This is a genomic window from Lysinibacillus sp. YS11 (assembly GCF_002896375.1).
GTDB lineage: Bacteria > Bacillota > Bacilli > Bacillales_A > Planococcaceae > Lysinibacillus > Lysinibacillus capsici.
The window spans coordinates 2,325,089-2,382,759 of the sequence record NZ_CP026007.1 but is presented as its reverse complement, the minus strand read 5'-3'; the positions used below and the strand labels follow the sequence as shown (position 1 = coordinate 2,382,759).

General features: G+C 35.7%; 60 protein-coding genes and 2 pseudogenes (1 of these 62 cut by a window edge). 48 read left to right on the top strand and 14 right to left on the bottom strand.

The genetic code is table 11. From position 1 onward, the window contains the following. From LBYS11_RS11760 to LBYS11_RS11705, 12 genes and pseudogenes are all read left to right on the top strand, one after another. Positions 1-282 carry the end of an SCO family protein gene (locus tag LBYS11_RS11760; protein ID WP_004227948.1) on the top strand. 315 nt of this gene lie to the left of the window's left edge, so the window shows 282 of its 597 coding nt (coding positions 316-597); its start codon lies off the left edge, out of view; it ends in the stop codon at positions 280-282. A 191-nt stretch (positions 283-473) separates the two neighbouring features. Then, entirely contained in the window at positions 474-809 is a 336-nt protein-coding gene (locus tag LBYS11_RS11755) for an ArsR/SmtB family transcription factor (RefSeq protein WP_054550229.1), read from the top strand. Positions 810-839: 30 nt separating this feature from the next. After that, positions 840-1,838 (top strand): NADP-dependent oxidoreductase, encoded by a 999-nt coding sequence (locus LBYS11_RS11750; RefSeq protein WP_103118199.1) that lies wholly within the window; start codon positions 840-842, stop codon positions 1,836-1,838. Between the two features lie 262 nt (positions 1,839-2,100). Next, entirely contained in the window at positions 2,101-2,772 is a 672-nt protein-coding gene (locus LBYS11_RS11745) for a GntR family transcriptional regulator (RefSeq protein WP_048393050.1), read from the top strand. Positions 2,773-3,050: 278 nt separating this feature from the next. After that, a complete protein-coding gene (locus LBYS11_RS11740) occupies positions 3,051-4,517 on the top strand; it encodes a 4-hydroxyphenylacetate 3-hydroxylase family protein (RefSeq protein WP_233731947.1) in 1,467 nt (488 codons plus the stop codon). Positions 4,518-4,545: 28 nt separating this feature from the next. Next, a complete protein-coding gene (locus tag LBYS11_RS11735) occupies positions 4,546-5,337 on the top strand; it encodes a carbon-nitrogen family hydrolase (RefSeq protein ID WP_054550228.1) in 792 nt (263 codons plus the stop codon). Further along, a pseudogene (locus LBYS11_RS11730) lies at positions 5,337-6,010 on the top strand (DUF2848 family protein). The gene LBYS11_RS11735 and the pseudogene LBYS11_RS11730 overlap by 1 nt, the downstream one beginning before the upstream one ends. A gap of 1 nt (position 6,011) precedes the next feature. Then, positions 6,012-6,725: a cupin domain-containing protein gene (locus LBYS11_RS11725; RefSeq protein WP_103118198.1), complete on the top strand. Its 714-nt coding sequence runs from the start codon at positions 6,012-6,014 to the stop codon at positions 6,723-6,725. Positions 6,726-6,886: 161 nt separating this feature from the next. Further along, a complete protein-coding gene (locus LBYS11_RS11720; protein WP_103118197.1) occupies positions 6,887-7,753 on the top strand; it encodes an FAD synthetase family protein in 867 nt (288 codons plus the stop codon). A gap of 53 nt (positions 7,754-7,806) precedes the next feature. Beyond that, positions 7,807-9,135 carry an MFS transporter gene (locus LBYS11_RS11715; RefSeq protein ID WP_103118196.1) on the top strand — a complete coding sequence of 443 codons (1,329 nt, stop codon included), beginning with the start codon at positions 7,807-7,809 and terminating at the stop codon, positions 9,133-9,135. A gap of 61 nt (positions 9,136-9,196) precedes the next feature. Beyond that, positions 9,197-9,670, top strand: coding sequence for a flavin reductase family protein (locus tag LBYS11_RS11710; RefSeq protein ID WP_048393159.1), 474 nt, complete (start codon positions 9,197-9,199; stop codon positions 9,668-9,670). A gap of 171 nt (positions 9,671-9,841) precedes the next feature. Further along, positions 9,842-10,384: a pyridoxamine 5'-phosphate oxidase family protein gene (locus LBYS11_RS11705; protein ID WP_054550225.1), complete on the top strand. Its 543-nt coding sequence runs from the start codon at positions 9,842-9,844 to the stop codon at positions 10,382-10,384. Positions 10,385-10,641: 257 nt separating this feature from the next. Here the strand turns inward: LBYS11_RS11705 and LBYS11_RS11700 are convergent, their stop codons facing one another. Beyond that, positions 10,642-11,673 (bottom strand): S66 family peptidase, encoded by a 1,032-nt coding sequence (locus LBYS11_RS11700; protein WP_103118195.1) that lies wholly within the window; start codon positions 11,671-11,673, stop codon positions 10,642-10,644. Between the two features lie 612 nt (positions 11,674-12,285). On the opposite strand from LBYS11_RS11700, the gene LBYS11_RS11695 reads away from it, so the two are divergent. The 9 genes from LBYS11_RS11695 (at position 12,286) to LBYS11_RS11655 (ending at position 20,683) form a co-directional block, all read left to right on the top strand. Further along, complete coding sequence (locus LBYS11_RS11695) at positions 12,286-13,512, top strand: benzoate/H(+) symporter BenE family transporter (protein ID WP_103118194.1); 1,227 nt, start codon at positions 12,286-12,288, stop codon at positions 13,510-13,512. Between the two features lie 26 nt (positions 13,513-13,538). Then, positions 13,539-14,831, top strand: a complete 1,293-nt coding sequence (gene hemL, locus LBYS11_RS11690) for a glutamate-1-semialdehyde 2,1-aminomutase (RefSeq protein WP_233732790.1) — start codon at positions 13,539-13,541, stop codon at positions 14,829-14,831. A 133-nt stretch (positions 14,832-14,964) separates the two neighbouring features. Continuing rightward, positions 14,965-16,404 (top strand): MocR-like pyridoxine biosynthesis transcription factor PdxR, encoded by a 1,440-nt coding sequence (locus LBYS11_RS11685; protein ID WP_103118192.1) that lies wholly within the window; start codon positions 14,965-14,967, stop codon positions 16,402-16,404. Positions 16,405-16,444: 40 nt separating this feature from the next. Beyond that, positions 16,445-16,807 carry a hypothetical protein gene (locus tag LBYS11_RS11680; RefSeq protein ID WP_103118191.1) on the top strand — a complete coding sequence of 121 codons (363 nt, stop codon included), beginning with the start codon at positions 16,445-16,447 and terminating at the stop codon, positions 16,805-16,807. Between the two features lie 163 nt (positions 16,808-16,970). Continuing rightward, positions 16,971-17,192, top strand: coding sequence for a hypothetical protein (locus tag LBYS11_RS23645; protein WP_233731940.1), 222 nt, complete (start codon positions 16,971-16,973; stop codon positions 17,190-17,192). Beyond that, the gene (locus LBYS11_RS11675) at positions 17,138-17,470 is read left to right on the top strand and encodes an RNA polymerase sigma factor (RefSeq protein WP_233731938.1); all 333 of its coding nucleotides are present in this window, start codon (positions 17,138-17,140) and stop codon (positions 17,468-17,470) included. The genes LBYS11_RS23645 and LBYS11_RS11675 overlap by 55 nt, the downstream gene beginning before the upstream one ends. Then, positions 17,467-18,723, top strand: coding sequence for a DUF4179 domain-containing protein (locus LBYS11_RS11670; protein WP_103118190.1), 1,257 nt, complete (start codon positions 17,467-17,469; stop codon positions 18,721-18,723). Before LBYS11_RS11675 ends, LBYS11_RS11670 begins: the two co-directional genes overlap by 4 nt. Positions 18,724-18,989: 266 nt before the next feature. Then, positions 18,990-19,505 (top strand): hypothetical protein, encoded by a 516-nt coding sequence (locus LBYS11_RS11665; protein ID WP_103118189.1) that lies wholly within the window; start codon positions 18,990-18,992, stop codon positions 19,503-19,505. A gap of 425 nt (positions 19,506-19,930) precedes the next feature. Next, positions 19,931-20,683 (top strand): SDR family NAD(P)-dependent oxidoreductase, encoded by a 753-nt coding sequence (locus LBYS11_RS11655; RefSeq protein WP_103118188.1) that lies wholly within the window; start codon positions 19,931-19,933, stop codon positions 20,681-20,683. A 126-nt stretch (positions 20,684-20,809) separates the two neighbouring features. On the opposite strand, the gene LBYS11_RS11650 is transcribed toward LBYS11_RS11655, so the two are convergent. Further along, complete coding sequence (locus LBYS11_RS11650; RefSeq protein WP_103118187.1) at positions 20,810-21,577, bottom strand: sulfite exporter TauE/SafE family protein; 768 nt, start codon at positions 21,575-21,577, stop codon at positions 20,810-20,812. A 94-nt stretch (positions 21,578-21,671) separates the two neighbouring features. On the opposite strand from LBYS11_RS11650, the gene LBYS11_RS11645 reads away from it, so the two are divergent. Next, the gene (locus tag LBYS11_RS11645; RefSeq protein ID WP_233731936.1) at positions 21,672-22,565 is read left to right on the top strand and encodes a LysR family transcriptional regulator; all 894 of its coding nucleotides are present in this window, start codon (positions 21,672-21,674) and stop codon (positions 22,563-22,565) included. A gap of 103 nt (positions 22,566-22,668) precedes the next feature. Here the strand turns inward: LBYS11_RS11645 and LBYS11_RS11640 are convergent, their stop codons facing one another. Then, on the bottom strand, positions 22,669-23,568 hold the full coding sequence (locus LBYS11_RS11640; protein ID WP_103118186.1) for a PhzF family phenazine biosynthesis protein: 900 nt from the start codon (positions 23,566-23,568) through the stop codon (positions 22,669-22,671). A gap of 124 nt (positions 23,569-23,692) precedes the next feature. On the opposite strand from LBYS11_RS11640, the gene LBYS11_RS11635 reads away from it, so the two are divergent. Beyond that, a complete protein-coding gene (locus LBYS11_RS11635) occupies positions 23,693-24,574 on the top strand; it encodes a LysR family transcriptional regulator (RefSeq protein WP_103118185.1) in 882 nt (293 codons plus the stop codon). A gap of 123 nt (positions 24,575-24,697) precedes the next feature. Here the strand turns inward: LBYS11_RS11635 and LBYS11_RS11630 are convergent, their stop codons facing one another. Then, positions 24,698-25,609 (bottom strand): DNA-3-methyladenine glycosylase 2, encoded by a 912-nt coding sequence (locus tag LBYS11_RS11630; RefSeq protein WP_103118184.1) that lies wholly within the window; start codon positions 25,607-25,609, stop codon positions 24,698-24,700. A gap of 162 nt (positions 25,610-25,771) precedes the next feature. Between LBYS11_RS11630 and LBYS11_RS11625 the strand changes: the two genes are divergently transcribed. The 4 genes from LBYS11_RS11625 (at position 25,772) to LBYS11_RS11610 (ending at position 28,557) form a co-directional block, all read left to right on the top strand. Continuing rightward, complete coding sequence (locus tag LBYS11_RS11625) at positions 25,772-26,485, top strand: 2OG-Fe(II) oxygenase (protein ID WP_103118183.1); 714 nt, start codon at positions 25,772-25,774, stop codon at positions 26,483-26,485. 85 nt (positions 26,486-26,570) lie between these two features. Further along, positions 26,571-27,191, top strand: a complete 621-nt coding sequence (locus LBYS11_RS11620; RefSeq protein WP_103118182.1) for a bifunctional transcriptional activator/DNA repair enzyme AdaA — start codon at positions 26,571-26,573, stop codon at positions 27,189-27,191. Further along, positions 27,175-27,708 carry a methylated-DNA--[protein]-cysteine S-methyltransferase gene (gene adaB / locus LBYS11_RS11615; protein ID WP_103119081.1) on the top strand — a complete coding sequence of 178 codons (534 nt, stop codon included), beginning with the start codon at positions 27,175-27,177 and terminating at the stop codon, positions 27,706-27,708. The genes LBYS11_RS11620 and adaB overlap by 17 nt, the downstream gene beginning before the upstream one ends. A 30-nt stretch (positions 27,709-27,738) precedes the next feature. Then, a complete protein-coding gene (locus LBYS11_RS11610) occupies positions 27,739-28,557 on the top strand; it encodes an SPL family radical SAM protein (RefSeq protein ID WP_103118181.1) in 819 nt (272 codons plus the stop codon). Between the two features lie 87 nt (positions 28,558-28,644). Here LBYS11_RS11610 and LBYS11_RS23250 read toward each other — a convergent pair whose 3' ends face one another. Continuing rightward, complete coding sequence (locus tag LBYS11_RS23250; protein WP_016992948.1) at positions 28,645-28,794, bottom strand: hypothetical protein; 150 nt, start codon at positions 28,792-28,794, stop codon at positions 28,645-28,647. 455 nt (positions 28,795-29,249) lie between these two features. Between LBYS11_RS23250 and LBYS11_RS11605 the strand changes: the two genes are divergently transcribed. Together LBYS11_RS11605 and LBYS11_RS11600 are read left to right on the top strand one after the other, a co-directional pair. Next, entirely contained in the window at positions 29,250-29,699 is a 450-nt protein-coding gene (locus LBYS11_RS11605; protein WP_103118180.1) for a GNAT family N-acetyltransferase, read from the top strand. Positions 29,700-29,923: 224 nt separating this feature from the next. Further along, positions 29,924-32,080 (top strand): ATP-dependent helicase, encoded by a 2,157-nt coding sequence (locus LBYS11_RS11600; protein WP_103118179.1) that lies wholly within the window; start codon positions 29,924-29,926, stop codon positions 32,078-32,080. Between the two features lie 64 nt (positions 32,081-32,144). Here the strand turns inward: LBYS11_RS11600 and LBYS11_RS11595 are convergent, their stop codons facing one another. Continuing rightward, entirely contained in the window at positions 32,145-33,014 is an 870-nt protein-coding gene (locus tag LBYS11_RS11595; RefSeq protein ID WP_103118178.1) for a LysR family transcriptional regulator, read from the bottom strand. Between the two features lie 182 nt (positions 33,015-33,196). On the opposite strand from LBYS11_RS11595, the gene LBYS11_RS11590 reads away from it, so the two are divergent. Then, a complete protein-coding gene (locus LBYS11_RS11590) occupies positions 33,197-34,090 on the top strand; it encodes a DMT family transporter (protein ID WP_103118177.1) in 894 nt (297 codons plus the stop codon). Between the two features lie 174 nt (positions 34,091-34,264). On the opposite strand, the pseudogene LBYS11_RS11585 reads toward LBYS11_RS11590, so the two are convergent. Continuing rightward, positions 34,265-34,884 (bottom strand): annotated as a pseudogene (locus LBYS11_RS11585) (class I SAM-dependent methyltransferase). Between the two features lie 500 nt (positions 34,885-35,384). On the opposite strand from LBYS11_RS11585, the gene LBYS11_RS11580 reads away from it, so the two are divergent. Next, the gene (locus tag LBYS11_RS11580; RefSeq protein WP_048392987.1) at positions 35,385-35,705 is read left to right on the top strand and encodes an ArsR/SmtB family transcription factor; all 321 of its coding nucleotides are present in this window, start codon (positions 35,385-35,387) and stop codon (positions 35,703-35,705) included. A 556-nt stretch (positions 35,706-36,261) separates the two neighbouring features. Here LBYS11_RS11580 and LBYS11_RS11575 read toward each other — a convergent pair. Beyond that, positions 36,262-36,537: a YqhV family protein gene (locus LBYS11_RS11575; RefSeq protein ID WP_048395961.1), complete on the bottom strand. Its 276-nt coding sequence runs from the start codon at positions 36,535-36,537 to the stop codon at positions 36,262-36,264. A gap of 372 nt (positions 36,538-36,909) precedes the next feature. Here LBYS11_RS11575 and LBYS11_RS11570 point away from each other — a divergent pair, with 372 nt between their 5' ends. From LBYS11_RS11570 to LBYS11_RS11545, 6 genes are all read left to right on the top strand, one after another. Next, the gene (locus LBYS11_RS11570; protein WP_048395830.1) at positions 36,910-37,620 is read left to right on the top strand and encodes a cytochrome c biogenesis CcdA family protein; all 711 of its coding nucleotides are present in this window, start codon (positions 36,910-36,912) and stop codon (positions 37,618-37,620) included. 38 nt (positions 37,621-37,658) lie between these two features. Continuing rightward, a complete protein-coding gene (gene resA, locus LBYS11_RS11565; RefSeq protein ID WP_103118176.1) occupies positions 37,659-38,192 on the top strand; it encodes a thiol-disulfide oxidoreductase ResA in 534 nt (177 codons plus the stop codon). 31 nt (positions 38,193-38,223) lie between these two features. Further along, complete coding sequence (locus LBYS11_RS23640) at positions 38,224-38,406, top strand: DUF1541 domain-containing protein (protein ID WP_081011021.1); 183 nt, start codon at positions 38,224-38,226, stop codon at positions 38,404-38,406. 247 nt (positions 38,407-38,653) lie between these two features. Beyond that, positions 38,654-39,532, top strand: coding sequence for a C39 family peptidase (locus LBYS11_RS11555; protein ID WP_054550203.1), 879 nt, complete (start codon positions 38,654-38,656; stop codon positions 39,530-39,532). Positions 39,533-39,582: 50 nt separating this feature from the next. Beyond that, the gene (locus LBYS11_RS11550; RefSeq protein ID WP_103118175.1) at positions 39,583-40,122 is read left to right on the top strand and encodes a TVP38/TMEM64 family protein; all 540 of its coding nucleotides are present in this window, start codon (positions 39,583-39,585) and stop codon (positions 40,120-40,122) included. A gap of 124 nt (positions 40,123-40,246) precedes the next feature. Further along, positions 40,247-41,782 carry a multicopper oxidase family protein gene (locus LBYS11_RS11545; RefSeq protein WP_103118174.1) on the top strand — a complete coding sequence of 512 codons (1,536 nt, stop codon included), beginning with the start codon at positions 40,247-40,249 and terminating at the stop codon, positions 41,780-41,782. Between the two features lie 227 nt (positions 41,783-42,009). On the opposite strand, the gene LBYS11_RS11540 is transcribed toward LBYS11_RS11545, so the two are convergent. Beyond that, positions 42,010-42,339 carry a hypothetical protein gene (locus tag LBYS11_RS11540; protein ID WP_103118173.1) on the bottom strand — a complete coding sequence of 110 codons (330 nt, stop codon included), beginning with the start codon at positions 42,337-42,339 and terminating at the stop codon, positions 42,010-42,012. A 175-nt stretch (positions 42,340-42,514) separates the two neighbouring features. Then, positions 42,515-43,942, bottom strand: coding sequence for a serine hydrolase domain-containing protein (locus LBYS11_RS11535; protein ID WP_103118172.1), 1,428 nt, complete (start codon positions 43,940-43,942; stop codon positions 42,515-42,517). A gap of 559 nt (positions 43,943-44,501) precedes the next feature. On the opposite strand from LBYS11_RS11535, the gene LBYS11_RS11530 reads away from it, so the two are divergent. Then, the gene (locus tag LBYS11_RS11530; RefSeq protein ID WP_054550199.1) at positions 44,502-44,996 is read left to right on the top strand and encodes an NUDIX hydrolase; all 495 of its coding nucleotides are present in this window, start codon (positions 44,502-44,504) and stop codon (positions 44,994-44,996) included. Between the two features lie 465 nt (positions 44,997-45,461). Here LBYS11_RS11530 and LBYS11_RS11525 read toward each other — a convergent pair whose 3' ends face one another. Beyond that, a complete protein-coding gene (locus tag LBYS11_RS11525; RefSeq protein WP_081011020.1) occupies positions 45,462-45,608 on the bottom strand; it encodes a YrzI family small protein in 147 nt (48 codons plus the stop codon). Positions 45,609-46,426: 818 nt separating this feature from the next. Here LBYS11_RS11525 and LBYS11_RS11520 point away from each other — a divergent pair. Beyond that, positions 46,427-46,888, top strand: coding sequence for an NUDIX hydrolase (locus LBYS11_RS11520; protein WP_103118171.1), 462 nt, complete (start codon positions 46,427-46,429; stop codon positions 46,886-46,888). A 221-nt stretch (positions 46,889-47,109) separates the two neighbouring features. Here LBYS11_RS11520 and LBYS11_RS11515 read toward each other — a convergent pair whose 3' ends face one another. Next, on the bottom strand, positions 47,110-47,661 hold the full coding sequence (locus LBYS11_RS11515) for a recombinase family protein (RefSeq protein WP_103118170.1): 552 nt from the start codon (positions 47,659-47,661) through the stop codon (positions 47,110-47,112). A 93-nt stretch (positions 47,662-47,754) separates the two neighbouring features. Here LBYS11_RS11515 and LBYS11_RS11510 point away from each other — a divergent pair, with 93 nt between their 5' ends. The 9 genes from LBYS11_RS11510 to LBYS11_RS11470 all read left to right on the top strand — a co-directional run bounded on the left by LBYS11_RS11510 (position 47,755) and on the right by LBYS11_RS11470 (position 55,477). Continuing rightward, positions 47,755-49,185, top strand: a complete 1,431-nt coding sequence (locus LBYS11_RS11510) for a SulP family inorganic anion transporter (protein ID WP_103119080.1) — start codon at positions 47,755-47,757, stop codon at positions 49,183-49,185. Between the two features lie 12 nt (positions 49,186-49,197). Next, positions 49,198-49,611: a universal stress protein gene (locus LBYS11_RS11505; RefSeq protein ID WP_103118169.1), complete on the top strand. Its 414-nt coding sequence runs from the start codon at positions 49,198-49,200 to the stop codon at positions 49,609-49,611. 481 nt (positions 49,612-50,092) lie between these two features. Beyond that, complete coding sequence (locus tag LBYS11_RS11500) at positions 50,093-51,040, top strand: helix-turn-helix transcriptional regulator (protein ID WP_103119079.1); 948 nt, start codon at positions 50,093-50,095, stop codon at positions 51,038-51,040. 67 nt (positions 51,041-51,107) lie between these two features. Then, the gene (locus tag LBYS11_RS11495; RefSeq protein ID WP_103118168.1) at positions 51,108-51,644 is read left to right on the top strand and encodes a DinB family protein; all 537 of its coding nucleotides are present in this window, start codon (positions 51,108-51,110) and stop codon (positions 51,642-51,644) included. Positions 51,645-51,655: 11 nt separating this feature from the next. After that, a complete protein-coding gene (locus tag LBYS11_RS11490) occupies positions 51,656-52,144 on the top strand; it encodes an EVE domain-containing protein (RefSeq protein ID WP_103118167.1) in 489 nt (162 codons plus the stop codon). Continuing rightward, positions 52,129-52,563 (top strand): protein NO VEIN domain-containing protein, encoded by a 435-nt coding sequence (locus LBYS11_RS11485; RefSeq protein ID WP_103118166.1) that lies wholly within the window; start codon positions 52,129-52,131, stop codon positions 52,561-52,563. Before LBYS11_RS11490 ends, LBYS11_RS11485 begins: the two co-directional genes overlap by 16 nt. A 136-nt stretch (positions 52,564-52,699) precedes the next feature. Next, entirely contained in the window at positions 52,700-53,464 is a 765-nt protein-coding gene (locus LBYS11_RS11480) for a DUF7225 domain-containing protein (RefSeq protein ID WP_103118165.1), read from the top strand. Positions 53,465-53,879: 415 nt separating this feature from the next. Then, positions 53,880-54,635: an alpha/beta fold hydrolase gene (locus LBYS11_RS11475; protein ID WP_103118164.1), complete on the top strand. Its 756-nt coding sequence runs from the start codon at positions 53,880-53,882 to the stop codon at positions 54,633-54,635. After that, on the top strand, positions 54,632-55,477 hold the full coding sequence (locus tag LBYS11_RS11470) for a DUF2785 domain-containing protein (protein WP_103118163.1): 846 nt from the start codon (positions 54,632-54,634) through the stop codon (positions 55,475-55,477). Before LBYS11_RS11475 ends, LBYS11_RS11470 begins: the two co-directional genes overlap by 4 nt. 476 nt (positions 55,478-55,953) lie before the next feature. On the opposite strand, the gene LBYS11_RS11465 is transcribed toward LBYS11_RS11470, so the two are convergent. Both LBYS11_RS11465 and LBYS11_RS11460 read right to left on the bottom strand, forming a co-directional pair. Next, the gene (locus LBYS11_RS11465; RefSeq protein WP_103118162.1) at positions 55,954-56,295 is read right to left on the bottom strand and encodes a hypothetical protein; all 342 of its coding nucleotides are present in this window, start codon (positions 56,293-56,295) and stop codon (positions 55,954-55,956) included. A gap of 34 nt (positions 56,296-56,329) precedes the next feature. Then, positions 56,330-56,944 (bottom strand): DUF4879 domain-containing protein, encoded by a 615-nt coding sequence (locus LBYS11_RS11460; protein WP_103118161.1) that lies wholly within the window; start codon positions 56,942-56,944, stop codon positions 56,330-56,332. Positions 56,945-57,671: the final 727 nt, after the last annotated feature.

The following is a 57,671-nucleotide window of genomic DNA, read 5'->3' as shown; positions in this document are numbered from 1 at the left end:
CCTGATGTTTTAACAAATTACTTAAATACGTATAATGTTGTAGATGAAAGCAAATGGCAGCTACTAACTGGCTATCAACAAAAATTCATTGAACAATTTGCACGTAAATCATTTAATTCATTAGTTAAAAACGATCCTAACTCAGACCAAGTCATACATATGTCGAGCTATTATTTAGTAAACGCAGACGGCACAGTTGTAAAAGACTATGATGGCGCGACAAACGTACCAGTTGAAACAATCGTTGGAGATATGAAGGCTCTTATTAAGGAGAGCAAATAACACAGAAGTCCATGTGACTTCTGTGTTTTTTTATGGAAAGAGGGGAAAGTGGAAGATGTACGCCTTTAAAAATCATTCGTCTCGATTTACTTTCCCAATATTGCAGCGAATACGGCAATATTATATCGTTATATGCAGCAATGGTTCATTAACTTAAACTATTCAACTGATTAGTAAGAGGAGGGATTTTAATGAATAAACAGGACCAGCTTAACTTGATTAAGGACGACTTTATAAATTCTCAAAAGGTACTATTAGCAATTGGTGATGAAACCAGACAAGCTATTTTAATGGTATTAATGAGCACAGATTGTCAAACGGGATTGCGTGTAGGTGAAATCACAGAACAAACACATCTATCTCGACCAGCTGTGTCACATCATCTTAAGATTTTGCGAGATGCTGGTGTTATTTTAATGCGCAAAGAAGGTACAAAAAACTTTTACTATATAGATATACGGACAAAACTAGGTTCGTTAAAAAATCTGGTGTTGGATATTGAGACGTTGTTAACGGAATTTTATTGACAATTAGTAGGTTATCTGGAGGAATGAACGATGAAAGCAATGGTGATAGATCAATATGGCAAAGCCCCAATGCACATGGCAGAATTGCCTACACCTGAAATTGATGAATATGAGGTACTTGCTGAAATCCATGCAGCAAGTATTAATCCGATTGATTTTAAAATCCGTGATGGGAAAGTAAAGCTGTTAATCCACTATAAAATGCCACTGATCCTTGGAAATGATTTTTCAGGAGTCATCGTAAAGGTTGGCGAAAAAGTGACTCGCTTTAAAGTAGGAGATGAAATTTATGCACGTCCAAGGAAGAGTAAAATTGGTACTTTTGCGGAATATATCTCGATTCATGAAGATGACATAGCCCTAAAGCCTAAAAATTTGAGCTTTGAGGAAGCTGCATCAATCCCACTGGTTGGCTTAACGTCATACCAAGCTTTACATGACATCATGCAATTACAAAAAGGTCAAAAGATTTTAATTCATGCTGGCTCTGGTGGTGTAGGTACCTTTGCTATACAACTAGCAAAAGTAATGGGCGCCTCAGTGGCAACAACGGCTAGCGAAGCTGGTGCAAACCTAGTTACATCTTTGGGTGCAGATAAAGTGATTAATTATAAGAAAGAAAACTTTGAAGCTATACTGAAAAATTATGATGCAGTCTTTGATACGCTTGGAGGAAAGACCTTAGAAAAATCTTTCGAGATTATCAAGGATGGTGGGAAAATTGTCTCCGTATCAGGCACGCCGAATGCACGTTTCGCCAAAGAATATGGTTCAGGATTTTTCAAAACATTATTATTTTCAGCAGCAAGTCATAAACTGACCTCACTTGAAAAGAAATATCATGCTCAATATTCCTTCTTATTTATGAAACCAAGTGGCGATCAATTACGCATAATCGCCGATTTAATTGAATCTGGTAAAATCAAACCAGTCATTGATAGAACTTTTTCATTTGAAGATGCTCAAAAGGCGATGGAATATGCGGAGTCAGGTAGAGCAAAGGGGAAGATTATCGTAAAAATGAAATAGTCTTTATGTTCCCTGAAATTCTTTAATTCAAACAGCCCTTTTCAGTTTTCACAGTTCTTGTTTGGCAGGATAGATGAGATTGGAAAAGGGCTGACTGTTTATAGCAGAGTTAAAATTTCAGAAAAAACAAAAAAATAATGTTGACTTATAATAAAAGTATTTTGTATTATGTATACATAAAACATAAAGAGTTTAAACCATTCATATAAATTCAAATTTTTAATTTCGTATGGTAAAGACTTAATAAAAAGGATGGATTATTATGGAAGGGGCAAAATTAAAGCCGATTGAGAAGGAAAAAACAACGCAAGACAAAGTGTATAAAGAAATTAAAAAAGCGATTTTATACGGTGGTATAACGAGTGATGAGATCTTTACAGAGGTTCAATTAGCAGAGAAATTAAATACTTCAAGAACGCCAGTAAGAGCAGCTCTTCAAGACTTAATAAAGGAAGGTTTACTTGTCTCTATTCCCAGAAAAGGAATGACTGTAAAAAAACTGACGGAAGATGAGCAAAAAGAAGTGTTCTTATTAAGAAGTGCTATTGAAGTGGAGGCAGTAAAGAAGCTAATTGAAATCATAACATCTCCTGAGCAGCTAAAGTCACTCAAGCTAATTTTGAAGCAACAAGATGAAGCGCTCCAAAATGATGATGCTATCCGATTTATTGGGTTAGACCATGAATTTCATTTGTCGCTTACAAAGTTGGCTAAATTCACGATAATGGAACAAATTTTGACCAATTTGCACAATCTAACACAGCTAATGGGCTTAAGAGCAATTAGGCAGCCTGGAAGAATGAAAAGTGTTTTAGTTGAGCATCAACAAATTATTCAAGCTATTGAGGAAAAAAATCCTGATTTAGCTTCAAAAATGATTTTAAATCATTTAGAAAAAACAAAAGAAACATTAATGGTTATTGATAATAGCTAATAGTCATGAATGTTTTGAAGGGAGGTGTTAAGGAAGTTACTACTATCGTGTAGGGTGTACTTCAATGAAGATAAATTTTAAAGCGTGAGAGGTTTACTTATTTGTTCGTTGTAAGCGCTTGCGTCTTCGTCTGTACTGAATTATTGTAATTTTTTGAATTATTTCAGAGATTTATGTATACACAATACAGTATACGAAATGCTTGATGGGGTTCATTAATTTCTGAAAGATTGTCTCTTATAGCATCTATTTAAACAACACATGGGGAGGAATTAAATATGGTGAGAACAAGTCAAGAGTACTTACAAGCATTGAAAGACGATCGTGTGATCTACATAAATGGGGAAAGAGTCAAAGATGTAGCAACACATCCTGCTTTTAAAGGTATTACAAATACAATTGCAGGTTTATATGATTTAGCGTTAGATGAATCAAACAATATGATTTATCAAACAGAAGATGGAACGCTAGCAAACAAAATTTATATGATTCCCAAGAGTCGTGAAGAACTGAAAGAACGAAGATTGGCCATTTCAAAATGGTCTGAGGCCACATGTGGTTTTGTTGGAAGAAGCCCTGATCATGTTGCTAGTTTTTTAGCTTCATTTGCTAGTGCACCTGAAGTATTCGAACATGGAGGAAAAGCCTATGGAGAAAATGTTTTAAATTTCTATAAGCATGTACGAGATAATGATTTATATGTAACGTACGTAATTATTCCTCCTCAAATTGATCGAAGTAAAGCAGCTCATGAACTAGAAGATAAATACCTTCCTGTAGGCGTTTATGAAGAGGTAGAGGACGGTATTATTGTGAGAGGTTCTCAAATGCTTGGTACAGCTTCAGCAGTATCCGACTACTTATTTGTAAGCTGTCTTACGCCACTCCGTCCTGGGGATGAAGACTATGCATTATCCTTTGTCTTACCGATTCACGCGAAAGGATTAAAATTCTATGCAAGACCTAGCTATGCGGAAAAATCACCGAGTACATTTGATTATCCGTTGTCTTCTCGTTTTGATGAAAGTGATTCGTTAGTGGTTTTTGATGATGTATTTATTCCATGGTCAGATATTTTTGTGTATAAAAACATTGATATTGTAAGAGCTCAGTTCCATGAAACACCAGCTCACGTATTAGGCAATAATCAAGCTCAAATAAGATTTAGTAATAAATTGAAATTCTTAATTGGTGCAGCACGTAAAGTAACAGCTATGAATGGCATTGATAAAATTCCTTCTGTTCAAGAAAAGCTAGGTGAGTTGGCATCCATTGCAGCTTCTGTTGAAGGTAACCTATTAGCATCCGAATATAACTGCACGATTGATAAAAATGGGGTCGCTCGACCGGATCCACGTTTCCTTTATGGTGTAGTTGGTCAACAGGATATTATTTATGCTTCTACGATTCGGATTTTAAGGGAGCTTTGTGGTGGAGGTGTTTTACAATTACCTTCTTCCTATAAAGAAATGATTAATCCTGAGACGAAAGATGATATCTATCAATATATTCGTTCCACAGGAGTTGGAGCTGAAGAGAGAATCAAATTATTTAAGTTAGTGTGGGATATCATTGGCTCAGAGTTTGGTGGTAGACATCAACAATATGAATTGTTCTATAATGGTGCACCATTCGTTACGAAAGGCTATTCATTTAGAAATTATGGATATGAAGAGCCAGTAAAAATGGTTGAAACATTTTTAGAAAGTTATTCCCTTCCTACGCAAGTGGAGGAGCTGGTTTAGGAAAAATAGATAAAAGGATGTTGAAAAAATGAAAATTGCATCAATACAGTTAGAGATTAAAGATCAGGAATCGAAAAATGCTCGTATCGATCGTGTCGAAGCAATGATTGATCAATTAAAGGGACAAGATTTAATTGTACTACCCGAAACATGGGCGACAGGGTACTTTGCATTTGATCGTTATGTTGATGAATCAGAAGAAATAAACGGTGATTTTGTACAGCGATTTTCTTCAAAGGCAAAAGAAATCCAATCCTATCTATTTGCAGGCAGTTTCATAGAAAGAAACAATGGAAAGTACTATAACACAAGTGTTCTATTTTCTCCCGAGGGTACACTCATTGGAACCTATAGAAAAATACATTTATTCCGTTATGGTTCGCAAGAGGGGAAAATTTTAACAAGAGGTATCGAAACGACTGTAGTAGATACGGACTTTGGGAAGGTAGGATTATCAACTTGCTATGATTTACGTTTCCCTGAATTGTACCGCGCAGAAGTTGATTTAGGAGCAGAATTACTTCTTGTGACATCTGCTTGGCCACATGCTAGATTAGAGCATTGGAAAATATTTAATACAGCACGCGCATTAGAAAACCAATGTTTCTTAATTTCAAGTAATTGTGTAGGTAATACACATGGCATCCAATTAGGTGGTCACAGTCAGGTGGTTGATCCTTGGGGAATTGTTATGGCAAGTGGAGGCGATGAGGAAACCATTGTAAAAACAGAAATTGATCCTTCCCAAATTGCTACTATTCGTGATGCCTTCCCTAATTTAAAGCATCGAGTTTTAGATAGACAGGAGGAATTGATTTAATGAATATTATCGTTTCTGGAAAGCAAATGGAGGCTACACCTAAACGCTTACTTATTGCTGGCTATACAGGTAAAGATCAAGCATCTGTAAAAAAACATATTGATGAATTAAGAGAGATTGGTGTTCCAGCCCCACCTCAAGTGCCAATGATTTACGATGTTTCAACTAATCTTCTTACAACAAGTCCATCCATTTCAGTAGTTCAGGAAAGTAGTAGTGGAGAAGCAGAAGTCGTTATTATGAACGTGAAAGGGAAATGGTACGTAGGACTGGGTAGTGATCACACAGATCGGGAGCTTGAAAAATTGTCCATTCAAAAATCCAAACAGGTTTGCAGTAAGCCGATTTCCACTCAATTTTGGTTGCTAGATGACATAGAGAGTCGCTGGGATGACATTGAAATGCGAAGTTGGATGATTGTGAATGGTGAAAAAAAGAATACCAAACTGGAACACTTGGAGAGTTTTTGCATCCAAAAGAGCTAATAAAAATTATTACAGAGCGTGGATATTACAGTGAGGATTTGATGGTTTTTTGTGGGACTCTACCAATCGTAACTGGAGAATTTATTTACGGTGATGGTTTTTCAGCAGAATTGTATGATGCTTTAACAGACCGAAAAATTCAACTAGATTATAAGGTTCATATTTTAACAGATGCGGAGGTAGTATGAAATGGGGAATTCAGAAATAGAAGTGGTTATTAAACCAGAACATGAATTTGTTGATTACAAAACATTTGAGGCTGTCCCATCAAAAACTGTAGAGGGTTCCTCCCAACGAATTATTGCACAGATTCCAGGTACTGAAGTAGCAACACGTATTCTAGAACTTGGGGTAGGGACAGATACATCTCCAGACGGTGTACAAATTCATGATTTCTGGGAAGAATTATACATTATCGAAGGATCGTTAATTGATTTACGTTTAAACGAGGAATTTACAGCAGGAATGGTTGCATGTCGTCCTCCTGGAATGGAGCATGGGCCATGGCAGTCCCCAAATGGCTGCACAATTTTTGAAGTTCGTTATTATGCTGATCAGGAAAAGCAAGAGCATGAGTTTGTTGACTTCAAGACGTTTGAGGCTGTCCCATCAAAAACTGTAGAAGGCTCCTCCCAACGAATTATTGCACAGATTCCAGGTACTGAAGTAGCAACACGTATTCTAGAACTAGGAGCAGGGACAGATACATCTCCAGACGGTGTACAAATTCATGATTTCTGGGAAGAATTATACATTATCGAAGGATCGTTAATTGATTTACGTTTAAACGAGGAATTTACAGCAGGAATGGTTGCATGTCGTCCTCCTGGAATGGAGCATGGACCATGGCAGTCCCCAAATGGCTGTAAAATTTTCGAAGTTCGCTATTACGCCAATAAATAAGCGATTCAATTTTAGAGAAGCTAATTTTTTAGATGGGGTCAAGAATCTCATCTAAAATTGCCTCTGATGCATATAAACTTCTACATTTTTATTGTTCATCAATGTATACACAGTACAGTATACATTAAAGATTAGCTAACTTGTAAGGAAGGTGAAGCGTAGTGGAAATTATCCATTTAACACATCCAATGAAGGAGCATTTTGACATGCAAGAACCCCATGTAATGGCGTTAGGCTTTTTCGACGGTGTTCATATAGGCCATCAATTTTTACTGCAGCAAGCAAAGAAAATTGCTCATAAAAATAATTGTAAATTATCAGTCATGACTTTTGATCCTCACCCTAGTGAGATTATCAAAGGTGAAACAGATAGAAAATATTTAACCCCTTTGTCTTCTAAGCTTGAAGAAATGTCTCAAATCGGTGTTGATAAAGTTTTTGTCATGAAATTCACATCGCTTTTCGCTTCACTTCCTGCAAGTGAATTTATTAACCAATATATCATCAAGCTCCATGCTACACACATTGTTGTGGGCTTTGACTTTAACTTTGGCTATAAAGCGCAAGGCAATGTAAATTATTTGCGCAAGGCAAGTAGATACAATCCCTTTAAAGTGACAGTGATCTCCAAAAGGGTCACGAATGATAACAAAATAAGTTCAACATTCATTAGAGAGTTAATAAGTGAAGGGGATGTTCACCTAGTTCCATACTACTTGGGCAAACATTATGAAGTAAAAGGATTTATAAATTATCCGAAAGATTTGTATAGACAACCGCAATTGAATAGTATGGCTTTTCAAATTCAGGGTAAATATGTTTTGCCAAAACAAGGTTTATACAAAGTAGAGATTACTAATGGCTGTAAAACCATTCAAGGTTTTTTAAACCATAATAGCTCTCACGAAATCAGATTTGAACTGCTTAGTAATAAATTAGAAAGATTGAAAGAGGTACACCAAAAGGAAATAACGGTGAAATTTTTTAACAGAGTCGCTTATATGGATACAATCCCTATTTGGAATTAAAGTTTATCCACAAATCTGTATATAAAAAACAAATAGTTGGGGGAATGTGATGAATGGGAAAAGAAAAATCAACTGCAAGTTCCCGAAAAGTATTATTCGCTAGTTTAGTTGGCAGTACAATTGAATTTTACGATTTCTTTCTTTATGGTACCGTGGCAGCGCTTGTCTTCAATAAATTATTTTTCCCAAGCCATGATCCATATGTAAGTCTGTTACTCGCTTATGCTTCGTTTGGTGTAACGTTTTTCATTCGACCTCTTGGTGGGCTCATTTTTAGTCACATGGGCGATAAATTTGGAAGGAAAAACACCCTTGTTGTTTCACTTTTATTAATGGGGGTTTCAACCGTATGTATAGGCTTGCTACCAACATATAGTTCAATCGGCATTTTCGCGCCTATTCTACTAGTATTCTTGAGACTCCTCCAAGGTATAGCTGTTGGTGGGGAATGGGGAGGAGCTGTTCTCCTAGCAGTTGAAAATGCACCGAAAGAAAAACGAGGATTCTTTGGAAGTTTTCCTGCAATGGGAATACCTCTAGGTATGCTACTTGGCACAACGGCTATTTCAATCGTCAGTTTGCTTCCAGAGGAGCAATTTCTTTCATGGGGCTGGAGACTTCCTTTTCTATTAAGTGCCGTTCTAGTGATTACGGGATTCTGGATACGCCGTGGCATCGAGGAGACATCGGCATTTAGTGAAGAAAAGCAAAAAGGCAATGTTGTAAAAGTACCCCTTTTTGAGACATTACGTTATCACTGGAAAGCTGTATTAATTTCCTTAGGGGCAAAATGTGTGGAAGTGGGACCATTCTATGTTTTCACAACATTCTTTATCTCCTATGCGACAGATAACATTGGTTTCTCAAGGACTACAGCACTGAACATTATTACTGCTGCAACTATTGTGACGACATTGTGTATTCCAGTCATGGGGAAATTATCTGACGTACTGGGACGTAAACGCCTATTCATGATGGGAGCGGCAGGAATTGCGTTATTCTCTTTCCCTTACTATTATTTATTATCAACAGCATCAACGTTTTGGGCTTATGCCGCTTCTATTATCGGTTTAGGCATTCTATGGTCAGCTATTGCCAGTATAATTGGCACCATGTTTACAGAAATGTTTAGTACGAATGTCGGGTATACAGGAATAACACTTGGTTATCAAGCAGGGTCGGCGTTGTTTGGAGGAACTGCTCCTATGATTGCGACAGTTTTACTTAGCACTTACAATAACTCCTGGATTCCACTCGCTATTTTCATTGTGATTCTGTCAGTGGCTTCCTTTATCTCTGTTACATTTTTACGCAAAGCGCCAGTAATAGAAGAGAGCTTAGTAGAGCAATCATTGCCTCAAAAGGAATTGGTTATTAAATAGCTTTTTATATATCAGAATATTCAAATAATAAATTCGGGAATTTTAAGGAGGAAATAACATGATGGATGATAGAACTTTTAGAAATGCAATGGGTAAATTTGCTACAGGGGTAACAGTAATTACGACTGTGATTGAAGGGGAAGCACACGGTATGACAGCAAACGCATTTATGTCCGTTTCGCTTGACCCGAAATTAGTCTTAATATCCATTGGCGAAAAAGCTAGAATGCTAGATAAGATTAATACTTCAGGCAAATTTGCTGTGAATATATTATCAGAGGAACAAAAAGAGCTATCCATGCATTTTGCAGGACAAATTAAAGAAGAACGTGAAGTTGAATTTGACTGGGTGAATGGACTACCGGTATTAAAAAATGCATTAGCAAATATTGTATGTAATGTTCATAGCAAACAAATTGCAGGAGACCATACACTCTTTATTGGAGAGGTAACCGATATTGAGATGAGTGATGGTTCACCACTTGCGTTCTTTGAAGGCAAATATAGCAAAGTTAGTCAGCCAATAAGCTTATAATTACCTATCTCCTAAAAAGTAGAACCATCGTTTGAGCATTCTTTGTTGAACGGTGGTTTTGTCTTTGTTTCAAGTTGGAAAATGGATTGCTTAATTGCTGTAGTTATGGACGTTTTTATTCAATCCAAAGGTTGATAAAATCACATCATACTATAAGTAGGAGTGATAACAATGGATAAGGTACGTTATAAAGTAAGAGAAGTGTTGGACAAGAACAAAATTGATGCATTTTTGCAGCAAGCTCGCATTGGGCATTTGGGTATGGTTGATGGTCATTTGCCGTATGTTGTCCCCCTTAATTTTGTGTGGACAAATGGAGTGCTTTATTTCCATGGAGCCACTGGCGGGAGACGAAATCAAGTGATGGAAGAGAACCCAGAGGTTTGCTTTACGGTTTGCGATGAATATGGAACCATTACTAATCCAGTACCTGCAAAAACGGACACGGCTTATATGAGTGTCATGGTTTTTGGCAAGGCTCAGCCTATTTTGGATTTGAATGAAGCGACACACATGTTGCAAGAAATGATAAATAAATATGTACCTGGTTACTATAATCGCCCCTTATCCCAGCAACACGTGGATAAATATCGATCAGCCGTTTTCGGAGGGCCTGTTCAAGTTTACCGTATTGATCCTCAACATATTACCGCGAAAGAAAATCCAATTGCCTTAGGGGAGATGTTCAATATTGAGAAAATCCCACATACATAGTATTGGTTTTAGAAATTGGTAAATCCAATCACTGTAAACTAGAATAAAGATGGATTAAAAAATATCCCATCCCTTAATCCTTATCTAATAGCAACATCAAAAACTCCATTTTGAAAAAGATTGATCAAAATGGAGTTACTCTCTTTAGATAAGTTTGAGATTTTTATAAAAAAGTTTGAACATTTTTCAGCTATGTTGTTCCAAAATTGCGCCTGATTATTGAATATCCTTATTCATCCCAAAAAGCCGCTAACATCTTACAGTACAGCGTTTTCTAAAATAGTAAAAGAGCTTGTATTACAATTAATTTCTGCTAATGCACCAAGAGGTAAAATGAATTTTGGTTCAGTATGTCCAAAGTTCATATTGTATAGAATGGGTGTATCATCCAAGTTAAATTCTCCCATCACTTTTAAAATCTCTTCTTTATATTCTTCTAAATACTTTTCATCTTGTGGTTTACCAAATATAATTCCGTTTGCTTTTTGTAAAATACCTTGTACACCGTAGTTTCTCAACCAATATCTGAGTAGGTTAGGCTCCGGTTGATCTTCAGATGTTTCAAAGAAAAGGATGCAATTTTCCCAGTATTTTTCTTCAGGCCATAGCACGGTACCTTTAGCAAACTCTAATACTTCAATGCACCCTCCTATTAAACGTCCCTGTACTATACCTTTACCTTGCAGCAATTCGTATCCTTTATTAGGTTGCATTGTGCGTTTTTGATTTTTATTTGATTCTATCCATTCTAAATGCTCACTTGTCCATTCTACAGAAGGAACAATTTCACCTATTACTTCATTAGAAAATAGCGTTTGCTGAATAGATTGAACGGTATATGAGTGCATTTCAACGTTTTCTGCAAAATCGGTTAAAATTGCTGGTCCATAAAATGAAGATATACCCGCCTTCAAACAAAATAAATGAGCAATCGTTACATCTGAATAACCCATTAAAATTTTAGGATTTTTAGTTATAACCTCAAAATCAATGTAAGGGAGTAAACGAACACTATCATCTCCACCAATATTTGCAATAATAGCTTTAATCTTGGGGTCCTTAAAAGCCATCATTAAGTCCTCTGCACGTGCTTTTGGATTTTTGTCTAGATAATCTGCACCTTTCAAGCTATTTGGCATTGCTATAACTTTCAGTCCAAAAACCTCTTCAAGTCTTTTTACGCCTTGTTCATAACGCCATTTTAATTCTGGATCTCCAGCACCTCCCCAAGAAGGACTTATTGTGGCGATATAATCTCCTTGCTGGAGTTTACTTGGCTTTAATAACATTTAAATTCACCTCAAATTAGATTTAATTTCATTAAAAATAACATATTAATGGAAATTTTTAAACAGTCTATCATTTATGTTAAATAAGCTACTAAATACTTGTTTGGTAACATTGCACAAAATGATTTTATTTCACAATCTGGCCCGTTTGTTGAACAAAAAAATCCTACATAGCAACACAGGATTTTTAATCAAACTTTAAAATGAATGATCAATCTTTGTTTTAAACGTTCAATTCTTTTTTAAAACTACAATATAAGGATAGTGTTTTTTTATTGTACCTATTTTTATGGACTGCTAAAATTCGTAGTTTTGGATGTTTTTTATCAATCCGTATTACGTTATGCTAAGACCGTTCATTTATTAGCAAGGAGGGGAAGTGCTACTGTTTAGTTCAGGTAGATTGACATTTTATCAAATAGCGGCAAGTAAGGCGTTACTTGGAATCAAGCAAATTGAAATTTTAATGGAATGACACGTTACATAAAGAGGGCTAATGACAATAGGAAATTGACATTCCACAAGGGAACAGTCCTTAAAGGACGAGAATACGTGATGAATTTCTAGTATGAAGAAGAGATTAACATAATTTGTAGAAAGGTAGGAAAGTGTATGAACTCAACATCCGTTTCACTGAATGTACGGGATTTCCTGTCGCCCACCATCGCTGCTTTTATATCTGTCTTAGTTAACTATGGGGGCACTTTTATCTTGGTGTTTCAGGCTGCCAAGGTTGCCGGTCTAAGTCCAGAAATGACTGCATCATGGATATGGTCGATTTCCATTGGTGTGGGGGTAACGGGTATCTGGCTAAGTTACCGATATCGTGAACCCATTATTACAGCTTGGTCAACACCAGGCGTGGCGTTTCTTGTTTCGGCTTTAGCTGTTACCCCATATGCTGAAGCCATTGGAGCTTATATTATTTCTGCAATAGCATTTGTTTTGTTAGGTTTATCAGGTATGTTCGAACGTTTTGTCCAACTTATTCCTCCAGGTATTGCTTCAGGTCTACTGGCAGGTATTTTATTACAATTTGGTATTTCAGCCTTTGGTGGTGCGAAAGTGGAACCTTTACTTGTCATCGTCCTGTTTACTACGTATATCGTATTAAGAAGGTTTACATCTCGCTATGCAATTGTCGGTATTCTAGTCATTGGCTTGATTTATTTAATAAGTATGGGGCAGGTAGATTTCAGCCATATCGAGTTGGCCTTCGCGTCTCCTGTATTTGTTACGCCAACATTTTCTCTACATGCATTATTGGGTGTCGCTTTGCCGCTTTTTATTATTACCTTAACAGGACAGTACATGCCAGGCATGTTAGTGTTGCGAAATGATGGATTTAAAACGAGTGCCAATCCGATTTTGATTGTAACAGGATTGGGATCACTCCTGACAGCACCCTTTGGATCACATGCTTTTAACATAGCAGCAATTACAGCAGCCATCTGTACGGGGAAGGACGCTCATGAGGATTCAAGAAAACGTTATATTGCAGGTATTGTCTGTGGCATTTTTTATATAATTGTCGGAATTTTTGGGGTAACATTGGCTGCATTGTTTTTAATTCTTCCAGCTACGTTCATTGCAACATTAGCGGGATTAGCGTTGCTAGGCACAATTGGTAGTAGCCTTGCCAATGCTTTAACAAATTCTATTGGACGCGAAACAGCACTCATTACTTTTTTGGCAACAGCCGCAAATGTTACTTTACTTGGAGTTGGCGGGGCATTTTGGGGGCTTGTAGCTGGTTTGGGCGCACATTTATTAATGAATGTTCCATTGCTCAGAAAACAGCAAAGCATAAATGAGGGACAACAAATTAGACAAAGATAATATCACTACGAAAGGTGGTTTTTAACATCGATACGACGAAATCAATAGAAGCCTTCGAAATAGCAAAAAAACTTATGCCTGGTGGGGTAAATAGCCCAGTGAGAGCATTTCAATCAGTTGGGATGGAGCCAATTTTTATGAGTCACGGGAAAGGCTCAAACATATATGATATTGATGGCAATCGCTATATAGATTATGTTCTATCTTGGGGGCCATTAATTCATGGACATGCAGATAAGGAAGTTTCAGATGCACTTCTTGAAGCCATCAAGAGGGGGACAAGTTTTGGATTGCCAACTTTACAAGAAAATAAGCTAGCAACATTAATATCTACTCGCATACCTTCCATAGAGAAGATTCGAATGGTTAATTCGGGTACAGAAGCGACAATGAGCGCCATTAGACTAGCTAGAGGCTTTACTGGCAAAGACATGATTGTGAAATTTGATGGAAACTATCATGGGCACAGTGATCATCTATTAGTAAAGGCAGGCTCAGGAATTGCTACCTTCAGCCTTCCTGATAGTCTGGGTGTACCTATAGAGATCACTAAACATACAATCTCCATACCTTATAATAATATCGAAGTCCTGAAAAAGATCTTTGATAAATATGGCTCACAAATAGCAGCAGTCATCGTAGAACCATTTGCAGGCAATATGGCGGGAATACCAGCTAACCCTGAATTTCTTCAAGCTATACGTTCTTTCACTACAAAGTATGGTGGACTATTTATACTCGATGAGGTCATGACTGGTTTTCGTATAGATTACCACTCTGCTCAAGGGCTTTATAACATAAAACCAGACTTAACATGTTTAGGAAAGATCATTGGTGGAGGGATGCCTGTTGGGGCATATGGTGGAAAAAAAGAAATCATGAATCACATTGCACCTGAAGGTAGTATTTATCAGGCTGGAACCTTATCGGGTAATCCAATCGCTATGGTAGCAGGGTATACCACAATCAATAAATTAAATCATAACAGTTATACGTATATCGAAGCGTTAGCAGAGCGGCTTATTCAAGGCTTATCACAAGTAGCTCATAACAATCATATTCCACTTAAAACAACGAAAGCTGGGACAATGATTGGCTACGCATTCATCGATCATCCCTTACAAAATTTTGATGATGCTCAAAAAATAGATGCTGAGATGTTTCGCCGTTTTTATAAAGAAATGCTTAAACAGGGTATACTTCTACCTCCTTCTCAATATGAAAGCATATTTATCTCGACTGCACATTCCATACATGATATTGATAGAACGATTCATGCTGCGGATGTAGCCTTTAAAAGGATGTTATCATGTAATTAGATGATGGAAAGTGGACTACAAACATCCTATATCTATAAAATGATCGATTTGATAGTATAATACTTATTGACGGTACAAAACGATTAATTTTCGCATATTTTAACAATCTCTATTCTAACTGGAAGTGAATTGAATGTTACAAGTTAACCGAGACGATAAAAATCCTATATGGCAACAGTTACTTGACCAAGCTATTCATTATATTACAACAGGCAAATGGCCACCAGGGGAGTTACTTCCTCCATCCCGAGAACTCGCCTTATTAGTAGGTGTTTCACGCTCAACCATACAAATTGTTTATGAGGAATTATTTAGTCGAGGATATACTGTGACAAATTGGCGTGGAGGAACAAGAGTAAGTGAATGGGGATTTAAAACCAACTTGGCAGAAGAGGTGATTCCTCAAGGACCATCTACGCCAACATTACCTTTATTAAACGTGGCAGTTGATGAATTAAACAGTTGGTTTAGAGGCAAAGAAAATGGAAACGTCGCAATCGATTTTTGTCCCCATGAGCCGTATTTGGACGAGCATTTCCGAAAAACTTGGCGACAATCGTTTTTACAGGCTTCAGCAGAAACAGATCTGACCAATTGGGGCTATGGCGATGCCTACGGTTTCACACCGCTCCGTGAACAGATTCAACGTTACCTGACATTTGAAAGAGGTGTACATGTAGAGATTGACCAAATCATCTTAACCTCTGGCGCACAGCATAGCATCGATCTGATTGCCCAAGCCCTTCTTAAGGAAGGAGAAACGGTTTCTGTTGAAGATCCAGGCTTTCCTGCAGCCTGGATGACCATGAAATATCGGCGTATGAATGTTGTTGCTGTACCCGTGGATGAGTATGGCGTACAAGTAGAGCAGATTGATCCACAAACCAAGCTTATTTTTGTTACACCTTCTCACCAATGTGCGGTTGGTGTCATAATGTCTGAGCCACGCAAACAACAATTGCTGCAAAAATCCGCGAAAAATCAATTCTGGATTGTAGAAGATGATTATGATGGTGAGTTCAGGTATCGAGGTGGCCCGCTTCCTACCTTGTTTAGCCAACAACCTCACAACACATTATATATGATGAGTTTTTCTAAAATGGTTGCTCCTGGCATACGAATATCGGCTGTTATCGGCCCAAAAGATGCCATTCGCCAGCTTGCGCAAGTACAACAATTAACCTATCGGCATCTTCCCATTATGGAGCAACTAACGCTTGCTCATTTTATTGAGCACGGTCATTTTATGCGTCATATGAGAAGAGCCAGAAATGTCTATCGACGTAGACATGAAGCGATGACAAAGGCAATCATGGCGACAGGACTAGCCGAACGTTTCAAGCTAAGTGGCATTGAAACGGGTTTGCATATGCTTCTTGAGGCGGAAGAATCGTTTGATGAAGAAGCAATGACGAACCTCGCACTCGAAAATGGGATACGTGTTTATCCACTGAGCAAGTATTGCTTAGAAAATACTCGAAAAGGATGGGTACTAGGCTTTGCTAAAATTGATGAGCAAGCCATTGAGGAAGGCATGTTTCGTCTTGCAAAGATTCTCTTGCAAGAAACATAATCATTAGCTGGGCAATAAGGGAATTGGGGGTTGCGATACTATGCCATACATTCATGAGTTTGGAATCATTGCTTGTATAGAAAAAGACAAGGAATATGCTGCTTATGAACCTGAAAAATACAATTGCATCGGTGTAGATGGTGACCTCTTTGATGAACTGCTTTCTAAGGATTTTGGCAAAAAAATACATCACCTCGAAACTTTTGCACACAACACAAATAGGCCATTTAAAAGTCTCGTCTATTGGGGGATAACCTTGATACCACCGAGCTCTCATAAACAATTTTTCAATATGGTGAGTGAAGCCAATGTCGAGTACCAATCTGCAGAACTTGAAGAATTAATCAAAAAAATAGCTGAAGCAATAAAACAAGATAAATGGATGATTCATTATGGTGTTTAATGTTTACCAATACATACAGCTAAGGGGAAGAGGCGATTGTTCAATTAGAGCAATCGCTTCTTATTATTAATGGGGAGATGAATGACAGTTCCCTGAAAAGTTTCAAAAATTTTGAACGAAATGCAACAATGTTGAGTCTAATGAGAGAAGGAGGCGAAAAAGGATGAAATTTGAATTAGAGCAGCGTGCTATACGTGGAGATCAAGAAGCGATACTTTCACTGATTGAAATGGATGAGGATATTTTATATCGCATGGCCTTTACATATATGAAAAATGAGCAAGATGCTATGGACGTGATGCAGGAGCTTGTTTACAAGGCACTCAAAAAATGCATACCGTTCAACAGCACGAATATGCCAGAACATGGCTTGTGCGCGTCTTAATCAATTGCTGTAAAGACCATTTACGAAAACGTCCGCCGACTGTTCAGATTGAGGAACACCACTTATCTGAATGGGTCATCTACTCAGATATGGAGAGATTATTGGAACATTTATCTTTGTCAGAGCAGCAACTCGTCTATATGAAGTATTTCCAGCAATTGAAAAATAAAGAAATTGCTGAGCTCAATCAAATTCCTGAGGGTACTGTGAAATCGAAGCTTCATCACATTTTAAAGAAGCTTAGAAGCTTTGCTAGAGAAAAGGAGGACTGGCTATGAGTAAACCATTAATTGACGTTCCAAAGGAGAAACTGCAACAAGTTCGCATGAACATGTTTCGAAAGGTTCAACAAGAAAAAAGAAGAAAGAAGCGCATTGTTTCGGTTGCATGCATCTCCATGCTTTGCCTAAGCCTTCTCTTTTCAATTCGCGTCTCGCCAACGATTGCTAGCCAAGTTGCCAAAATACCCGGCTTTCAAGCAATTGTAACAGCGATTGCAATAGATAAAGGAATAAAAGATATTGTAGACCATGAATACTATGAAGAAATCAATGTGACGCAATCTAGAAAAGGTCTAGCACTTACATTGCAGGGCGTGATTGCCGACAATTTAGGATTTGTCCTGTTCTATGACGCTGATGCCTCATTTGATATTTCAAAATTAAACTTAGAGAAAGTTCAATTGTTTCAAGGAGCTGAGGAGATTGAATGCGGCTGTACGTTTACCATGAATGCTAGCAATCAAACATACATCTCTTCATCCGTGAAGTATAGTTTTTTAAAGCCTATCGCCTATACTTCCAAGGATTTTAAAGCAGTTTTTCACTTTCAGGATGAAGAGAAAGGTAACATTGTAATATCTTTACCGTTTTCACTGAAAAACGAGATCGCAAAGGAGAAAATTTTTACTGCAAATCGTACGATCGATGTCAATGGGCAGAAATTTACGATTACACAAATTCGCCGTTCGCCATTAAAAGTGGCACTCGATATTGAGGTAGCCAAAGATAATACAATGCAACTATTAGCGCTAGATGATGTTGCCATCATGACAGAAAGCGGTGAACGTAGAGAAAGTATTAGAAATGACAGTTCAACAGACGGGAATATTCGCGATGGCAAATTTACGCTCTATTTGCAAAGTAATTATTTCGATGATCCAGCGTCATTGACGGTTATGATTGGCGCCGTTCAAGCTGTGCCAAAGGGTGAGGATTTTATCGAAGTTGATTTTGGCACAAAAGAGATACTCACGAAGCCTACTTATTTTAAGGGGGACATTTCAATAGTGAAGCAAAGTGTAGCAGTTAAGATGAAAAAAAATAATGAAGGCAAATTATTAATGCTCTCTGACGCCATAAAAGAAGATGGCACGCCATTAGAATTCAAAAGTTTGACTATTTCTCGAGACGAGCAGTATGTAGTGGAGACATCACAATTTGAAGAATATAATGGAAAAGCAAAGCTATATTTAAACTATTACCCTAATCCGATTGGGGAGAATATTGAAGTAAACATTCCATTGCAATAAAATGCAGCAGCTGTTCAAAAAGACGAACCTTTTTGAATAGCTGTTTTGCTATTTTGACTGCAAGGGTTGGGGGTTTCTTTTTTGAACAACTTGATAGATGATAGATTAAAGAGGCACTTGATTTAGTCATAACAGGGGTAACGATATGTTTAGATTCGAAGCGGTTATCTTTTCTAGAATTAGTTACATAGCTAGCTCTTTTTCTTTTTGAACTTACAATGGTTGTAGAGCGATGATGGTATAATTACTTTAAACGGAGGTGGAAAATGGACTCTTTAGAATTAAACAAATCAAAATATATGGTCTCTAATATCAAAGACATTTTGCATAATAAGCTTATTCTTGCAAAACCGTTGACTAAAGATGACATCAAAGAATTAAACCTAGTCAATCCCCCTGTATACAATAAAGAAAAGTATCTTATTCAGGAACAGTGGTTATACAGCATGAATATTGGGGAATGGGAGGATGTAGAGATTATTATCCAAGGAAATAATGAAAATCCTGAGGTGAGAATAATCGAACTAGCAGAAAGAATTTTCGATGAACTCCATTTACATATAAGCCGCGCATTGGCGTATTTACATAAGTTTTTTCCTAATCAAGAAATAAACAGTTATTATTTATCCACAATAAGCTTTGGAAATATGGCTAACTTTGATAGTTATATCTTTTCAGGCTTTAGTTTAGATTTTATTTATGAGGGTCACTTTGAGTTTCAGTATAAAGTGAAATTTAAAGAAAATGGTTGGCCTATTGGTTTTGAGGGTGGACCACTTTAATTCAAGGGGGAAGAAATAGTTATCCCATGACAAAATCGTTTTGAAAAGAGGGAGTTGAATGGAAGGTTTTTTCTTCATACTGATAGGCTTTTTAATTGTTGTTGCAAATGTGATTGGGTTTGTATTCTACAAAAAAAGAAAAATCTATATAATGCTGCTTTTATCATTTTACTACTGGCAGGTGTATTTGGTGGACTAGGAGGTGTATTAGCACTAATTATTATTCGTGATCCCTTTGCGTTATTCTATGGATTGAACATTGCCTATTATTTACTCATTAATAGTTTGATTGTATTTATTCTGGCCATTTTAGTTACGATCATTAAAAAATATACTAGTAGTAGAACCATATAATTAACTATCGTGGTGCGTGAGCATTAGTTGTTTATGAACGAATTACTATTAAAAACGTTAGGGTGGACGCTATGCATAACTTGTCAGGAAAGGTTATTCTTATCACGGGTGCAAGCTCTGGGATTGGATTTGCCACGGCTGAGCTAGTGGCAAAACACGGGGCTAAAGTAATTATTAATTATCATACAAATGTGGAAGGTGCCAACGAAGCTGTCCAACGAATTCAAGAACAAGGTGGAGACGCCATTGCTATTCAAGCTAATATTGTGAATAAAGAAGATGTGAACGCAATGATTGAGCAGGCTATTTCTACATTCGGCACGATTGATGTTTTAGTGAATAACGCTGGAGGCGGCATCCGTCAAAGTACTTTTATGGAGATGAGTGAAGAGCTATGGGAAGAAACATTCAAGCTAAATGTCAATAGTGTGCTCTTATGCTCTCAAGCTGTATTAAGACATATGATTCCGAAGAAATGCGGAAAAATTATTAATGTCTCTTCTGCAGCTGCACGTATTGGCGGGGCGGGGGAAAGTATTCATTATGCATCTGCTAAGGGAGCTATCAATACAATGACGATTGGTATGTCCAGAGAATTAATTGAATATGGAATTATCGTGAACGGGGTAGCTCCTGGAATGGTCGAAACACCCTTTCACGAAAAATTTGCTCCTGGTGACAATCGGCTAGAACGGATGGCTTCCGCTGTACCAATTAAACGAGCTGCAGCGCCTAAAGAGATAGCAGAAGTAATTGCCTTCCTTTCTTCTGATGCCTCAAATTACATCCTTGGAGAAATTATACATGTGAGTGGCGGTAGATAAATAAAAAATAGGCAAATTATTATTGTTTTCGTCTATTATACTAACAGTCGTAAATTGCGGATTCTAAACAAGCTCTACCATAGATGTCCTTAAATTTTGGGGCAAAAAAGGTAGGACTTGTTTCGCTTATTTTATTAAATCCGACACTACTTGAACAATTAAGAACAAAAAAACGATTGGTAAAATAATTTGAATCCATTTTGTTTGGATATACGGAATGATCTTTAAACCTAAGAAAGAGCCAGCAATAGAGCCAAGTGACACAGGGATAGCAATTCCCCAATTAACAATGCCAGTAAAGTAATAAAAGAGAAAAGCACCTGTACAGCTTGATAACGAGAGCATTCTCGTTAACTCGACTGCTTTTAAATAATGGTATTGTTTTTTCAAGAAATAGGTTATATTCATTAGAGCTGAGCCTGGTCCAAAACCACCGTCATATATGGAAATTACAAATGGAATAAGCTTGTTCAAGGGTTGTTCCTCTGTTTCTTTTACATCTTTGACAATCCATTTATTACTGCAAAGGACAATCAGAAATGCAAAAATTAAGCTTATACAAGCGACGATATTCATGATTTGTTCTGATAAGAGGATTGCGAATAATGCCCCAAATACTCCACCTATACTAGCAACAAACATGAAAGAAAAATACTTTTTTACAGATAAATGTCCTTTTATGACAAATGAAACAACATTTGATAGGGCTGATAAGCCTGTCGCAAATTTATTAACAGCAACGGTTGTATGAATTGGAATGCCGACGAGCAACAATGAAGGCATCAAAATAAAGCCTGCTGCACCAAAAAGAACGCCTATTATGGCTGCGAGTAAACCAATTGTAAATAAAATAACTCCTTTTACTGTTAACCATTCATGTAGTAAAATTTCCATTCAATCACCTCAATACTTAAATTACTGGTAAACTATACATAAAACAAATATATAATTATTGCTTATTCATAAATATTATTTATGGATAGAAAGGTTGGAATGGAATGAATTTACATGCATTGAGGATCTTTACGAATGTAGCCAAGCTTGGGGAATTACTGCAGCGGCGAATAGTATGCTACTAAGTCAACCTGCTGTTACCATACAAATTCGAAAATTAGAGAATGAAATAGGGGCAAAATTGATTGAAGGTAAAGGGCGTGGAATTCAATTAACGCCAGAGGGGAAGTTTTTATACAAGCAAGGCATGCGTTTATTTTACTTAGAAGCACAAATCGATGAGAAGCTTGGTAAGTTTTTAGCAAAGGAAGACAAAATACATATTGCGTCCTCTTACATCCCTATTAATTATATACTTCCGCCAATCATAGCTAAATACAAGCTTGCGCATCCTCAAATTGAATTTTTTGTATCGTTAGGCAATGTTCAATCTGTGGAGGAGCAAGTTCTGAATTATGAAGTAGATTTTGGCTTTGTCGTTCAAAGTAAATTTGGTCATGAAGATTTACAATTTGAAAAGGTATTGGATATCCCGTTTTGGTTTATAGTCCATCCTTCACATCCTCTAGCAAATCAAACTGTCTCCATCTATGAATTATCGAACGAGGACTTTATTTATCGGGAACGTGGTAGCTCGACACTCGATTTATTGGAGTCCATTTTTTACACATTTAATGCGCCATTACCTAAATTAGGGCTTCAAATGCAGGGCTTACACGAATCCATAAAAGTAGTGGAAGCGGGGTACGGCATGACTTTAGCTCCGTCCTATAGTGTAGATGAAAGTATAGCAAACGGGAAACTTGCTCAAGTGTATGTTGAGCAGGCAGCTATTCAGCAAAGTTTATTTATTTGCTCTCGAAAAACCGATCTCATGGAGCAACCATTTTTGCAATACTTAAAAACGCATTTAAATGCATTAAACTAACCACTTTATTTGCCATAAATAAAACTTCTCTAAATTTAAGTGAAGAATTTAGAGAAGTTTATTTTATGATGATAATTAACACAGAAAATTCAGAAAAAAAGTATTATAAAAGTATTTTTCCTTCTATTGAAACAACTGCTGCTCCCGCTACTTCAATAACAGCGTTCTCCCCATCAGGTGTAATCGTGACATAAAGAGTTCCAGGTCTATTAATCGTATGTCCTTGTCCAATTACTAATTGATGTTTTTCTTGTGGAGCTAGTATATTTTCTAGATATAAATAACCACCTAATGCACCGTTTGCTGCCCCTGTAACTGGATCTTCATCGATCCCTATATTTGGGCAAAAATCTCTTGTATAAATATCAAATTCCCCATTTGTGTCAAAGGTAAAGAGGTGAGTGGTTGATATGTTAAAATGATTGTTCATCTTTTTAAGCTCATTTAATTTAGGTTCTGCTTGATCAATTGCTTGACGTGTTTTAACGGGAACCATAAGATGTGGGACCCCTGTGTTCGCTATTTTTATCGGGTATCGATCATCAATGTCCGTTTCCTCTAAACCCACAAGGTCCGCAACGACTTCAGGGCTAATGTCTATACTTTTTACATGGGGACGTACTTGAGTCATGGACACGCTCTTTAAGTGATTGTTTTCCGTAATCCATTTTACAGGAATTAGTCCAATGTTTGATTCAAAGATTATTTTCTCGTCCTTATCAATCCAATTGTACTTATTAGCCATTAACCATGCTGTACCTAACGTAGCGTGACCGCAAAAGTCAACTTCTTTTGTAGGAGTAAAATATTTTATTTGATAATCTGCATTTACATTTGTTGATGGTAAAAGAAAGGCCGTTTCCGAAAGGTTTAATTCATTGGCTATGTTTAGCATTTCCTCATCTGTTAAATTTTCTGCATGAGGTATGACGCCAGCTGGATTTCCTCCAAACGTTTCTGTGGTGAATGCATCAACATAAAAAAACTCTACCACTTTTTTCATTGCTATCTCCTCCTTCATTCTAAGATTATTGTAGTATGATAGAATTGATAAGTAAAATTCATGTTTTTAATCTTAAACATGAGGAAGTCGAATGGAAAGTTAAATCTTATACGGAGGTTATCTTGTGAACCTTTTGCAAATAGAAATATTCGTCAAAGTAGTCGATATTGGGAATTTCACAAAAGCAGGAGAAATATTGGCGATGACCCAATCGGGCATAAGCCATAATATCGCTTCATTAGAGTCAGAACTCGGTATTAAACTTTTGAATAGAGGAAGAAACGGCATCTCATTAACAGATAGTGGAGAACGTATCATCAACAGTATGAGAAATATCTTATCCGAAGCAGAAAGCATTAAACAAGAAGCGGCATCTATTTTAGGAATACAAAACGGAAAAATAAATATTGGCAGCTTTTCAAGTTTCGCTTCAAAAGTGTTGCCAACGATCATATCACGGTTTAAAGGAGAGTTTAAGGGAATTGAAATAAATTTTTATGAGGGGAGCTATGACCAAATTACACGTTGGGTAGAAGAGGGGAAAGTGGATATAGGTTTTACATCTTTAAGTAACCCTCTGGATCATTTGGAGGCTACCACCATAGTAAGAGATAGATTAGTAGCAATCGTACCGATTCATCATCATCTTGCCATCAATGAACAAGTAAAAGCGGAAGAACTTCAAGGGGAGGCTTTTATTATGCCTCAGCTAGGATGTGAAGTGAGTGTTAAGAAGTTTTTACAGGAACAAGAGGTATCCCCAAACATAGAGTTTAATGTGGAAGAAAATCAAACAATCATTGCAATGGTACGTGAAGGATTAGGCATTACAATCATACCAGAACTAGCTTTACCCTATAATTTAGCAGGTACCATTGTAAAACCTCTCTTACCCGAACCTTTCCGAGAAATAAGCATCATTACTCGCTCAAAGAAGCAACCCCTTCCCGCTGTCAAAGAGTTTATAAAAACAACCATGGATTGTATTAAAGAATTACGGCTATAAGAATTCTGTGTCCATTGCGATTGTTCATCATCAATGTGCTTTTGTAGAAGCATAAAACATACCTACGTAAGAGCATGTTTTGGTTCATTTTTTCAAGACATGCTCAAATCAAGGTGATGATATTTAGTAAAGAACACGCCATAAATAGAAGGTAGCGTAGGATTCCCAGTTTTGCCATGGTATCGAGAGCGCTAAAATTTCCTCTTTCGTAGGCTTTTGGTTCATATTACGTAATGTTTTTATTGAATTAATCAGACCCACATCATCGATTGGAAAAGCCGTCTGAAACCGTAGGCAGCGCATTAGCACGTAGTTGGCTGTCCAAGGTCCGATTCCTCGTATTTTGATTAAGCTTTTTTCTGCCTCTTTAAAATCCATTTTCTTTAATTGTTCCTTCGATAAATCTCCGTTTGCCATTAGTCTTGCAATGCCAATAATATATTCACTTTTTTTAACTGTCATTTTAATAGCTGCTAGGTCAGTAGGTTCTAACTGTGCAATTCGTTCGTACGGAGGGAATACCCAATACTTTTTACCATTCCATTCGATAGAATCGCCAAAGCTTTCTACAAATTGTCTCTTTAAAGAGTAGGCAAAGGCAAGGTTGATTTGTTGCCCTAAAACGCCCCAGCATAACGCTTCAAATAAATCGGGAATGCCGATAACTCGTAATCCATAGAATTTTTGGGCAGGTATTTGAAGTAATGGATCTGTATTTGCCATTTCATAAAATGGCGTTAAATCGTTATCAAGATCAAACCATTCAATTATATATGTTGCAATTTTTTCCCGCTCCCTCTTTTCAATAGGCCTAGAACCATTTAGGAATTGAACAACCATTTGTTGATTATCGATTACGCTTATCTGTACTAAAGACTGCATTTCTCCAATGGCTATCACTTTTGTGATGATATTGTTCTCTATTTCATACAGGCATTCATTTTTTTCTCTTGTTAAATAGCCTAGATTTGCATTCATATCAAAATTTGCTGGTAAGGTAATGATCATCACATCGTCAACGTCATGCCATATCACTTTTTCATTCTCCTTTTCAACATACACGGTTTGTTAGTTTACTTTATCATAAAAGTAGCTTTACTCATTTTGTTATCTTGCTATTCCATTCTAAACGCCTTATTTTTTTCTATTGATGAGGTTATAGTGTTAGTTATTAAGAAGGCTAAGGAGGGAATAAAAATGGTCCAAGATATTCAAACACGTGTTGGCAGCTTGGAGTGGGATTCCATTCAACATGAACTAGACAAGCAAGGATTTGCAAAGCTTCCAGTAATTTTAACAAAAGAGGAATGTGAATTTTTAATAGGGTTGTATGGTAAGGAAGAGCCATACAGAACGACCATTAATATGACGAGGTATCGCTTTGGGGAGGGGGAATACAAATATTTTTCCTATCCATTGCCTGAAATCATCCAAAGTTTAAGAGAGTCCTTTTATCAAGAATTGGCCAAAACAGCTAATCGATGGTTAGGTTATTTAAAGAAAACAGCACATTTTCCAGCTCAGCTTCAAGATTTTTTGAACACTTGTAAAGAATATGAACAAACTAGACCGACACCGTTACTCTTAAAGTATGAAACAGGTGGCTTTAATTGTTTGCATCAAGATTTATATGGCGATGTGTTTTTCCCGTTTCAAGTAGTATTTGTATTAAATCAACGCGAACAAGACTTTTTTGGTGGAGAATCACTCCTAGTGGAACAAATTCCACGTGCTCAGAGTAGGGGACATGTCATTACGTTAGATCAAGGCAGTGCGCTCATCTTTCCTACAAACCATAGACCTGTTCTAGGGAAAAGGGGATATTATAAACATACGGTTCGTCATGGAGTAAGTACCATTACTGCTGGAGAACGATACGGTCTTGGCATCATTTTTCACGATTCTAAATAAAAAAACTTCAATATCTTGCTATTCCATATCTAGAATTGTACATTGTGAATTTTTAGGGAGTATATTGTAAGGAGAGGTGAGATAAATGCTGGATCCTATGAATGATGAAAATGATATTTTAAATAATGTAGAAATGATGACAGATGAAAAATGGCAAGCCATTATCACGAATGATACAGCGTACAACAATCAATTTTTTTATGCTGTCAAGTCAACAGGGATATTCTGTAAACCATCCTGTAAGTCTCGCGTTCCGAAAAAAGAGAATGTATGTATTTTTGCAACAGCAGAACAAGCACTCCGTGCAAATTTTCGCCCTTGTAAACGTTGCAAGCCTACTAATGAAAATTTGCCTGATAGCGAGTGGGTTGATATTATCACAGCATACATTGATCAAAATTTCACTGAAAAATTAACGCTCGAATCATTAGCAATGATTTGTCATGGGAGCCCCTATCATATGCATCGAACATTTAAAAAGATTAAAGGCTTGACGCCCATTGAGTATATACAACAAGTTCGCGTACACGCGGCTAAAAAGTATTTGATTGAGACGAATAAAGCAATAGGCGATATTGCCCTATGTGTGGGTATGGCGAATGCGCCCTATTTTATTACTTTATTTAAAAAGAAAACAGGTCTGACCCCAGCGCAATTTCGTCAAATGAGAAAAATGGAGGAAATGAATGATGGAAATAAAAAATAAACCAACCCTTTTTTGGTCTTTACTCAAGTTTGAGGAGTGGCATTTTTATATTGCTGCTACCTCCAAGGGCCTTGTGTTTGTAGGTTCACAGAACAAACCAATTGAGGAAATGTTTGAATGGGCGAAGATACGCTTTCCAGGAAGTCCTTTTGTTGAAGATGAGGAAAAGCTTGAACCCTATGTCAATGAAATCATTCAGTATCTAGCAGGAAAGAGGAAAACCTTTACTATTCCATTTGAGTACGTAGGTACGCCATTTCAGCTAGCAGTCTGGCAAGCACTTTGTGAAATTCCTTATGGGCAGACGAAATCCTATTCAGACATTGCCCATGCTATTAATAAACCAGCAGCTGTTCGTGCTGTTGGGGCGGCTATTGGGGCTAATCCAGTGTTACTTACTGTACCGTGCCATCGTGTAACAGGAAAGAATGGCTCTTTAACAGGCTATCGGGGCGGATTAGCAATGAAGAAATTGCTCTTGGAACTTGAAAAGCGAGGTTCATCTAGCAATGCGTAATACTTGCTTTACATGGAATGGAGGTTTCGTATGAAAAGCGAATTATTCTATAAGCATCCAAAAACCATTTTGAATAAAGGAACTGGCTTTCTTTCTGGCTATACGCATTCGCTCAATCCTTATACAGGCTGTTCATTTGGATGTTCTTATTGCTATGTACGTCAAATGCCTGTATCTCTTTTTCGAGAAGGGGAATGGGGTAGTTGGGTCGATGTTAAAAACGGTGCGGCGAAAGTATTAAAAAAGGAGCTTCATCGTGCTAAAGCCAAAGGGCCTGTATCCATTTTTATGTCCTCAAGTACAGACCCGTATCAGCCAATAGAGCATAAGGAAAAAGTGACGCGATCTTTACTAGAGGTTATGCTAGAGGATCCCCCTGATTTCTTATTTGTACAGACGAGAAGTCCACTTGTCAGTCGAGATATTGATTTGCTGCGACAATTTAAAGAAAAAGTGCGGGTAAGTATGACAATTGAGACAGATTCGGAAACGATACGTAAACATTTTACGCCAATGGCACCTCCAATCCAAGCGCGTTTTAAGACATTGGAAAAATTAGCAGCTGCGGACATACCGACCCAAGTTGCTATCGCTCCCATTTTACCAAGTGGAGAATATTTTCCTTTGAAATTGAAGCAACTCGTCGATCGGATATGTATAGATGACTACTTCATGGGAGATGGCAGTGGTGGAAAACGCACAAGAAAACTTGAGATTGAGAAAAAATATGACCAACTTGGTTTAGAAGAATGGTATGGACCAGATGTAATAAAAAAAGTATACAACCGATTTATTGAAATCTTTCCAGAAAATCATGTTTATATAAGTCAGGCTGGGTTTGAGCCGTAAAATGCTGTAATAGATGGATTATAAAAATAGCCCCAATACCCATCTTTACTGAAGTGAGTATTAGGGTTTCTTCACATGATAGTTTGATTAACGTTTGTTTTCATTTTGAATTTGACTGAAATCTACTTCTTCAGCAAACTCTTCTCTGTTTTTACGCTCATTGTTAGCATTTTGATTTTGATTCTGCTGTTTTTTGTTGTCTTGCGTTTTATTATTTTTATGTTTATTATTTCCCATTTTCATCTCACCTCCACCATTAGTGTGAGTGGAAGATGTTTTTTTATCCGTAGAACTTACATTTAATTCTTCAAGTAATGTGCTTTACTTTATTAAGGAGTACAGTATGAATGAAAATTATCCAAATTTAATTCTACGGTTCAAACTAGGGTAGGAAGTAATTGATAATGATAGCAGGTGGTTTATAAAAGGGCTATCACGCTGTTTGAATTACGACATTGACAAGACGAGAAAATAATTATTGTAGTCGATTAAAAATTGAAGCATACAGGAATGTCTTATATTTTTCCAGAAGATGTGAGGAAATACAAACTACATAGGTTTAGTCTTGAATGTAAAATATTTGATTTAAAGTATATTGCATTGCTAAAGTCGTATGCAATCAGGATTTAGGAATCCAACCAAGTATTTTTCATAAGATCTATTTTTTACATTATGCTTAAGGAGGCATCGTAGTGAACCAACACAAAATAATTATTACGCAATATACCCACCAATACGCTGAACAAACAGTTGCTATGTGGCGAGATAGTAAGGAACAGGCGATTGGTCAGAAAGAAATTCACACCTTTGAAAGTCATGTATATTTCTTAAATCATCTATTAGCTGAGCAGTTTCACATCGATTTAGCGTTAATGGATGAAAAAGTAGTTGGCATGATTGCCTATAACGAAGAAGAAATAAGCCAACTATATATTCATATTGACTATCAAGGGATGAGCATAGGTCATACATTACTAGATAAAGTAAAAGCACAATCAAATGGGCGATTAACTTTATACACATTTGAGGTTAATGAAAATGCCCAACGATTTTATGAAAAACATGGATTTAAAATCATAGGGAGAGGACATGAAAATGAAGAGAATTTAGCTGATATTCAATATGAATGGATAGCCAAATAAAAAATTTCACTAACGAGCTACTAAAAAGCGTTGTACATTTTGTATATACGCTTTTTTGTTTTTGATAAGATCTAAAAATGATGAAGAGGCAAACAATTTCCTTAACAGCTAAGATCACTCGAATGAGTAGTAGTCGAGCTTAGTTGCTTTTAATGCTCTTAAGAAGTTAATCAGTATCATCTGGTATAATAGAAAATAGATTTTTTTAGAACGGAGTAATTGATATGAATGGAGCGCAAAAAGCATTTTTTGAAGAAAAGGAGTGTTCACTTGGCGTTTATCTAAATGATGTGCAGAAGCAGGCCGTATTGCAGACGAATGGACCGCTGCTACTATTGGCATCTCCTGGTTCAGGAAAAACGACGACGATTATTATGCGTATTGGCTATATGATCGAGGCGCTTAGTGTCAAGCCTGCTCGCATAAAGGCTGTTACGTTTAGTAAGGCATCAGCAAATGATATGAAGGCACGTTTTGCAAAGTTTTTTCCGCATTTGCCACCAGTTGATTTTTCGACGATTCATAGTTTAGCATTTCAAGTTGTCCGGCAGACACTTGAACGTCAGGGCATTTCGTACGGGATTATCGAAGAAGCGGACGGGCCTGGTGTAATGTCAAAAAAACGAGTGCTTCGTGAGATTTTTGAACAATTAAATGGCTCCAAAATTACGGAAGATCAGTTAGACGAGCTACTGACGTACATAACGTTCATCAAAAATAAAATGCTGCCAGAACAGGAATGGGCAATTGCAGAAGTAAAGGTGCCAAGAAAAGTCGAGATTTTACAGCATTATGAGGAATATAAGCGCACAGCTAGTGACCGATTGCTCATTGATTTTGACGATATGCTGTTAATGGCGAATGATATTTTTACGAAAAATCGAGAGGTGTTGGCGCAATATCAGCGTCGATACGATTTTTATTTAACGGATGAAAGTCAGGATACATCGCCTGTTCAACATGCGATCATCGAGAAGCTTGTCGCTGTCCATCAAAATTTATGCGTCGTTGCCGATGAGGATCAGGCCATTTATAGCTGGCGCGGTGCAGAGCCAGATTATTTGTTGAATTTCCAAAAGATTTATCCAGAGGCATGTGTTTTACTAATGACACAAAATTATCGTTCTTCTGCCTCGATTGTAGAGCCAGCCAACCTTTTCATTCAGCGAAATAAAAAACGGTATAACAAACAAATGTTTACGCAGAATCCTGCAGCAGAGCCAATCTCGTTTAAAATCCTAGAGAATTACAGCTTACAGGCCAAATATGTAGTGAATCAGTTAAAAAGCTTGTCTAAGCGTGGCTCAACGGCTGTTTTATATCGAAATAATACGTCAGCCATTCCTCTTATGGACGCATTAGACAGAGCGGGCTTGCCTTTCTATATGAAAGATTCCACCATTCGCTTTTTTACGCATTGGGTTGTGGAGGATATAATGAACTTCATGCGTCTAGCGTACAATACAAAAAATATCTCGATATTTGAAAAAGTTTACAGAAAAATGAATGCTTATATTACACCAACGCAATTAAAGGCACTGCAGAAAGTACCGGAGGATGGCTGTGTATTCTCACTATTACTAGAGCATGTGGAATTAAAGGATTATCAGCCTGTATATATTAAGCGAATTCGCAAAACGTATGATAGCATTCAATTTGATCAAACAACACCAACAGCCATGCTAGAGCATATCCGTTATGACTTTGGTTATGAGCGTGTCTTAAAGAAAATGAGCGAGGACCTCGGTTTTAATTATGAAAATTTACTAGATATTGTGGATGTACTTGGACTAATTGCTCGCCATACGTCGACGATGACTGAATTTGCGGGTCGTTTAAAGTACCTTGAAAATTTAGCACGTACATCTCATCTGAAAAATGAAATGAATGCCATTACATTAACAACCTTACACAGTTCAAAGGGCTTGGAATTTGACCGTGTGTATTTGATTGACTTAATTGATGGGATTTTACCTACTGAGACGGAAGAAGCAATAGAGGAAGAAACAAGGCTCTTTTATGTCGGTATCACACGTGCAATTCGCCATTTGGAATTAATTTCGTACAGCAAGCGCTTTAAAGCAAGTGTGGTGCCATCAATATTTATGAAGGCGTTAAAGCAAATCGTTTCTCCTCAGGAATTACCAAAGAAAGCGTCGAAAAGTCCGAGAAAAGCATTGAAGCAATACCGTAATGATCAGACAATTACAACGGAGTCAGCGTTAATCGTTGGCTCAAAGGTGAAGCATGTGATGTTTGGAGAGGGGAAAATTTTGGAGGTCACAAGTAGCACGATCAAATTGTCATTTGATGCAGGGATAAAGCAGTTTATGACGGATACATGTTTACAGCAAGGCTATTTAGAAGCGGTGGAAGATTAATGCAGCGTATTCGAGATTTTATCGAATACGCTTTTTATAGTATGCAAAATAATAGCTAAACTTCTTATTTTCTCTTTCTATAGGATAAATATTCTATAAATCTCTTTGCTGCAAGTGACAGCGATTTTTGCTCCCTCATCGCAATCCCAATAGTTCGAAAAGCAGGGATCTCAAGCTCTTTCGCGATAATTTGGTAAGGAATGCGTTCTAAAATCAATTCAGGTAATATACTGATTCCCAACCCGTTTTCCACCATTGACATAATGGCATAGTCGTCCCATGTTGTAAAAGAAATGTGCGGCGAGATATTGTGCTTCTCAAAAATTTCGGAGATTTCAGCTTTTGCGCCTTTTTCTAAAAGCATGAATGGACTGGTCAATAGTTCACTTATAGGAAATTTATCGCAATCAGCAAGAGGATGATCCTGATGAATGACTACCAACAAACGGTCTTGCTCTACAAAGATTGTTTCCATTTTAGCTTTTGTTGGTAGTCGCAAAAATCCAAAGTCGACCCTACCTTCGATAATCCAGCTTTCGATTTCGGTGTAATCTCCTAAGAGTAGCTCGAAATCAATCCCTGGATAATCCTGCTTAAAGAATTTGATCATATGAGGTAGCCAATGTGTTGCTACACTAGAAAATGTACCAATTCGGATGATTCCTGATTGGATATCATGTAAGTCTTCGATCTGCATCATTAACATTTCATGCTCATTACATATACGCTGTAATTGGGGCAGTAGCTTTAAGCCATCGGATGTTAAACTGATTCCGGCACGACCTCGTTCAAAAAGGGAAATTCCCCATTCTATTTCTAAATCGTTGATCATACGGCTGATACCAGACTGTGTATAGTTTAATGCATCGGCAGCTCTTGTAAAGCTCCCATATTCTACTGCTTTGACAAAGGCCATATATTTTTGGATATTCATAACGCTATCCCCCTTGCATGCTATTTTGTTATGTATAGCATGACAAACATTCAATTTTGTAATACATATAAGTATGCTATGCTATTCCCATTACAAAAGCAAGTTGAAAGGGAGTGGAAGGAAAGGACGGAAAAAACACCTAATAGTTCCTATTAAATTGCGGTAGGTTAGGGGAGTAGGCCATGAAATCTAAATTTCAATTTATCGTATCAATGATTATTTTTGGCACAATCGGTTTAGTTGTGCGTTACATTGATTTAGCGGCGAGTGAAAGAGCTTTACTAAGTAGTTTACTAGGATGCTTATTTTTATTCTTCATCTTCTCCATAATGAAGAAAAAAATATCCTGGAATTTAGTGAAATCGAATGCTTTATTTTTGTTTCTCTCAGGCGTTGCATTGGGAGGAAACTGGATTTTTCTCTATCAATCCTACGACCACACATCACTTGCCAATGCCACACTAGGATATTACTTTGCACCAGTAGTTGTAATGATTCTTTCACCTGTTGTACTTAGGGAACAATTATCCATAAAAAAAATAATATGCATTGTCATAGCAATTATCGGTATGATAATGATTGTAGGAGAAGGAGTGAGTGCAACGGAATCAGATGATTTCCTTGGACTTACCTTTGGATTGATGGCAGCTGCGTTTTATGCGGCATTGTTACTTTTAAACAAATTTATTAAAGAGATGGACAAGCTAGAGCTGACCATTATTCAACTTGGAACGACTGCATTATTACTGCTGCCGTATGTTTTTTTGACAGAAGGCTTGGGGATTTTTGAATTATCACGCGCATCTATTCCTTTTATTTTAATTTTAGGTATCGTTAATACAGGGATTGGATTTTGGTTGTTTTTCTCGGGAATGGAAAAATTGAAAGGGCAGAGTATTGCGATGCTAAGCTATGTCAATCCTTTTGTAGCAATATTGATTTCTGCAATGATATTGCAAGAGCAAATGACCCTAGTGCAAATTATCGGAGGGGTATTTTTATTAGGTTCTACATTTGTTAGCGAAATTCGATCTTTTAACTTTTCAAAACAACTCATGAAAAAACAAATAGAGTAACAATTTATCACGGGAGACTTAAATCGATAGTACATGGTATTTAACATTTATAGGGTTGTTCAATTACTAAGACAACAATCAGCCAATTCAAGTTGGCTAATTGTTGTTTTTTAAACTCTTGATAAGATGCTTGAGCTTCTTGATGAGTTTCTCCAAAACGTTAACTGCCCTTAGCTAAGAGAGTTTAAGAACTTCAATATATCTATACATACCCTTTAACATAACAGATTCATCTCTTATAATTCTGAGCCTTTGATCATTTTGTTTAAACAGCTCCTCAAAACTTCTACCAATATCTGTTCCTAACATACTTATAAATGGCCTTACCAATTTTTTTGTTAGCGTTAATTTTTGATTTTTAGGAGCAAATTTATCAAAGATAAGAATTCTACCATCCTTCTTTAAAACTCTTATCATCTCTTCAAAGCATTTATTTTCATTAGGAACCACAGAAAGTATTAAACTAGCTACAATATAGTCAAATGATTCATCTGCAAAAGACATTTTTTGAGCATCCATTTCTAAAAATTGATAGAAGAGTGCTCGAATTTATGTTGAGCTTTCGCTAGCATATCAGGAGAATAATCAATGGCTGTTATATCATAATCAACATAGTTGATTAATTCTAAATCAGCCCCAGTACCAATACCTACATAGAGGATTTTTTGTTTACGCTGAAAAGGTACTTCTTGAAAAATCCTCTTTCTGGTCTTTAAAAAAGTACCTGTATTAAAAAATTTATCGTAAAAGGAAGAGCCAATTTTATAAATAATTTTGTTCCACGTATTATTCAATGCTACATCCAGCCTTTCTACAGAGCGTATGAACTTCTAAAATCCTGTGTCCCCTCCGAAAATAGGAGTGACCCACGCAATAATCTTTGTCATCATGTCAAAATATAATAAAATCCCATTAAAATCAATAATCATAAATGGCTTCTTTTTGGAAGAAACGTAATTTGAGACAGCTTAAGAAAGGAAATTGAAAAACCAAGTACATTAATAAGTATGTATAATAAGCCTTTATCAGGGTTTGTTAGCTCTAAAGCCATTATTACAAGTGTCCAGCCAGTTGTGAAACCTGTCCCAAATTTAATCTAATATTCCTTTTCAGACAGTAAAAAATCTAACTTGTGGATGCCTACGTTTATTAGCTGAAGAGAGACCCATATGTTTTAAAATTTTTGACAGACATATTAGGTAGTGCTAGTATGTTTGACACACATATTAGTGATATCGAATATGATCATATCAAAACATATTAGCTAAGTCTAATATGAATTGGAGGAGATTTTGTGACAGAAAAAAATATTGACTTAAAAATTAAACTAATTCATGGATTTTCAAACAAGGTAAGACTTCAAATTTTAGAGTGTATCAAAGAGAAAGAGAAGACAGTATCTCAAATCGTCGAGGAATTAAAGGGGAATCAGTCTAATATCTCTCAACACTTAGCCTGTTTAAAAGGGTGTGGCATTATTGTTGGTCGTAATGAAGGAAAATATTGCTACTATAGTTTGAGAAATGAGCGTATTCGCGAACTTCTTGAAATGTTTGATACGGTTTTAGAAGATGTTCATTCTGATGTTGCGTGCTGTGCAAACCATGTAGATTAAAGATATATATAAATAAAAGCAGATTCCATAATATATAGGGAAGGATGCAGGAGATTTGAAATTATGAGGAAATAGGTGTTCCTTAACTATATGAATGAGCTGGTACAGAAAAAATCAAAGATAGAGGAACATCTTTACCAATAGGGTTAGTGGTCGTAAAGGTTTAATTAAGGTTAGTCCAAAGTAGAAAACTACCTGATCTGAATAGAATTTATAAAAGGGTTACTGAGATAATGTAACCCTTATTGAGGGAGGTCGTGACGGTCAACCAACGCCACCACCGTATAAGTGCGTGCGATACACTCAATATAAATTTGTGCAAATAAAGGCTAATTATACATAAAAAAAAGCAGCGTCGTCACACGCTACAGTAATTTAATGAACATGTTAGGTGATTCATAAAAGAGTTTAACAAAGATTATGAATGGAACCATGCTATAAAATAAGTTCGATACAGAAGATAACTTGGATCCAAAAGGTTGTGAAGATTATTTTTTCGTCAAACTCATATTCTGACACTTGTGTGATTTTGGTAAATTTTAGTAATGTTTTATTTTTACTTAATATGTGAGCTAATAATAATAAGTGTTATACCCGTAAATAAGCAAACGATTCTTGTCACAGGTATTTTATCTGCTAGTCCAAATAATGCAATTGCTGTCGTTACGATTAAAACTGTTGGACCAACCAAAGCAAGCATTGTATTAATATAAAATGCTTTTTCTAGATTATTTAACTTTAGCATCAACAATCCAGCACTTACTTCAATACTCCCAGACAATACACGTAAAATAACCATAGCAAGAACCGACTTTTCAATAATTGTCATCATCCTATCTTTATAGAAAATTTAATATAATTCCATCATGAATAGAATAATAGATTTTTGTTTTAATGAAATACTAAAATCAATATATGTATGATTCGTGTCTAATATTCTTGTTAGATTATGCTTTAATCCTTAGACTAGGAATATAATTAAAGATTTTTTCAATGTTTGGAATTAGCATAAAAAATGAGCTGTGTTTCTATAGTTGAAACACGGCTCATTTTTTATTTTTAATCCCTATTTAGATTAATGTTCAATTTGAAAGCTATCAATAAAATTCTAATTCTTATATCACGCTGCATATGCATATATTCTCCATATTTATAGTCTATACTTTATTTTCAAATGGACTATAGAAAGGTTGAGTGAGCGTATTTGTTAGAGCAATTAAATTTACTTCTTGCATTTGGTGCTGGATTATTATCATTTTTATCACCTTGTTCATTACCATTGTATCCAGCTTTTCTATCTTATGTAACAGGAATATCCTTTAATGAACTGAAAGAAGAAAAAGGGATTTTGAGGCGAAAATCTCTGATACATACCCTGCTTTTTTTACTTGGTTTTTCTATTATTTTTATGGCACTAGGTTTTTCAACTTCTTTTATCGGACAGATTTTTATTCAGTATAAAGAGTTCCTAAGACAAATTGGAGCAATTATCATGGTCTTTTTTGGATTAGTTATTCTAGGTTTTTTTAAAATCGATATTTTACAATCTGAAAAAAAGATTCATTTTAAAAAAAGGCCCAAAGGATATTTTGGTTCGGTACTTATTGGTATGGGTTTTGCAGCTGGATGGACACCTTGTACTGGACCAATTCTTGCAGGAGTAATAGCTTTAGGCGTGTCTGATCCTGGGAAGGGCATGTTGTACATGCTATTTTATGTGCTAGGTTTCTCTATACCTTTCCTAATAATGTCTTTATTTATCGGAAAAATGAAGTTTCTTCAAAGAAAAAATGGACTGTTTATGAAAATAGGTGGTGCAATAATGATTGTGATGGGGGTTTTATTATACTTTGATATGATGACTAAAATTATTGCGTTTTTAACACCGATTTTTGGAGGATTTACTGGTTTCTAGTTTTACATATATAAGAAAGGAAGGAGCCTAACTTCATTATGGATAAAAAAAAGAGAAGATTTCTTATGCGTTCAATTATATTAATTATATTATTTGGGGCAATATTCTTCACAGTCTATTCAACTTTAACGCAAGATAAAAATGAAGTATTAAAAATAGGGGACGATGCTCCAAATTTTACTCTAGTTGATATGCATGGTGAGAAACATAATTTGGAGGAATACAAAGGACAAGGCGTCTTTTTAAACTTTTGGGGTACTTGGTGCAAACCTTGCGAAAGAGAATTTCCAATTATAGATAGATATTATAATGATTATAAAGAAAAGGGTATACAGGTACTAGCTATAAATATAGCAGAATCCGACTTCGTGGTTCAAAATTATATTGACCGAAAAGGTCTAACTTTTCCGGTTTTAATAGATAAAAATAAAAGTGTAATGGAAGCATATAATATCAATCCATTACCAACGACTATTCTTATTAATTCTGAGGGGAAAATAGAAAAAATAATCACTGGAGAAATGAAAAAACAAGATATAAAGAATTATATGGAACTAATTCTACCAGACTAAATAATGATTCTTAATATCACTAAAGTCAATTTTGGGTAATTCAAAAATTGTTACATTGCATGTGCAGCGAAGACAAAATGAAGGAGATGAAAGAGGAATCAATTCCGCAGAAGAAACAACTGTGTATATGGTTAACTACACTTCTACTTCTGGTGTAAAAGTAACAATTCATAAATGGCTAACGGAAAGTGATGATCTACTCCGTAAAAATTAAATACTCAGAGATGTTCGACGAGTCAAATCAATTTTGACAAATGGAACATCTTTTTTTATGTAGAAATTCTAAAAATTCATTTCATTTTAATTTTAATCCATAATTTCTCCATAATTATTCGTTATATTCATTTTGAATCATGTAATAATAACGGGAGGAGGTATGGGGCATTAGAAAGTGGGGAATTATTTTCACTTTAGGATTATTAGCAGTTATTTTAGAGGGTTGTACAAATGAAAATACAAACTTGAATACCATAACAGTGTTAACCGTTGAATTTTTTAGTGGAGATCCACTTAATGATCTATATGTGGTGTTACTTAATGAAGAAGGGAAAGAAATAGATTCAACAATTAGTTTGAATAAAGGTGAGGCTCAATTTAATAATTTGCAACCGAATGAAACCTATACAGTAAAAGTAGGGAATCCAAACAATTTTACAACAGGAATGTATTTAACAGAGAAAAAATTTACGTATACGTCATCTACACAATCCATATTAGTGCAAACATATGCAGTAAATCATAATAAAGGATTTGGAGTTCCTGTAATTCTACAAAATCCTGAATTACCAAATGGGTGTGAAATAACTACTCTTACAGCAGTACTTAATTACTATGGTGCAGAAACATCTAAATTAGAAATGGATCAAAATTATTTACCTAAACAATCGTTTGAATACAAAATGAAAAAAAAGTATGGGCCAAATCCTAATCAAGCATATGGCGGCGAGCCAAGCAATCTAGAAACGGGTACATATGTTTTTGCAGAACCAATTGTCAAAGCAGCTAATAATTTTATCACCGAGAGAAAGTTAGATTTACATGCAAAAAATAGTAGTGGAAGTACAATAAAAGAAATAACAAATTATATTAGACAGGGAATACCAGTTATTATATGGGTAACATTGGACCTCTCACCACCAAAGGTTAAAGGGGGATGGATTATGGAAGAAGCAGGTGAGTACCATCAAATGTATCAAAATTTACATACAATGGTACTATTATCTGTGGGAAATACGACTGTGGAAGTAATGGATCCACGTAAGGGATTGATAACATTGGATAAGGGAGCATTTTTTAATAGCTATGAAGCATTAGGCGAACAGGCAGTTGTTGTTTATTAACAATAGTTCATTATATGCAAGTAATAGGTTAAAAAAGATAGCGTTTAATCATGGAAGAAAAATTACTTCAATTACTTGAACAATCTGGATTATTTGCAATTTTGGTTAGTTTAATGATAAATACTTTGGTTAGTATTATAGGTGTACTACCAAGTGTTTTTGTTACAGCTACTAACCTTGTGTTTTTTGGCGTATTCAACGGTTTGTTGATTTCTATTATCGGTGAATCACTTGGTGCAGTTATTAGCTTTATTTTATATAGAAAAGGAATCAATAAATGGAAAAGACCGTTCGTATTACACCCTAAACTTTTAAAATTAAAGGAGTTGGAAGGGTCTGATGCATTTTGGATAATTGTCAGTTTAAGGATTTTACCTTTTATGTCATCAGGTCTTGTGACTTTTACTAGTGCATTTTCTAAGGTGTCTTTAGGCACATTTGCGCTTGCTAGTACGATTGGAAAAATACCAGCCTTAATCTTTGAAGCAGGAGCCGTATATGGTTTTATGCAAGTAAATTTAATAGGGAAAATTGTAATAAGTATCTTATTAATGTCAATTATCATTTTGATTTGGAAAGTTAAGAAGTAAAAAAGTCATATCAAAGTTTTCTTAGATAGAGTGGTTAATACTTGTCTCATTTAATTACAAATCCATATTTTCTCCATACTTCTTTGTTATAGTGCCTATGTAAAGAATAAAAGGAGGAAACATAATGAAATCTAAACTTTTGATTGCTTCATTATTGGTAGGCGCTATTATAATGGGGGGATGTAGTGTGGGTAATTCGGAATCTAATAATAATTCAAATATGGACCATTCTACTATGTCTGGTATGGACCATTCCAATATGAGTGATGAAGAAATGAAAAACATGGAGGGTATGGATAATAAAGATAGTAGCATGGAAAATGGTCATGCGAGTCATAACAATCCATTAGCATTAAATAATTCAACTGGGGAAAATGAGCTTGCGCTTCCACCTATTATTGAACCTAAAAATGGAATTGTTGATATTACTGCTCAAAAAGGAACGACAGAAATCCTTAAGGGAACTAAAACAGAGACATTTGGATATAATGGTTCCTTTTTAGGGCCAGTCATTCGTATTCATAAAGATCAAAGGGTAACGTTTAGAACTAAAAATGCTTTATCTGAACCAACAACATTTCACTGGCATGGATTAGAAATTCCCGGAAATGGTGATGGCGGTCCACACCAAGTCTTAGAGCCAGGTGTAACAGAAGATGTAAATTTTACAGTTAATCAAGGAGCATCTACGCTGTGGTTCCATCCACATCCAGAAGGTGCTACAGCAGAGCAAGTATATAAAGGTTTAGCTGGCTTAATTTATATTGATGATGAAAATTCGCAAAAAATCAATTTACCGAATGAGTATGGTGTGAATGATTTTCCGTTAGTATTCCAAGATAGACAATTTACTGAAGAAAAGCAATTAAATTATCAAGCAGTCCTTAATGAGGATGGTACAATAGGAGATACTTTGTTAATTAATGGTACTTTGAATCCTAAACTTACTGTCGGTAAAGAAAAAATAAGACTTCGATTATTAAACGGTTCTAATGCTCGTAATTATACGTTTAAATTGAATAATGGAGCTACATTCCAACAAATTGCTACTGATGGAGGTTTCTTAAATCAACCAACTGATATGAAAGAAATTACCTTAACACCAGGTGAGCGAGCAGAGGTAATAGTGGATTTTTCAAGGATGGATGACAAAACTGATATAGCATTAATAAATGAAGAAGGAATTACCCTTTTACCATTTAAAATTGAACAAAAAGCTGCAAGTACAAGTAACATTGCACAAAAATTAAATGATTTTGGTGTTACGGAAGAGGAAAAAACCTTACCAGTTACAAAGGAACTTGAACTTTTTGGTATGGGCACAATGGTTTCAATCAATGGTTCACAGTTTGATATGAATCGCATTGAATTCACTCAAAAACAGGGAGATACTGAAATTTGGGAAATTTATAATAAACCTGATATGATGGGTGGCATGACACATCCTTTCCACATACATGGCACTCAATTTAAAATCGTGTCGATTGATGGGAAAGAACCTCCTTTAAATTTAAAAGGGTGGAAGGATACGGTTTCAGTTGAAGCTGGTCAAACAGTTAAATTAGCAGTGAAGTTCATTAATAAGGGCATTTACATGTTCCATTGCCATGTCCTTGAACATGAAGAAAATGGGATGATGGGTCAAGTTGAAGTAAAATAAAAATAGTTTAAAAACCTCCATATATTTGGAGGTTTTTTAGATGTTCAAGAGTGGATTTTAAACGACTTAAAACACCAGATAAAGCCATTTCGAGCCATTTAAATGCTTTCTGTTGCTTTAAAGACTTCTAGGATACGACCTTTTTGTAACTTAACAATTAAATAAGCTACCATTAGTCTGAAAACTAATAGTAGCTAATTGTACAACTTCAAGCATCTGTCATATTTTTATTCTTTAATCAATTGCTTAAGCTGATTGTATTTTTCAACCATTTCATTTAGATTCTGAGTTCGAGTATCCTTTTCTCTTAGAGTAAGATAATCATGTGCACTTACAACTACTTCATTAATGAATTCATTTTCTTCACAAACTCCTTTTAACCGACTTTTCATACTATTTTTTGAAGAAAAAACCACTAAATTATTTCGTTTATTTATAATTTTTTCTAAGGTCCATTCAATGTTATTCTTAGATAAATTAGTTTCTGATATTAGGATTAAAAAGAGTTTTTCCAGTTGATCCTGTCCAATAAAGTGGGTGGTGATTTTGTAAAACATGTACCATACTACTTCTTTGTAAAAGGACCGTATTTCCATTCCCAATGCTTACAGTAGCAGACTTAAATGTTGCAGTTGCAGTTTCAATTTCTGCTGCAGTAGCAGGTTTATTAAGCATACCGATAATTTTATATTTTATTACTTAACATTATGATTATCTTGGGAGCGAGGTATTTTATCGGTGAGTGTATACAAACCATGTAATGCTGGCTGTTAATAATGCTGACGAAATCAACGCTGTAAGAATACTATATGTTTGCCAAATAAGTATCGTTGACCAATCGATAGCATAGCACAGTATACCAAGGACAATCGTAGCCATCAGGAAAATAACTGTTATGATTATTCTCTTTTTTGTCATTGGCTGTCTCTTATTCATTTTCTTTTTTCGTAATCCTAAGAGAAATAGCAGAACAGCCAATAGGCAAAGAATAATAGTGATAGACGACAAAATGATATCCAAAAGCTGTGTGCCACTTATTTCATATGACTGAGTTAGATTGCCGTCTAATATATCTTTAACTTTTAGTACCAAGTTTATATTGGTATTTGCGCCGTTGCTCAGCAAGCAGACGGCTGTTCTGTCATTTAGCAGTATGGCTACTTCGGTTCTGAAATTTGGATTGCCCCCAGTGTGTTCGATAATTGTTTGGTCGGCGTTTACCGACCAGCCTGCCGCATAATACATATCATTGACAGCCGAGACAGACATATCACCCCTATGTGATTTTTCGATAACCGTGTGAAATATTTCGGGTATGTCCTGCACAATACCCATCTGTATGCCCATCCAACGTGCCATATCTTTTGTATTAGAAATGATGTAGCCTGCGGGTTTGTTCCCAGTATAATCCGGAGCTTTAAATGGAGTTGTCATAAAAAAGGAAGAACGGTAGCCTTGTGCCAACTGTCCAGTGGCTTGGGCATCTTCTTTATAAACATACGTCTGGTAAAGACCTAACGGCTGAAATACTTGTTCCTTCATAAAGTCTTCATAGCTTTGTTGCGACACAATCTCAATAACCAAACCCAATACGTCATAATTAACGGTTCCATAGTTATACTGTTCACCAGGAGGGAACGCCAATTCAGCATCTACGAGCATTTCCACAGTCTTTTGCAACATATCCGGTGTATTGCCTTGTGGAATATTTTGAGTATGCCTAATATTTGTTAGACCACTGGTATGTTGAAGAAAGTTATTTAGTGTAAGGCTTTGCGTATCAACAGGTTTTCCTTGATACTTTAACGTAAACCAAGGTAAATATTTTTGCACAGGATCCGTCATTGAGAGCAGCCCTTGCTCTTCCAACAGCATAATACCCATACCAGTAAAAGCTTTACTGACAGAAGCTAACTCATAGAGTGTATTTTCACTTGCAGTCAACCCCTTTTCACGGTCAGCATACCCTGAAGAAAAGTAGAACACTTCATCATCGACAATTATTGAGATTGAAATTCCTGGAACACCTGATATTCGAGAGGCATCATCTAGCAACGCTTGTATTGCCGCAGATTTCGAATCTGACAGTGCATAACTTTGTGTTGTGGATTCTAAGAATAATATAAATATCATTAATACAACAACAATAATCTTTTTCATAAACACTCCTTTTTGAAAAATTATAAGAGAATAATATAAATAACATACTTTTACAACTATTAAACTAAATTATAACTTATCTTTCTATTCACCTTTATAATATTAAGTAAAATGTGAAGAGTTACCTTTAACGAACAGATACGTTAGTTCAATAAGTAAAACGATCTTCAACAAAAGGGTGCATTCTGTAATAAGGATCAGCGCTTGTTTGCATTAAAGGGCCAGATTGTGGAATAAAAGTTGTAAAACAAACAAGAAATCTATTACCATGAGGGAGGCTTTGCTGATAAGACTTTTAAATCTACTAGATGACGAGAACTCGAATAAGAGTCAGAAGCCTCATTCTTTTAAACGGACCAATATGCAAATTCCAAATATATTCTATTGGCATAAGAATGGTTACTCGTAATATATTCTACAATTGATGCAACATAAAAAACGTATATTTACCACGTTTTAAAATCTATTTCCGGTTTGTTGTATAAGAGGGATTTTTGAAACAGTGTAGAAAGTTAATATTAGGTGATAAATTGCATTTAACAGGAGATGGGATAGATATATGCAGACGATTTTTGTAGACTGGGGTGGAAATAATGTGAAGCTAACTTGGATGCCTCGAATGAAATTAACAGAATCTTTAATAGTGACGAGTGTTCATGCAGTGTGCTTTAGAGATGGGAAAGTGTTATTATCACAAATAAAAAATCGAGGGTTTAATTATCCAGGTGGACACGTAGAGATTGGGGAGAACGTAGAAGAAGCTATACTACGCGAAACATATGAAGAGGGGTATGTAAAGGGAACAATTAAATACATAGGTTCTATTGAAGTAAGCCATAAAGAAAATCTGTCCTTTGATTCAAGTGGAAAATATCCATTGATTGCTTATCAGGCATTTTTTAGAATGGATGTTACCGAATGCTTACCTTTTCTCCGAGAACATGAATCATCTGCTCGAATTTGGGTAGAACCCTCTGAAATACCATTTGTAATTAATGACCATAAACTTTCAAAATTAATCTTAGACGATGCGTTAACCTTTTGTTCTTCTTAAACTAACGTGTGCTTTAATTTAATAACAACGATCTTCAACAATCGGACTCTTTCCTGGAAAAAGGAAAGCTCATTTTTCAGTTTAAGGGCTATTTAATTGAATAACGTTTTTAAAGGAATTATGTTGAAAATTAGGTTAGTTGGAAAAGTAATGTACTTAACTAACTGGGAAGGTTAAAGTAATAAGGATTTAATGAATTTCTAAGCAAGAAGGATCATCACTGTGTAGTCTGGAATAGTTAGTTTATAAGTTTCTTTTTAACTTAATTAACATTGCGATTGGAGTAAGCAACCCGTCCTAGATTAGAACGGGTTAGCTCAACTGAGATTATAAAATTAGCTATATTATCACTTTATATTACTTCATCTGGTGGTTGTGTCTTTCTCCAGCCATAAAACTGCATGACGTCTTTTGATCATATAATACATTTCAATTACCACCTTTCATGTTTTTTAATTAACAAGATTAATATTGACGAATACGAATATAATCGTCAATTTTTTTTCGGTTCTCTTCAAAGATTTTTTTCACATATTCATCATGAAGTGCTTTCTCAAGAGAGACCTTACGTTTTGTAATAGTTATCGTGAGCGCAAAAAAGTTTAATATCATTTATTATCACCTCCTTAAATTGTCATGAAAAATGAAAAAAACCGTAGAGAGACTCCTCTACGGCGAAAAAAGGCACAAAAATACCGCAGGGGCACACTTCTCCCTGCGGTATGGGTATGCTTATTTACAAAAAAACCTTAAGCGATCCATTCCGATGCGGTCGAATGTGTGATTTTCATTTTTAATGAAGTTGTAGCTACCAATGACATCAATTTAACGATAACGATCATTTTATTCGACCTCCTTAAGAATTTTTTGTTTACTTTGTAAGTATATCTAAATTTAAGTTGTTTGTAAACATCTTTTACAAAGCTTTCCTAATTATTGAAGCATGAGCTGTTATTAATGGGCGGGTACATGGGGGAAGCCAAACCCTGTAATTTCTACAGGGGTATGGCTACAAAATGAAAAAACGAAACCCATAGTATTTTATCAAAATTGTAGTTCCAGAACTTTAGGAAAGTTTAAGGATTTTACTACAATTTTGATAAATAAAAGAGGTAAACGTTGAAATGATCGGGTATGTTGGAGGTCTATTTTAAAAACGAAGAAAATAAGACAAAAAATACGTGCCAAAAATAAACTACGATGATGCAACTAACTGTGAACATTAAAAAAGGGACAATACAAGTTGAATGGAATCATGAAGAAAAATAAAGAGGTAAAAGTTACAATAATGAAGACATAACTAAGGAATGTAATTGTTCAATGGAACTGTAGCTATTCACGAATGTCCAGGTTAGTTCGATACATATATAAGTAGGTTAGTTAAAGAAAGAACAAATTAATTTTAAGGTTATTTTTGGAGGAGATAAGCAATGAGGGCACCTTATCAAGTTTTGGTATTTCCTTATACAATCACTGATCATTCTATTGAATATGCAATTTTTAAGAGAAGTGATTATGGATATTGGCAGGGATTAGCTGGTGGTGGAGAAGAGGGTGAGAATCCTATTGAATCTGCTAAACGAGAAGCATTTGAAGAGGCTGGCATTACAAGAGATTATCCATATATTGAATTAGATTCTATTTCTTCACTACCAGTAGAAGATGTAGTGGGGAATTTCCTTTGGGGAGAAAACGTTTATGTATTAAAAGAATTTTCTTTTGGAGTTAAAGTTCCTACAAAAGATATATCTTTATCCAAAGAGCACCTTAACTATAAATGGTTATGTTTTGAAGAGGCAGTAACACTTTTGAAATGGGATAGCAATAAAACGGCGTTATGGGAATTGAACAAAAGATTAGTTAATCAGTTGAACACCAAACAAAGTTTATGAAAAAAAATATTTAAGCTAACGAGTGCTTTGTTTGAAGAACAAGGAATTGCAAAGGCAGCTCATTTTTATTGAATTAACGAAGCATAGTATTGAATACCATTCTTTTATATGACTTTTTGGGAAGTAAAAATGAATTAATTAAATAAAAAACAAGCCTGCTCAAATTAATGCATAAGCAGGCTTGTTTTTATTTAATTAATAGTGGTTATAAAGATTTCAATTTACTGTGGTTTTACTTCTATTGACTCTAGATAACGATAAAGTGTTGATTTACTTATACCTGTTTCATTCTTAATATCCAATAATGTGTTTCCAGACTGATACATCTCAATTGCCTTTTTTATATTTTCATCTGATTTCTTAGGTCGCCCAATTGATTTTCCTTTTGCTTTTGCTTCAGCCATTCCCAAAGTAGTTGATTGCTTTACGATATCACTTTGAAATGTTAAAAAGAATTGTAAAACTTGCTCTAGTGGCATTTCAAGAATTTGTGTGGACGTAATATTTTCCTCCATAAAATGAATTGTTACTTGATCTCTTTTACAAATTTTTAGTAGGTCTTCTAAATGCCTAGTTGTATCCGCAATGCTAAAGAAACGAAGTACCTGAATGGTATCGTTTTTTTCTATAGTCATGAGTAATTCTTCAAGAACTAATCGCTTTTTCGCACGACCATGATTTTCAGTAAATAGATAGTCACAATTCTTTAAAGCAGCAGTTTGAATTTGCATATCCTCATCATTAAATAAGGGTCGTTGATAACCATAAATCATATAATTTCACTCCATTTTAGTTCCGTAAAGGTTCCTTTTTGGGAAAAGTGTGCTATGATATTCAAAGATTATATTTTAGTAAAGAAGGAGAATATCATGCAAAGTTTAAAGCAACAATGGCTTGGTAATGTGCGTGGTGACATCTTGTCAGGGATTGTCGTTGCCTTAGCACTTATACCAGAAGCAATTGCCTTTTCTATCATTGCTGGTGTCGATCCAATGGTCGGACTTTATGCGTCATTTTCTATTGCTGTTATTATAGCATTTGTTGGGGGAAGACCGGGAATGATTTCTGCCGCAACAGGAGCAATGGCACTCGTGATTGCAGATTTGGTGGCAGACCATGGGTTACAATATTTATTAACAGCAACCATTTTAACAGGAATTATTCAAGTTTTATTTGGTGTATTTGGAATTGCTAAGCTCATGCGTTTTATACCAAATTCGGTCATGATTGGCTTTGTTAATGCACTAGCAATCTTAATTTTCATGGCTCAAGTACCACACTTTTTTCGAGAAGGGTATATAACGTATATATTCATCGTGGTCACATTATGTATCGTATACATTTTACCTCGATTCATTAAAGCAATACCTGCACCGTTAATTGCGATTATTATGTTAACGGCTGTAACATTCATTTTTAATTTTGAACTAAAAACGATAGGAGATCTAGGTGCAATTTCACAGAGCTTACCGCATTTTTTCATTCCAGACGTACCATTTAATTTTGAAACGTTAGTAATTATTTTCCCTTACGCACTAGCATTAGCGCTTGTTGGGTTAATGGAATCACTAATGACCGCACAAATTGTTGATGATATGACGGATACAAAATCCAATAAAAATATTGAGGCACGTGGACAAGGAATTGCAAACATCGTTAACGGTTTCTTTGGTGGTATGGCAGGATGTGCAATGATCGGACAGTCGATGATTAACGTAAAATCAGGTGGTCGAGGACGCCTATCAACACTTGTGGCTGGGATGTTCCTAATGTTCTTAATCCTGGTACTTGGCAACATCGTGGTCGATATTCCAATGCCAGTACTTGTAGGAATTATGATCATGGTAAGTATTGGTACATTTGATTGGGGATCGTTTAAATATATTGTCAAAGCACCTAAAAGTGAGGCATTCGTTATGCTTGCAACCGTAGCTGTAGTTGTCTATACAGATAACTTGGCGATTGGAGTTGTATTGGGAGTCATTTTAAGTTCTTTATTCTTTGTTGCAACGATTTCAAAGGTACGAATACATCAAGATAACGATAAATTTATAGTAGAAGGTCCTTTATTCTTTGCGTCTACTCAAAAATTTGTTCAAACAATTGAAGCAGTTAAGGAAGATATCGTTACAATCGACTTAACAAGTAGCCATTTATGGGATGAATCAGCAGTTGGTGCTGTCGTAAAAGTCGTTACGAAATTAGAAGAGCAGGGGAAAACTGTGAAGGTCATTGGCATGAATCCAGCGAGTGAAAAATTATATAACCAATTATTAAATGTAGGTGTATCACATTAAGGAGGATACTTTATGTATAAACATATTTTATTGGCTGTTGATGGTTCTGAGAATTCAGTGCGTGCCGCAAAAGAGGCAGTCAAAATTGCTTCTGAGAATTCACTGATTGAAATGGTGTACGTGGCAGATTTTGAAAAGGCGAAAACAGAAGTGTTACATGCTGTATCTAGTGAAAGTTTATTATTAGAACGTAAACGAAAGGTAGCACCAGTAGAAGAAGTTTTAAGAGTTGCTGGGAGTAACTTCAAATTAACGATTTTACATGGTACACCTGGTCCTATAATTGTGAAGTATGCAAATGAAAAACAAGTTGATCTAGTTATCATTGGTAGCAGAGGCTTAAATACTTTACAAGAGATGGTGTTAGGAAGTGTAAGCCATAAAGTTATGAAACATGTTCATTGCCCAGCTTTAATAGTGAAATAGCATGCTATAGTGATTCATAGAATATGGGGATATTATGGAAAAATTTAACTTGTGTATGAAAAATTCACGGGTAGCCATAGTAGTTTTATATAAAAGATTGATTATTTATAATAAAGTTTGTTTAAACATCCTGTATCGATATGCAGGATTTTTTTGTTTAACAAACGGGGCAGTTTAGTACAAAAATTTTTAGGAAAGAAATATATCTGCAAATTGAGACTAGGGATGATTAAAATTACTGAAGAATTATTACGTGAATACCTGTTTTAACAGGGAAATCTAGTTGAATGGTGTTTAAAACCTCTTAATCGAAGCAACTATTTAATTGTTCCAATAATGTGTTGTACTATGATTCTAAGCAAGCTTTGATATCATTAGGAGGCATACAAACGAAACCAGGGATATCCCCAATACATTGCTTGCTGTTATTCAATTATTGGGCAAGTACTGTAATAGAATGCAGAAATTGTGGAGGAAAAAAATGAATAAAACGGAGAGGCAGCTTGCGATCACGCTTGAATTACAGCGAAGCAAAACATTGAGAGCAGAAGATTTAGCTTCTCAATTTGAGACAAGTGTACGTACGATATATAGGGATATTCAAACACTAAGTGAGGCTGGGGTTCCCATTTTAGGCGCCCCTGGTCAGGGTTATTCCTTAATGGAAGGATATTTTCTACCCCCGGTTAGGTTCACAGCAGAAGAGGCCGTCTCCCTGCTCATGGGAGCTGATTTTGTCGAGCAAAGGTTGGATACAGATTATGGTATTAATGCAAGGTCCGCTAAACGCAAAATCGAGGCTACTTTGTCGGAGTCAGTTCGTAATGAGTCAAGGCTTGTTCGGGAAACAATGCGACTGCTTCATATAGGTGAGCAGTCAACTGAAGAGCGGGTAAAAACATATCTTAATCAAGTTCGCGATGCAATTTTGAAACAGTGCAAAATCAGTTTTATGTATATTAAAAAAATGCCAGGAACAGATGGGAATCGGAAAAATAAACGTGTGGTCTCTCCATATGGATTAACACTTGTCCATGAAAATTGGGTTTTACTAGCATACTGTGATATGAGGCAAGAAATGCGACATTTCCGTTTGTCCCGGATGTCCGACCTTTCTGTGTTGGAAGATCAATTTCTTCTACCAAATGATTTTGACCTAAGTAGCTATCGGCCACCTGACAATCGAGATGAAAGAATAATAATGAGGGCAAACCCCGAAATTGCCGACAAAATCATTGAGGCAGTTAATTTTTATATTGAATCCATTGAGGAGCGGAATGAGGAGGTAATCTTTCAATTTCGTGTTCGGTATCCAGAGGAACTATTACAGCATTTACTTGGCTGGGGCGGAGATATCGAGGTGATTGAGCCGAAGTCTTTACGCTTCAAGATTCGGGAAGTAGCGAAAAAAATTCTAGAACACTACTGACATACACCTGTCAGTAGTGTTCTTTTATACTGTGACTATACCAAGATGAAGAGGAGCTGCTTGAAGGATGAAAAGTACAAAGGAAGTATTGAAGTCATTTGAACTTACAGTAGAAAGTTATTTGGCAGAACTGACAAAACTCAATATGGATAAAATACATAGAAAGCTGAACGAAGAAGATTGGTCCATAGGACAGATGTATGTACATTTAATTCAATCAGCTTTCATGCATCTACATAATGTCGAGCAATGTTTAGCTGGTAGCGAATCGACATTGAACCCAGCGAAGGAAAAAACTGAGCAGGGTAAGATTGTTTTTAAACTAGAACAATTTCCTGCTGTTCGTATTAAGGTCCCTGCTTCGCCAAACTATACTCCGCAACCACCAGAGAGCATGGAGCATTTGGTAGAAGGACTTCACAGTGTAGTGGAACGGATGAGGAATACGGAATCAGTTCTACTTCAAGTGCCTGTAAGTAACAAGATACTTCATCCGGCGTTCGGTGCTTTAAACGCGAAGGAATGGTTTATGTTGATTGAAATGCATTACAGACATCATTTTTTACAACTGTATCGGTTGAAAAGTTTAGCATTTGAAGAGTAGGGGGATGCATCATGTCGAATATAACAAGTCAGAAAAGCAGATATTGGATTGGCGTTGTATCCGCTTCTCATGTGAATTTAGCCATAGAAGGTGGTTTTGCACAGTTATGTCACGGTAAGGCAGCACCTTTGCGTAAAATGTCTCCAGGTGATTGGCTGATATACTATTCCCCTCGCACAGACATGTCCAAAGGGAAGCCAGTTCAAGCATTTACTGCTATTGGTCAGGTTACGGATAACGGTGCTTACAAACATCAAGTGTCGGAGTCGTTTGTGCCATTTCGCAGAGATATGCGTTATATTCCTTGTCGAGAAGTTAAGATTGCATTGTTGTTAAACCAGCTCACTTTTACGCGTGGAAATCGCAATTGGGGGTTACCATTCCGTCGAGGTCATTTTGAAATTGGAGCTGAAGATTTTATGACAATCGTTACTTCGATGTTAGATGGTGAGGAACAGGCGTTATCCGTAAGGTACCAAATTCAATGCCAAACAAATTAAGAGAAACAAGAAACTTTTATGCTACTAAAGTAGATTATACTGAGAACAGTAAAAGAAATTCTGAGCTTAGATTGAAAGGTGAATTATTAGTTATTAAACATCTCCAAAATGTATTAGGTTATGATACCATTCATACTTCATTAATAGAAGGTGATGGAGCTGGGTATGATATAGAAGCTACTAAAGAGGATGGTACTTCTATATTTATAGAGGTAAAAACAACAAAAGGTGGTATCAATACGCCATTTATGATAACTGCTAATGAACTTGCATTTTCCTCAGTTTATGCACGTAACTACGAATTATATAGAGTCTATGAATATGACCATGAATTTAATTCTGGCAAGTTCTTTAGAATAAAAGGTGACCTAGGAGCCTCCTTAAACTTAAAACCTACTGTTTATAGTGCAAAGTTATAAAATAAGCTACCATTAGTCTATAAACTAATGGTAGCTTACTTTATTTGGTTTAAATTTTTTCTTCAATAAGATATGAAAATTTAATTATTTGTGAAGTTTTTATACGTCTAAGATTACTAGAAGGAGAGGGATTACGATGACAATTTATGAACAACTATTAGAGCTCCTCAAAGAAGAAAAAGGTAATATTTTAACATCTAAAGAGGTAAAAGATAGATTATCAAAAAAATTCAATACAAATCTAAAGAGTATTATTCTATCAGATTATTGTTATAACCGTTACAATAAAGGTATATCTTTTAATAAACATCTATTTATATATATTAATCGAAGTACATATAGATTTGTTGGTGAAAATTATCCTTATACGGGACTAATCTTTCACAATCCTAAAGGCGCAGAGTTTGAAAGTGTTGTAGGAGAGTGCGATAAAGGGCAACTTCTACTCTATAATGAACAGACTGTTAATAAAGGTACAATAGGAATATCACAAATAGAAAAGTTATATGAGGAATACTTAGAAATGTTACGATTTGAAATGAATGTATTTGGATGCAAGGCTACTGAATTAAGGCATCTTATAGGGCGGCTAGGTGAATTCTTTTGTGTTCTTTACACGAAAGGAGAACTAGCTAAAGTAACTAATCAACATGGATTTGATGTGGTGAAAAACGGTAGAAGAATTAGTGTTAAAACAACTGCCCAAGAAAAAAGTTTTATTACAATCAATAAAAATACATTCAACCAATTTGATGATTTGTTCGTAGTTCAGTTCACAGAAGATGATTTTAAAATCTTATTTTTTGGAGCAAAGGAAGAAATCCCTTCACCGAGAACATGTGGCAATAAATATGAGGTAGATATAAGTTCATTGAAAAGAATATCGAAAATCCTTTATTAAAAAAGTTTAAGTGTCGGTAATTTTGTTATTCATTATGAATTTACAAAAAATGAGAATTAAGATGTCAGACGCATCAAGATTCGTTAATTCGGATAGATACCTGTCTCGAAACGTCTGAATGTCGCATATTAATGGATTTCAAACATCTAGATTACTATTGAAAGTAGCAATAACTATATTCCATAATTGGGCGCAGTTCTTTAGTAAGAATGCGTCTCTCTTCATCTAAAGGACCAGATTGTTGAGAAGTGTTTTCGATAAAATGGATATTGTTGAAAATTGAGTAAGAAGGTGAAGTTTTTCACTTGAACTAACAGAGGACTTTAGCAAATTATTACTGCGTTACATAAAAGGTCCTTTATTTATATTGTAGAAAGAATAATGTAAAGCTTATAATTTAATTAGGTGATTAAAAGTGACGATACAACATAAAAAGTTAATCAATGTTTATGATAGGCGTATACTGTTCAATAAATATCGTAAAAATACACCAAGCGTAATCTTTATTGCAGGGTTAGGCGATAGCCATGAAACATGGAAAAAGGTACAAGAACGAATAGCGGATGAAACATCTACCTTGTCCTATGACAGGGCAAGTATTGGCAGGAGTCAGGACGTAGCTGTCTCGCGAACTTGCTGTGATCTTGTTGAAGAGCTCTCCGAATTGGTGCAAGCGCTTGACGTGGAAAAGCCTTATATATTAGTAGGCCATTCCTTTGGTGGTTTGGTCGCCAGATTGTATACCAGTCTTTATCCGCAGGACATCTGTGGTATGGTTTTGGTTGACGCTGCACCGGAATATAAAGAACTTGCCTATGAAAAGGTTCTACCAGAAAATCTACTTGCAGGAAATAGGGAATATTTCGAGAATCCTATGTTGAATAGTGAGAAAATTGATAAAATACAGAGTTATAAGCAAATTGCTGATTATTCAAAAGAAAGTGACATCCCTCTCTCAATTATTACAAGAGGTTTACCCGATAATAATGAAGATGGATGGCCCTCTCTAGAAATATTAAAAATTGAACAAAGTCTACAAGCAGAATTCCAACGGCTGTCAACGTCAAGTAAGTTCCGGATTGCTAATCGTAGTGGACATTATATACACCATGATGAGCCTGATATTGTAATAGAAGAGATTTTATTAATGTTAAAGGGGATGGGAAAGTGAGCGATATAAGGTTAAAACTTATGGAAGATTTACAAAGAATTGAGGAGAATGAGTATCAGTTAGGCGAAGGTGAGCAGCATCAAGATTTCTTACCTTTGTTACTCCAATACATTGGCGATCCTCATCCAGAATTGCGGGATAATTTGATTTATCCGATGTTTTATATGTGGATTAAGGAAGAGAATAGGTTCAGTGAAGAGGAGTTGCGTAGTCTCTTAACTGTTCTGACTGATGAGAACCACTTGTTCTATAATATTGGCAGCGAGGATGATCAATCAGTTTTTACAAGGACGTTTTCTGCCTTGCCTATCGCTTTGATTATACAACACCACAGAAAGAATCCATTTTTAAATCAAGAAGAAATTGGGCAATTAATGCAAGTAATGCTACGTTATTACAAAGAAGAGAAAGATCTGCGGGGTTACCTTTCAGTAGGAGGCTGGGCTCACAGCGCGTCTCACGGTGCAGATGTTTTTGTTGAGTTGGTGCAGTGCGAGGAGAGCAGCGTTGCAATGCTGCGTGAGGTTCTAGTCGCTATTTCTGGCAAGCTACATAATGGAATACATATTTTTAGTGATGAGGATGATGAGCGATTAGTCAATATCGTGGATACGATGATTCACAAAGAATTACTTCCACATCAAGAAATTGCTAATTGGATTAGCTGCTTAGCGCAATGCTGCAATTTGCCGAGAAATCGCAGTCAGGTGATTGCTCGTGTGAACAGCAAGAATTTTTTACGCAGTCTCTATTTCAGAAGGGGACAAGATAGCCTAGGGAATGAGCTTAATACTGCCATACTTGGCACAGAGGCAAAATTAAACAGGTTTTCTATCAGTTAAAGGATTAAGGGGTTGTCCCCATCCATAGGAATTGGCTGAGAGATTTCCTGGTTTATTCCGCCATTAAACGCTTTGATTCCCTAAAATATATAATGAGCATGTTTTGATTAATCATTTATTAAAACATGCTTTTTCATTTTCCTGTTTATTTTCACAGACATCTCCATTATCTTCTCCAACTAAAAGAACGGTTGTATTTTCTTGTGAATTGGAAATAATAGCTAAATATTCTTGACCACTTAAACTTTCTATACCACAATATGTCGCAATGTTTATTCCAGTAATATCAAAAACTGCTCTTACCGACGTAAATATTGAAGCCTAAAGCCTAATAAAAATAAGTGTAGGGTTTCTAATCGAATAACGATTTTCAAAAATCGAGCGCTTTCTCGGAAAACTAAAATAGTGTCTTTGCCTAAAAGGCATTAACAAGAAAGGAGAAATCCTTTTCGTTAATGCCTTTTATATTACTTAGCTTAAATGGATCTTTTATAAGCACTCATTGTCGAGGTATATTGGAATATTTTAGGGTTAACTAGTCCATCACGCAAATCCATCATCCCTAATTGTCCCATTTTGTTTAGTAAAGGAATCAACCAACTACCACTTGGAGCACCTTGTAGCACTTTGATTTGATCAGATGATAACTTTGAAACTTTACTCGTATCAATCGGTTCTTTTGCATTTTCTATTGTTTCTCGAAAAGCTTTCAAGTCTGTTTTATACATATTCTCGCCAGTTTGTTGAGTAAAACCTTTATATCCGTAAGCTCCTTGAAGGATAGTTAACCTTATACTCATATCTTCCATAGAAACCATCTTTAAATACACCTCTCTTCATAGTATTCCTACATTATAAATGTGGAATATTTATCGTTCTTTCAATGGTATTCCAAGGGGAATTTTGTGAAGTTGATCTAAACTTATATAAAGCAGAAGTCCCACTTGAAATTTTTAAGTCTGAATTAAAAGTTACTGTATGATAAAACGCATCTATAATTTTGTCATTATTAAAATCTATAGCAGCTTCATTAAGTTTATAATCACGATTTTGATATGTAATACGCTCATCATCTAACCATTGATTTTCACTTCCATAGCCAACTTCCATAACTGCTACAGTAACAGTTCCTGAAACTGCATGAGAAGTTTGCTGCATGCCAATATCCTCAGTTACTTGATTGCTTGTTCCAACTTGAGATACTACTTTGTCAATATAAACAGATGTTAAAGGTGGTGCTGGACCTCTTAGAACGGGACTATTTTGACTGTTTTTTAATTCCTCTTTAATTTTAGCAGCCTCATCTGAAGTAACTAATGTAACAGTCCAATCAGGATGTTTTGTTTTTAAATCTTCAATTAATGGATCTACAGCAATCTGATCTTTTTCTATCTCTGAAGCCTCAGCTGTATTTAGCCCCAGCAAACCGCTTGCTAAAATTCCTACAGTTAGTAAATATTTCTTCATATACAACTTCTCCTTTTACATTATTTGTAACACATTATAATTATCGGATAATAAATCGGATGTTTAACACTATTTTCCAAAATAGATAATTATTAATTAAATGCCCCTTCAGAAAAACCAAGTAGTACCCATGTAATGAATCATTAAACTCGACCAAAACTTTCGATTCCAAAGGTTACACTGCAGCTTCTGAAATGCTGATTGCCAGCATGTGTCTATAACAATGTGATAGGGGAGTAGTTGTAGTTGCTACATTACTTATCAATATCTTTTATATTAGATATAACCGCCAAAACTTTCAGTATCCCACTCATGAATAGCATTTTAATCCATCTCCAGAACCTTTTCCATATAAATAATGGTAGCTTCAATCTTCTCATGTCCAAGTGATTTCATAATTTTATAAATATCGGCACCATTCAAATGTGAATAGTTTAAAAAACTAATATTATAAATCTATTTATAATATTAGAATTTAATATACCTTAAGAACACATATGTATTCCTGTGATAAAGTGCTCAAAACTTTCAAAGTTAATTACAAAAAATTAACACTCTGGTGTTCTGATACGAATTGAAATATTGTTTAGTGAATAATGATATGTCTCAATTTTTCTCATAGAGTAGTTTTCAAAAAAGGTATTTAATACAGGATGGATACTAGTAGAGAAGCTTACAATTTCGGATTTTTTGTGAATAAGAGAGATTCAAAGAAATGATACTTCGT

Coding starts and splice junctions, on each gene's coding strand:
- LBYS11_RS11575 (WP_048395961.1), bottom strand. CDS start 36,537: ATGATGACAATTATTGAAAAGTCGGTTCTTGCTATGGTTATTTTACGT.
- LBYS11_RS11680 (WP_103118191.1), top strand. CDS start 16,445: ATGCCATACATTCATGAGTTTGGAATCATTGCTTGTATAGAAAAAGAC.
- LBYS11_RS11670 (WP_103118190.1), top strand. CDS start 17,467: ATGAGTAAACCATTAATTGACGTTCCAAAGGAGAAACTGCAACAAGTT.
- LBYS11_RS23645 (WP_233731940.1), top strand. CDS start 16,971: ATGAAATTTGAATTAGAGCAGCGTGCTATACGTGGAGATCAAGAAGCG.
- LBYS11_RS11665 (WP_103118189.1), top strand. CDS start 18,990: ATGGACTCTTTAGAATTAAACAAATCAAAATATATGGTCTCTAATATC.
- LBYS11_RS11695 (WP_103118194.1), top strand. CDS start 12,286: ATGAACTCAACATCCGTTTCACTGAATGTACGGGATTTCCTGTCGCCC.
- LBYS11_RS11545 (WP_103118174.1), top strand. CDS start 40,247: ATGAAATCTAAACTTTTGATTGCTTCATTATTGGTAGGCGCTATTATA.
- LBYS11_RS11490 (WP_103118167.1), top strand. CDS start 51,656: ATGTCGAATATAACAAGTCAGAAAAGCAGATATTGGATTGGCGTTGTA.
- LBYS11_RS11700 (WP_103118195.1), bottom strand. CDS start 11,673: ATGTTATTAAAGCCAAGTAAACTCCAGCAAGGAGATTATATCGCCACA.
- LBYS11_RS11515 (WP_103118170.1), bottom strand. CDS start 47,661: ATGATTTATGGTTATCAACGACCCTTATTTAATGATGAGGATATGCAA.
- LBYS11_RS11550 (WP_103118175.1), top strand. CDS start 39,583: ATGGAAGAAAAATTACTTCAATTACTTGAACAATCTGGATTATTTGCA.
- LBYS11_RS11745 (WP_048393050.1), top strand. CDS start 2,101: ATGGAAGGGGCAAAATTAAAGCCGATTGAGAAGGAAAAAACAACGCAA.
- adaB (WP_103119081.1), top strand. CDS start 27,175: ATGGAAATAAAAAATAAACCAACCCTTTTTTGGTCTTTACTCAAGTTT.
- LBYS11_RS11625 (WP_103118183.1), top strand. CDS start 25,772: ATGGTCCAAGATATTCAAACACGTGTTGGCAGCTTGGAGTGGGATTCC.
- LBYS11_RS11540 (WP_103118173.1), bottom strand. CDS start 42,339: ATGTTTTACAAAATCACCACCCACTTTATTGGACAGGATCAACTGGAA.
- LBYS11_RS11530 (WP_054550199.1), top strand. CDS start 44,502: ATGCAGACGATTTTTGTAGACTGGGGTGGAAATAATGTGAAGCTAACT.
- LBYS11_RS11485 (WP_103118166.1), top strand. CDS start 52,129: ATGCCAAACAAATTAAGAGAAACAAGAAACTTTTATGCTACTAAAGTA.
- LBYS11_RS11620 (WP_103118182.1), top strand. CDS start 26,571: ATGCTGGATCCTATGAATGATGAAAATGATATTTTAAATAATGTAGAA.
- LBYS11_RS11675 (WP_233731938.1), top strand. CDS start 17,138: ATGCATACCGTTCAACAGCACGAATATGCCAGAACATGGCTTGTGCGC.
- LBYS11_RS11610 (WP_103118181.1), top strand. CDS start 27,739: ATGAAAAGCGAATTATTCTATAAGCATCCAAAAACCATTTTGAATAAA.
- LBYS11_RS11655 (WP_103118188.1), top strand. CDS start 19,931: ATGCATAACTTGTCAGGAAAGGTTATTCTTATCACGGGTGCAAGCTCT.
- LBYS11_RS11495 (WP_103118168.1), top strand. CDS start 51,108: ATGAAAAGTACAAAGGAAGTATTGAAGTCATTTGAACTTACAGTAGAA.
- LBYS11_RS11725 (WP_103118198.1), top strand. CDS start 6,012: ATGGGGAATTCAGAAATAGAAGTGGTTATTAAACCAGAACATGAATTT.
- LBYS11_RS11505 (WP_103118169.1), top strand. CDS start 49,198: ATGTATAAACATATTTTATTGGCTGTTGATGGTTCTGAGAATTCAGTG.
- LBYS11_RS11640 (WP_103118186.1), bottom strand. CDS start 23,568: ATGAAAAAAGTGGTAGAGTTTTTTTATGTTGATGCATTCACCACAGAA.
- LBYS11_RS11750 (WP_103118199.1), top strand. CDS start 840: ATGAAAGCAATGGTGATAGATCAATATGGCAAAGCCCCAATGCACATG.
- LBYS11_RS11740 (WP_233731947.1), top strand. CDS start 3,051: ATGGTGAGAACAAGTCAAGAGTACTTACAAGCATTGAAAGACGATCGT.
- LBYS11_RS11460 (WP_103118161.1), bottom strand. CDS start 56,944: ATGAAGAAATATTTACTAACTGTAGGAATTTTAGCAAGCGGTTTGCTG.
- LBYS11_RS11590 (WP_103118177.1), top strand. CDS start 33,197: ATGAAATCTAAATTTCAATTTATCGTATCAATGATTATTTTTGGCACA.
- LBYS11_RS11705 (WP_054550225.1), top strand. CDS start 9,842: ATGGATAAGGTACGTTATAAAGTAAGAGAAGTGTTGGACAAGAACAAA.
- LBYS11_RS11520 (WP_103118171.1), top strand. CDS start 46,427: ATGAGGGCACCTTATCAAGTTTTGGTATTTCCTTATACAATCACTGAT.
- LBYS11_RS11600 (WP_103118179.1), top strand. CDS start 29,924: ATGAATGGAGCGCAAAAAGCATTTTTTGAAGAAAAGGAGTGTTCACTT.
- LBYS11_RS11595 (WP_103118178.1), bottom strand. CDS start 33,014: ATGAATATCCAAAAATATATGGCCTTTGTCAAAGCAGTAGAATATGGG.
- LBYS11_RS11465 (WP_103118162.1), bottom strand. CDS start 56,295: ATGGTTTCTATGGAAGATATGAGTATAAGGTTAACTATCCTTCAAGGA.
- LBYS11_RS11755 (WP_054550229.1), top strand. CDS start 474: ATGAATAAACAGGACCAGCTTAACTTGATTAAGGACGACTTTATAAAT.
- LBYS11_RS11715 (WP_103118196.1), top strand. CDS start 7,807: ATGGGAAAAGAAAAATCAACTGCAAGTTCCCGAAAAGTATTATTCGCT.
- LBYS11_RS23250 (WP_016992948.1), bottom strand. CDS start 28,794: ATGGGAAATAATAAACATAAAAATAATAAAACGCAAGACAACAAAAAA.
- LBYS11_RS11535 (WP_103118172.1), bottom strand. CDS start 43,942: ATGAAAAAGATTATTGTTGTTGTATTAATGATATTTATATTATTCTTA.
- resA (WP_103118176.1), top strand. CDS start 37,659: ATGGATAAAAAAAAGAGAAGATTTCTTATGCGTTCAATTATATTAATT.
- LBYS11_RS11500 (WP_103119079.1), top strand. CDS start 50,093: ATGAATAAAACGGAGAGGCAGCTTGCGATCACGCTTGAATTACAGCGA.
- LBYS11_RS11525 (WP_081011020.1), bottom strand. CDS start 45,608: ATGATATTAAACTTTTTTGCGCTCACGATAACTATTACAAAACGTAAG.
- LBYS11_RS11650 (WP_103118187.1), bottom strand. CDS start 21,577: ATGGAAATTTTACTACATGAATGGTTAACAGTAAAAGGAGTTATTTTA.
- LBYS11_RS11735 (WP_054550228.1), top strand. CDS start 4,546: ATGAAAATTGCATCAATACAGTTAGAGATTAAAGATCAGGAATCGAAA.
- LBYS11_RS11480 (WP_103118165.1), top strand. CDS start 52,700: ATGACAATTTATGAACAACTATTAGAGCTCCTCAAAGAAGAAAAAGGT.
- LBYS11_RS11685 (WP_103118192.1), top strand. CDS start 14,965: ATGTTACAAGTTAACCGAGACGATAAAAATCCTATATGGCAACAGTTA.
- LBYS11_RS11710 (WP_048393159.1), top strand. CDS start 9,197: ATGGATGATAGAACTTTTAGAAATGCAATGGGTAAATTTGCTACAGGG.